This is a genomic window from Burkholderiales bacterium, from assembly GCA_035560005.1.
In the GTDB taxonomy this organism is placed as follows: domain Bacteria; phylum Pseudomonadota; class Gammaproteobacteria; order Burkholderiales; family Eutrophovitaceae; genus DASRFY01.
Genome location: DATMAN010000098.1, coordinates 1 through 44,581, shown reverse-complemented (window position 1 = coordinate 44,581; position 44,581 = coordinate 1). Strand labels below are relative to the sequence as shown.

48 protein-coding genes and 1 tRNA gene are annotated in these 44,581 nt (G+C 65.0%); 24 read left to right on the top strand and 25 right to left on the bottom strand.

The features are described from left to right. Positions 1-25: 25 nt before the first annotated feature. A complete protein-coding gene (locus VNM24_15810) occupies positions 26-400 on the bottom strand; it encodes a heavy metal-responsive transcriptional regulator (GenBank protein HWQ40048.1) in 375 nt (124 codons plus the stop codon). Positions 401-982: 582 nt separating this feature from the next. Between VNM24_15810 and VNM24_15805 the strand changes: the two genes are divergently transcribed. From VNM24_15805 to VNM24_15785, 5 genes are all read left to right on the top strand, one after another. After that, positions 983-1,168, top strand: a complete 186-nt coding sequence (locus VNM24_15805) for a hypothetical protein (protein ID HWQ40047.1) — start codon at positions 983-985, stop codon at positions 1,166-1,168. A gap of 220 nt (positions 1,169-1,388) precedes the next feature. Then, entirely contained in the window at positions 1,389-1,751 is a 363-nt protein-coding gene (locus VNM24_15800) for a hypothetical protein (protein ID HWQ40046.1), read from the top strand. Positions 1,752-1,823: 72 nt separating this feature from the next. Next, complete coding sequence (locus VNM24_15795; protein ID HWQ40045.1) at positions 1,824-3,083, top strand: TolC family protein; 1,260 nt, start codon at positions 1,824-1,826, stop codon at positions 3,081-3,083. Beyond that, entirely contained in the window at positions 3,080-4,600 is a 1,521-nt protein-coding gene (locus VNM24_15790; protein HWQ40044.1) for an efflux RND transporter periplasmic adaptor subunit, read from the top strand. Before VNM24_15795 ends, VNM24_15790 begins: the two co-directional genes overlap by 4 nt. A 222-nt stretch (positions 4,601-4,822) precedes the next feature. Beyond that, positions 4,823-8,032, top strand: coding sequence for an efflux RND transporter permease subunit (locus VNM24_15785; GenBank protein ID HWQ40043.1), 3,210 nt, complete (start codon positions 4,823-4,825; stop codon positions 8,030-8,032). A gap of 67 nt (positions 8,033-8,099) precedes the next feature. On the opposite strand, the gene VNM24_15780 is transcribed toward VNM24_15785, so the two are convergent. After that, a complete protein-coding gene (locus tag VNM24_15780; GenBank protein HWQ40042.1) occupies positions 8,100-9,578 on the bottom strand; it encodes a heavy metal sensor histidine kinase in 1,479 nt (492 codons plus the stop codon). Then, entirely contained in the window at positions 9,571-10,251 is a 681-nt protein-coding gene (locus tag VNM24_15775; protein HWQ40041.1) for a heavy metal response regulator transcription factor, read from the bottom strand. The genes VNM24_15780 and VNM24_15775 overlap by 8 nt, the downstream gene beginning before the upstream one ends. A 463-nt stretch (positions 10,252-10,714) precedes the next feature. On the opposite strand from VNM24_15775, the gene VNM24_15770 reads away from it, so the two are divergent. Together VNM24_15770 and VNM24_15765 are read left to right on the top strand one after the other, a co-directional pair. Then, positions 10,715-11,929, top strand: coding sequence for a porin (locus tag VNM24_15770; protein HWQ40040.1), 1,215 nt, complete (start codon positions 10,715-10,717; stop codon positions 11,927-11,929). A 74-nt stretch (positions 11,930-12,003) separates the two neighbouring features. Next, positions 12,004-13,539 carry a sigma-54 dependent transcriptional regulator gene (locus VNM24_15765; GenBank protein ID HWQ40039.1) on the top strand — a complete coding sequence of 512 codons (1,536 nt, stop codon included), beginning with the start codon at positions 12,004-12,006 and terminating at the stop codon, positions 13,537-13,539. 91 nt (positions 13,540-13,630) lie between these two features. Here the strand turns inward: VNM24_15765 and ppx are convergent, their stop codons facing one another. The 3 genes from ppx to rpiA form a co-directional block, all read right to left on the bottom strand. Continuing rightward, a complete protein-coding gene (gene ppx / locus VNM24_15760) occupies positions 13,631-15,178 on the bottom strand; it encodes an exopolyphosphatase (GenBank protein HWQ40038.1) in 1,548 nt (515 codons plus the stop codon). Positions 15,179-15,239: 61 nt separating this feature from the next. Continuing rightward, positions 15,240-15,944, bottom strand: a complete 705-nt coding sequence (phoU, locus tag VNM24_15755) for a phosphate signaling complex protein PhoU (GenBank protein HWQ40037.1) — start codon at positions 15,942-15,944, stop codon at positions 15,240-15,242. Positions 15,945-16,002: 58 nt separating this feature from the next. Next, on the bottom strand, positions 16,003-16,683 hold the full coding sequence (gene rpiA / locus VNM24_15750; GenBank protein HWQ40036.1) for a ribose-5-phosphate isomerase RpiA: 681 nt from the start codon (positions 16,681-16,683) through the stop codon (positions 16,003-16,005). 73 nt (positions 16,684-16,756) lie between these two features. On the opposite strand from rpiA, the gene ilvA reads away from it, so the two are divergent. The 5 genes from ilvA (at position 16,757) to VNM24_15725 (ending at position 22,829) form a co-directional block, all read left to right on the top strand. Then, entirely contained in the window at positions 16,757-18,268 is a 1,512-nt protein-coding gene (gene ilvA / locus VNM24_15745) for a threonine ammonia-lyase, biosynthetic (protein HWQ40035.1), read from the top strand. 76 nt (positions 18,269-18,344) lie between these two features. Beyond that, positions 18,345-20,252: a transglycosylase SLT domain-containing protein gene (locus VNM24_15740; GenBank protein HWQ40034.1), complete on the top strand. Its 1,908-nt coding sequence runs from the start codon at positions 18,345-18,347 to the stop codon at positions 20,250-20,252. A 149-nt stretch (positions 20,253-20,401) separates the two neighbouring features. Further along, positions 20,402-21,370, top strand: coding sequence for a complex I NDUFA9 subunit family protein (locus tag VNM24_15735; GenBank protein HWQ40033.1), 969 nt, complete (start codon positions 20,402-20,404; stop codon positions 21,368-21,370). Further along, on the top strand, positions 21,367-21,600 hold the full coding sequence (locus VNM24_15730) for a hypothetical protein (protein HWQ40032.1): 234 nt from the start codon (positions 21,367-21,369) through the stop codon (positions 21,598-21,600). Before VNM24_15735 ends, VNM24_15730 begins: the two co-directional genes overlap by 4 nt. Continuing rightward, positions 21,597-22,829: a multifunctional CCA addition/repair protein gene (locus VNM24_15725; protein ID HWQ40031.1), complete on the top strand. Its 1,233-nt coding sequence runs from the start codon at positions 21,597-21,599 to the stop codon at positions 22,827-22,829. The genes VNM24_15730 and VNM24_15725 overlap by 4 nt, the downstream gene beginning before the upstream one ends. Positions 22,830-22,887: 58 nt before the next feature. On the opposite strand, the gene VNM24_15720 is transcribed toward VNM24_15725, so the two are convergent. After that, positions 22,888-23,085: a DUF2905 domain-containing protein gene (locus VNM24_15720; protein ID HWQ40030.1), complete on the bottom strand. Its 198-nt coding sequence runs from the start codon at positions 23,083-23,085 to the stop codon at positions 22,888-22,890. A 94-nt stretch (positions 23,086-23,179) separates the two neighbouring features. Here VNM24_15720 and VNM24_15715 point away from each other — a divergent pair, with 94 nt between their 5' ends. Both VNM24_15715 and VNM24_15710 read left to right on the top strand, forming a co-directional pair. Next, positions 23,180-23,803, top strand: coding sequence for a glutathione S-transferase N-terminal domain-containing protein (locus tag VNM24_15715; GenBank protein HWQ40029.1), 624 nt, complete (start codon positions 23,180-23,182; stop codon positions 23,801-23,803). A 16-nt stretch (positions 23,804-23,819) separates the two neighbouring features. After that, on the top strand, positions 23,820-25,109 hold the full coding sequence (locus VNM24_15710) for a serine/threonine-protein kinase (protein ID HWQ40028.1): 1,290 nt from the start codon (positions 23,820-23,822) through the stop codon (positions 25,107-25,109). Between the two features lie 40 nt (positions 25,110-25,149). Here VNM24_15710 and VNM24_15705 read toward each other — a convergent pair whose 3' ends face one another. After that, positions 25,150-26,133, bottom strand: coding sequence for a zinc-dependent alcohol dehydrogenase family protein (locus VNM24_15705; protein ID HWQ40027.1), 984 nt, complete (start codon positions 26,131-26,133; stop codon positions 25,150-25,152). 163 nt (positions 26,134-26,296) lie between these two features. On the opposite strand from VNM24_15705, the gene VNM24_15700 reads away from it, so the two are divergent. From VNM24_15700 to VNM24_15690, 3 genes are read left to right on the top strand one after another with little or no spacing between them, the layout of a single operon-like run. Then, positions 26,297-26,509, top strand: coding sequence for a hypothetical protein (locus tag VNM24_15700; GenBank protein ID HWQ40026.1), 213 nt, complete (start codon positions 26,297-26,299; stop codon positions 26,507-26,509). Then, positions 26,494-27,063, top strand: a complete 570-nt coding sequence (locus VNM24_15695) for a TMEM165/GDT1 family protein (GenBank protein HWQ40025.1) — start codon at positions 26,494-26,496, stop codon at positions 27,061-27,063. The genes VNM24_15700 and VNM24_15695 overlap by 16 nt, the downstream gene beginning before the upstream one ends. Next, on the top strand, positions 27,056-27,250 hold the full coding sequence (locus VNM24_15690; protein ID HWQ40024.1) for a cysteine-rich CWC family protein: 195 nt from the start codon (positions 27,056-27,058) through the stop codon (positions 27,248-27,250). Before VNM24_15695 ends, VNM24_15690 begins: the two co-directional genes overlap by 8 nt. On the opposite strand, the gene VNM24_15685 is transcribed toward VNM24_15690, so the two are convergent. The 11 genes from VNM24_15685 to petA form a co-directional block, all read right to left on the bottom strand. After that, positions 27,243-27,671 (bottom strand): universal stress protein, encoded by a 429-nt coding sequence (locus tag VNM24_15685; protein HWQ40023.1) that lies wholly within the window; start codon positions 27,669-27,671, stop codon positions 27,243-27,245. The genes VNM24_15690 and VNM24_15685 overlap by 8 nt on opposite strands. Before the next feature lies 1 nt (position 27,672). Next, on the bottom strand, positions 27,673-28,422 hold the full coding sequence (locus tag VNM24_15680; GenBank protein ID HWQ40022.1) for a TerC family protein: 750 nt from the start codon (positions 28,420-28,422) through the stop codon (positions 27,673-27,675). Between the two features lie 30 nt (positions 28,423-28,452). Continuing rightward, positions 28,453-29,337: a succinate--CoA ligase subunit alpha gene (sucD, locus tag VNM24_15675; protein HWQ40021.1), complete on the bottom strand. Its 885-nt coding sequence runs from the start codon at positions 29,335-29,337 to the stop codon at positions 28,453-28,455. Beyond that, a complete protein-coding gene (sucC, locus tag VNM24_15670) occupies positions 29,337-30,506 on the bottom strand; it encodes an ADP-forming succinate--CoA ligase subunit beta (GenBank protein ID HWQ40020.1) in 1,170 nt (389 codons plus the stop codon). The genes sucD and sucC overlap by 1 nt, the downstream gene beginning before the upstream one ends. Before the next feature lie 23 nt (positions 30,507-30,529). Continuing rightward, on the bottom strand, positions 30,530-30,877 hold the full coding sequence (locus tag VNM24_15665) for a hypothetical protein (protein ID HWQ40019.1): 348 nt from the start codon (positions 30,875-30,877) through the stop codon (positions 30,530-30,532). 53 nt (positions 30,878-30,930) lie between these two features. Further along, positions 30,931-31,006, bottom strand: a tRNA-Thr gene (locus VNM24_15660). A gap of 42 nt (positions 31,007-31,048) precedes the next feature. Then, a complete protein-coding gene (locus tag VNM24_15655; protein HWQ40018.1) occupies positions 31,049-31,468 on the bottom strand; it encodes a ClpXP protease specificity-enhancing factor in 420 nt (139 codons plus the stop codon). Continuing rightward, positions 31,465-32,064, bottom strand: a complete 600-nt coding sequence (locus VNM24_15650) for a glutathione S-transferase N-terminal domain-containing protein (protein HWQ40017.1) — start codon at positions 32,062-32,064, stop codon at positions 31,465-31,467. Before VNM24_15650 ends, VNM24_15655 begins: the two co-directional genes overlap by 4 nt. 14 nt (positions 32,065-32,078) lie before the next feature. Continuing rightward, a complete protein-coding gene (locus tag VNM24_15645; protein ID HWQ40016.1) occupies positions 32,079-32,807 on the bottom strand; it encodes a cytochrome c1 in 729 nt (242 codons plus the stop codon). Next, positions 32,801-34,069, bottom strand: coding sequence for a cytochrome bc complex cytochrome b subunit (locus VNM24_15640; GenBank protein ID HWQ40015.1), 1,269 nt, complete (start codon positions 34,067-34,069; stop codon positions 32,801-32,803). The genes VNM24_15645 and VNM24_15640 overlap by 7 nt, the downstream gene beginning before the upstream one ends. A 4-nt stretch (positions 34,070-34,073) precedes the next feature. Beyond that, the gene (gene petA / locus VNM24_15635) at positions 34,074-34,664 is read right to left on the bottom strand and encodes a ubiquinol-cytochrome c reductase iron-sulfur subunit (GenBank protein HWQ40014.1); all 591 of its coding nucleotides are present in this window, start codon (positions 34,662-34,664) and stop codon (positions 34,074-34,076) included. A gap of 233 nt (positions 34,665-34,897) precedes the next feature. On the opposite strand from petA, the gene VNM24_15630 reads away from it, so the two are divergent. Beyond that, positions 34,898-35,680 (top strand): YdcF family protein, encoded by a 783-nt coding sequence (locus VNM24_15630; GenBank protein HWQ40013.1) that lies wholly within the window; start codon positions 34,898-34,900, stop codon positions 35,678-35,680. Further along, positions 35,677-36,093 (top strand): OsmC family protein, encoded by a 417-nt coding sequence (locus VNM24_15625; protein ID HWQ40012.1) that lies wholly within the window; start codon positions 35,677-35,679, stop codon positions 36,091-36,093. The genes VNM24_15630 and VNM24_15625 overlap by 4 nt, the downstream gene beginning before the upstream one ends. Positions 36,094-36,105: 12 nt before the next feature. Here VNM24_15625 and coq7 read toward each other — a convergent pair whose 3' ends face one another. The 5 genes from coq7 to VNM24_15600 all read right to left on the bottom strand — a co-directional run bounded on the left by coq7 (position 36,106) and on the right by VNM24_15600 (position 40,205). Next, a complete protein-coding gene (gene coq7 / locus VNM24_15620) occupies positions 36,106-36,744 on the bottom strand; it encodes a 2-polyprenyl-3-methyl-6-methoxy-1,4-benzoquinone monooxygenase (protein ID HWQ40011.1) in 639 nt (212 codons plus the stop codon). Positions 36,745-36,747: 3 nt separating this feature from the next. Next, entirely contained in the window at positions 36,748-36,990 is a 243-nt protein-coding gene (locus VNM24_15615) for a sulfurtransferase TusA family protein (protein ID HWQ40010.1), read from the bottom strand. Between the two features lie 14 nt (positions 36,991-37,004). Then, positions 37,005-37,367, bottom strand: a complete 363-nt coding sequence (locus VNM24_15610; GenBank protein ID HWQ40009.1) for a rhodanese-like domain-containing protein — start codon at positions 37,365-37,367, stop codon at positions 37,005-37,007. Between the two features lie 12 nt (positions 37,368-37,379). Continuing rightward, a complete protein-coding gene (locus VNM24_15605; GenBank protein ID HWQ40008.1) occupies positions 37,380-38,675 on the bottom strand; it encodes a serine/threonine-protein kinase in 1,296 nt (431 codons plus the stop codon). A 102-nt stretch (positions 38,676-38,777) separates the two neighbouring features. Then, the gene (locus VNM24_15600) at positions 38,778-40,205 is read right to left on the bottom strand and encodes a M48 family metalloprotease (protein HWQ40007.1); all 1,428 of its coding nucleotides are present in this window, start codon (positions 40,203-40,205) and stop codon (positions 38,778-38,780) included. Positions 40,206-40,275: 70 nt separating this feature from the next. Here VNM24_15600 and moaC point away from each other — a divergent pair, with 70 nt between their 5' ends. The 5 genes from moaC to soxA are packed head-to-tail and all read left to right on the top strand — an operon-like array spanning position 40,276 to position 42,806. Then, positions 40,276-40,764, top strand: coding sequence for a cyclic pyranopterin monophosphate synthase MoaC (moaC, locus tag VNM24_15595; protein ID HWQ40006.1), 489 nt, complete (start codon positions 40,276-40,278; stop codon positions 40,762-40,764). A gap of 35 nt (positions 40,765-40,799) precedes the next feature. After that, on the top strand, positions 40,800-41,174 hold the full coding sequence (soxX, locus tag VNM24_15590) for a sulfur oxidation c-type cytochrome SoxX (protein ID HWQ40005.1): 375 nt from the start codon (positions 40,800-40,802) through the stop codon (positions 41,172-41,174). Continuing rightward, positions 41,171-41,638 (top strand): thiosulfate oxidation carrier protein SoxY, encoded by a 468-nt coding sequence (gene soxY / locus VNM24_15585; GenBank protein ID HWQ40004.1) that lies wholly within the window; start codon positions 41,171-41,173, stop codon positions 41,636-41,638. The genes soxX and soxY overlap by 4 nt, the downstream gene beginning before the upstream one ends. A 17-nt stretch (positions 41,639-41,655) precedes the next feature. Further along, on the top strand, positions 41,656-41,970 hold the full coding sequence (gene soxZ, locus VNM24_15580; protein ID HWQ40003.1) for a thiosulfate oxidation carrier complex protein SoxZ: 315 nt from the start codon (positions 41,656-41,658) through the stop codon (positions 41,968-41,970). Positions 41,971-41,975: 5 nt separating this feature from the next. Next, positions 41,976-42,806, top strand: a complete 831-nt coding sequence (gene soxA / locus VNM24_15575; protein ID HWQ40002.1) for a sulfur oxidation c-type cytochrome SoxA — start codon at positions 41,976-41,978, stop codon at positions 42,804-42,806. Between the two features lie 51 nt (positions 42,807-42,857). On the opposite strand, the gene VNM24_15570 is transcribed toward soxA, so the two are convergent. Further along, complete coding sequence (locus VNM24_15570; protein HWQ40001.1) at positions 42,858-44,339, bottom strand: O-antigen ligase family protein; 1,482 nt, start codon at positions 44,337-44,339, stop codon at positions 42,858-42,860. Positions 44,340-44,581 lie beyond the last annotated feature (242 nt).

Genomic DNA, 44,581 nt, shown 5'->3' with positions numbered 1-44,581 from the left:
CACCGATGCGCATGGCACCTCGAAGTCAATGGACGCCGTTCTGGCGCAACGCGTCCAGGATCATGCAGTGCCTCACGGGGCCCTTGCCCGGACACGACTCGGAAAGGACCAGGAGCGCCTTCTTGATCTTTTCCAGCTCCCCGAGCTTGCGCTCGATCGCTTCGAGTTTTTGCAGTGCCCGCGCCCTCACATCGGCGCAGCTCGTTTCCGGCGATGTTTCCAGCGCGAGCAGTTCCTTGACTCTCTTCAACGAGAAGACCAGCCCCTTCGCCTGCCGGATGAATGCAAGACGACGCATGGCTTCGGTTCCATACACACGATAACCGCTTTCCGTTCTCGGCGGAGGCTCGATGAGTCCCTGGCGCTCGTAAAAGCGGATGGTGTCGATGCGGATTCCCATCGCGCGCGACGGTTCCAATGGTTCGATTTCGCATAACGGGCAAGCACCAATGTCGCTCCGCGGCCGATATGACCGCTGGGGAGACCAGATTATTGCGTCCGGGCAAGCGCAGACAACAGGCTTGACTCTGGTCTCAGGTCAAGAGTTTAGACTTCCTTTCGGCGGGAGAAATCCGACAGGGCGAGCAACCCATAGCAACGATCGACCAGCAGGCCAGACGTCGTCTTCTGGCTTGGCACGGCGGTCTGGAGTATCGGTTTCTTCGCCGCCTGCCTGCTACTGCCGATTCGGATCTGGCTTGACGCGTAGACAGCCCGAGACAGGCGGCAATGCGAAGCATCGGTCAGTCGGTTCTGATACTTCTTGCAGCCTCGAGCTGCTTGCCGCCGCCTGGCCCAGCACACACGGAGCGATACGGCCCTGTGTTCGGGCTGGCTCAGTGGTCGCGGGATCAGCCGGGAAACGCTCGAAGCCGCGAGGATGGTGCGTGCGGCCGGCGCAACCATCGATGTCAGCGGCCATGGCGTTGGTCGCGAGATCGTCCAGTGACCGTTCCTCGATTCAACGTCTTGGAGTTTCCAAATGAAGAGAACCCTTCCGATGATTGTCGGAGCACTTTCAGCGCTGATCTCAGCGACCGTACCGGCCGGTCGAACCGGTGATCAGCTTCTCCTGCAGGAGCGAGAGAACAAGCGGGTTGCCGAAGAAAGCCGCGAGATGCGCGAGATGATGGCCAAATGCGCTGCAATGACCCGGAAGTCGAACTAGCCGGGTAGCCGGCCATCTCTATTCGGGGCGCCGGCGTCGGCGCCCCGTTTTGCGACCCGCCGGCGCGTCCACCAGGCCTCTGAGAGAGTAGTTGACCCAGGTCAAGGCGCTTCGGCGAGGTTGGCTGCATGCTCACGCGGTCAGATCTGTAACGGGATGGAAATTGCTTTGTAATGAACGCTATACTGTGCGGCGTGGATCGTAGATCACCAGTCCTCGAATGGCTCTGAGGCGACATCGGCGGATCACCGGGCTGCTGCTTCTGGGCGCACTATTGTTCGCACAGGCGGCGCAAGCGCTGGAAGCGTGTCTCCAGGCGCCAGTGGCGGCCGCGAAGGTTGTCGCAGCCGAGTCGATGGAGGACTGCCATGGCATGAGCAGCAAAGCCGGCTGTCTGGCGCAACTGACAGCACCCGACCGGAGCAGCGCTCACGCCGCGGTGAGCGTGTTCGAATCACTCGCCGCTACCGCGCCCAAGATCCGGGATGCGAAGCCGCGGGTGCTGGCGACCCTTCACTGCGAAAGCGTGACTCCGGCAGCCGAACCTCCGCCCATCATCCGCTTCTGTAGTTTCCTTTTATAGCCTCCGGCCGTTGGCCGCTTTGCCGTCTGTATCGCGGGCGGCGATCCGCAGTTCTTTTCTTTGGAGGCTTCTATGTCCGATTATCCGTTCCGGCGCGCTGCGCGCGCGCTTCTGACTGCTTCCGCGTTGCTCACCGTGCATGCGCAGGCGCTCACGCTGGAAGAGGCGCAGCAGCTCGCCGAGACCGCCCAGCCGCTGCTCGAAAGCAAGCGCGCCGCGATCGACGCCGCGCGCGAAGCATCGGTCGCCGCTCGCCAGTTGCCCGATCCGCAACTCAGGCTCGGCGTCCTCAACCTGCCGGTCGAGGGGCCGGACGCCTACACCCTGGGACAGGATTTCATGACCATGCGCATGGTCGGCGTGATGCAGGAATTCCCGCGCCGCGCCAAGCGCGAGCTGCGCGGGGAGATGCTCGACCTCGAAGCCCGGCGCGCTGCGCAGGAGCTGGCTTTCTCACGGCTGCAGGTGCGGCGCGACGCGGCGCTGGCATGGCTCGACGCCTGGAGCGCGACGCGGGCGCTCGCGCTGGTCCAGGCGCAGCAGACGGAGGCCGCGGCCCAGGTCGACACCCTGCTGATCGCGCTGCGCAACAACCGCGCTTCGGCGGCCGACGTATCGGCGGCGAGAGTCGAGCTGGAGCTGCTCAAGGACAAGGAGCGCATGCTGCGCGGGGAGGAGCGTGCAGCGCGGGCCATGCTGTCGCGCTGGATCGGCGCCCGTGCCGAGGAAGCCCTGCCCGAGGAACTGCCGGAGTTGCCGATGCCGCCTTCGGCCGACGTGCTTGTGACACATCTCGAAACCCATCCGCATCTGGCCGCCTTCGACATGCAGGCCAGGATCGCCGCCGCGGATGCGCAACTTGCGAATCTGTCCAGGCGGCCGGACTGGAACATCGAAGTGTCCTACGCCAGGCGCGGGTCGGCGTTCTCCGACATGGTGTCGCTGCAGGTCGGGATCGACCTGCCGATCTTGCAGAGCAAGCGGCAGAACCGAAGCATCGCCGCCAAGTTCGCACAGGCGCAGTCGGCTCGCGACATGCGGGAGGACAACCTGCGGGAGATGCGCGCCGATGCACTGCGCCTGCACGCCGCCTGGGAAGTGGCCGTCCAGCGCACCGAAAGCTATCGCGCCCGCATCCTGCCGGAGGCGCGGCGCCGGCTGGACGGCGCGCTCGCCGCGTATCGGGGCGGCAAAGGGAGCTTGTTCGAAGTGCTCGCCGCGCGCCGGATGCTGCTCGATCTCGAACTGGAGCACGTGATGCGCCGGGCCGAAAGCGCCAGGGCGGCCATCGCGCTGGCCTATCTGACCCATGCGAGCGGAGGCCAACGATGAACGCGCGCTCGATCCTGATGGCGGCTGCCATCCTCGTCGCGCTGGGTGCGGCCGCCTACGGCGGCTTCTGGTACGCGAGCCGTCAGGAAATGGCGGCCTCAGCCGCTTCGTCCTCGGCCACTCACAGCCCGAATCCGGGCGGCTCGGAAGAACAGGGGGGCCGCAAGATCCTGTACTGGCACGATCCCATGTTCCCCCAGCACAAGTTCGACAAGCCGGGCAAGTCGCCTTTCATGGACATGGACCTGGTTCCCGTCTATGCCGACGAGGAACAGGGAAGCGCGGTGCGCATCCATCCGGCGCTGACACAAAGCCTGGGCATGCGCACGGCCGAGGCCAGGATGGGCGAGTTCCAGCGCAGGGTGGAAACGGTGGGCGCCGTGCAAGCCGACGAACGGCGCATCACCGTGGTGCAGAGCCGGGCGGCCGGCTGGCTCGAGAGACTGCACGTGCGCGCGGTCAACGATCCAGTGCGACGCGGTGCGCCGATCGCGGAGGTCTACGCTCCGGAGCTGCTCGCCGCGCAGGAGGAATATCTGCTGCTGCTCTCGGGCACGGGCGGCAGCGAGCTGGCCGCGGCGGCGCGCGAGCGCCTTTCGCTGCTGGGCCTTACCGAGGCGCAGATCCAGGCGCTGGAGAAGCTGCGCGAACCGGCACGGCGCGTGGTGCTCCATGCGCCGTCCTCCGGAATCGTGACCGAGCTGGGCGCGCGCGAAGGTGCGGCCGTGTCACCGGGCATGCCGGTGGCGAGCATCGTGGACCTGTCGCGCGTGTGGATCGTCGCCCAGGTTCCGGAGATGCAGCTTTCCTGGATCTCCGCGGGTCAGCCCGTCGAAGCCACGCTCGCTGCCATGCCGGGCGAGCGCTATCAGGGCCGGGTGGAGTACATCTACCCCGATGTGGATCCCGCCACGCGCACGGTGAAAGTGCGCTTCTCGGTGCAGAACAAGGCGCTCAAGCTCAGGCCGGGCATGGTGGCCAACGTCACCGTGCTGAGCGGGCCCAAGCGCGACGTCCTGCTCGTTCCGGCCGAAGCGGTGATCCGGACCGGCGCGCGCACCGTGGTCATCGTGCAGGAAGCCGAAGGACGCTTCCGCGCGCAGGAGGTCGCTGTCGGCCTGGACTCCGGGGACGAGACCGAGATCCTCGCGGGTCTGAAGCCCGGAGAAAACGTCGTGGTCTCCGGCCAATTCCTGATCGACTCCGAAGCGAGCCTGAAAGGCGCCATCGCGCGGCTCGAAGCAGCAGCCACCGAGCCTCTGAAGAGGATGCCGGCCGCCGCTGGCCATGTGGCGCAAGGCACCGTGGAGAGCCTGGACGCCGCGGCGGGCAAGGTGGTGATCTCCCATGGACCGGTGGTCACGCTCGACTGGCCGCCGATGACCATGGGCTTCGCGGTGAAGGACAAGGCGCTGCTCGAGCGGCTCGCACCGGGCCAGCAGATCGAGTTCCGTTTTTCCGAGGGCAAGAGCGGCTACGTGATCGACGAGATCAAGCCGGTCGAAACAAGGAGGTAAGACGCAGCCACGGAAGGCGAAAACCGGAAAGCGAAACACGAAGTCACGAAGAAAGAATTCAGTGTGGCGTCATCGAGCGGAACGCCCGATCTGGAGCTTACGCGGAGAGCAACAGGCGAACCGGAAATGCGACGGGACAAAACGGTTTCCTGGAAGTCTTCGTGTCTCTTCGTGCCTTCGCGGCTTCGTGGTTCGCTCTTTCAGTACAAGAGGTAGATAGACATGATCGCGAAACTGATCCGCTGGTCGATCGAGAACCGCTTCCTGGTGCTGATGACGACCCTGCTGCTCGCCGCGTGGGGCATCTACTCGGTGGCGCGCACGCCGCTGGACGCCCTGCCCGATCTGTCCGACGTGCAGGTCATCATCAAGACCACCTGGCCGGGACAGTCGCCGCGCGTGGTCGAGGATCAGGTCACCTATCCGCTCACCACCACGATGATGTCGGTGCCGGGCGCGAAGGTGGTGCGCGGCTATTCGTTCTTCGGCGACTCCTATGTGTACGTGCTGTTCGAGGACGGCACCGATCTGTACTGGGCGCGCTCGCGCGTGCTCGAGTACCTGAACCAGGTGCAGGGCCGGCTGCCGGCGAACGCCCGGACCGCGCTCGGGCCGGACGCCACCGGTGTGGGCTGGATCTACGAGTACGCGCTGGTGGATCGCAGCGGCCGACACGATCTGGCGCAGCTGCGCGCGCTGCAGGACTGGTTCCTCAAGTACGAGCTCAAGAGCGTCGCCAACGTGGCCGAGGTCGCCACCATCGGCGGCATGGTCAAGCAGTACCAGGTGGTGCTCGATCCCGAGCGGCTGCGCGCCTACGGCATCCCGCACGAGCGCGTGATCCGGACGATCCGCGACGCCAACAGCGAGACCGGCGGCTCGGTGGTCGAGCTGGCGGAGGCCGAATACATGGTGCGGGCGAGCGGGTATCTGAAGTCGCTGGAGGACTTCCGCATGATCCCGCTCGGGGCGGACCGAAACGCCACGCCGATCCTGCTGCGCGATGTCGCGCACGTGCAGCTCGGCCCGGAGATCCGGCGCGGGATCGCGGAACTGGACGGCGAAGGCGAAGTCGTGGGCGGCGTGATCGTCATGCGCTACGGCAAGAACGCCCTGGAGACGATCGCCGCGGTCAAGGCCAAGCTCGAAAGCCTGAAGCCGGGGCTGCCGGCCGGCGTGCAGATCGTGGAAACCTACGATCGCTCGGCGCTGATCGACCGGGCGGTGCAGACGCTGACCCATCGCCTCATCGAGGAATTCATCGTCGTAGCGCTGGTCTGCGTGGCGTTCCTTTGGCACCTGCGCTCCTCGCTGGTGGCGATCGTCACCCTGCCGCTCGGGGTACTGGTGGCTTTCATCGTGATGCGCTACCAGGGCATCAACGCCAACATCATGTCGCTGGGCGGCATCGCCATCGCCATCGGCGCCATGGTGGACGCTGCGGTGGTGATGATCGAGAACGCGCACAAGAAGCTGGAAACCTGGCGCCACGCCGCGCCGCGCGAAGGGCAGCCCACACTCCTGCGCCGCGAGCCTTCGGCGCGGGAGCGCTTCGAGCTGATCGCGCAGGCGGCGGCCGAAGTCGGTCCGGCGCTGTTCTTCAGCCTGCTGATCATCACGCTGTCCTTCGTCCCGATCTTCGCCCTGGAGGCCCAGGAGGGACGGCTGTTCTCTCCGCTCGCCTTCACCAAGACCTACGCCATGGCGGCCGCCGCGGGATTGTCGGTCACGCTGGTGCCGGTGCTGATGGTCTATTTCATTCGCGGGCGCATCGCCGACGAGCGCAGCAATCCACTCAATCGACTGCTGATCGCGCTCTACCGGCCGGCGATACGCGGGGTCCTGCGCTTTCCCCGGCTCACCCTGCTGGTCGCGGTCGTCGCCGTGATTGCTACCGTCTATCCGGTACGCCAGTTGGGCAGCGAATTCATGCCGCCACTGGACGAAGGCGACATGCTCTACATGCCGAGCGCGCTGCCGGGACTGTCCGCCGGCAAGGCCGCACAGCTTCTCCAGCAGACCGACCGCATCATCCGCCAGTTTCCCGAGGTGCATCGCGTGTTCGGCAAGATCGGCCGCGCTGAAACGGCGACCGATCCCGCGCCGCTGGAAATGGTGGAAACCACCATCCAGTTCAAGCCGCCCGAGCAATGGCGGCCCGGGATCACACGCGAGCGGCTGACTGAAGAGATGGATCGCGCGCTGAAGATCCCGGGACTGGCCAACATCTGGGTGCCGCCGATCCGCAACCGCATCGACATGCTCGCCACCGGAATCAAGAGCCCGGTGGGAATCAAGGTGGCCGGCAGCGACGTGCGCACGATCGAAGAGGTGGCGAAGCACATCGAGCAGGTGGTACGCGAAGTCCCGGGCGCGACCTCGGTGCTCGCCGAGCGCCTGTCCGGCGGCCGCTACATCGACGTTCACATCGATCGCCTGCAGGCGGCCCGCTACGGACTGAACGTCGCCGACGTGCAGTCGCTGGTCTCGCGTGCCATCGGCGGGGAGAACATCGGGGAGACGGTCGAAGGCCTGCAGCGCTTTCCGATCAACGTGCGCTACCCGCGCGAGCTGCGCGACAGCCCGGAGAAGCTCGCTCGGCTGCCCATCGTCACCGAGTCCGGCGCCACCATCCCGCTCGCCGCGGTGGCCCGCATCGAGGTCAGCGACGGCCCGCCCATGCTGAGGAGCGAGAATGCGCGGCTGTCGGGCTGGGTCTACGTCGACATCCGCGGGCGCGATCTGGGTTCCTTCGTGGCGGACGCAAAGCGTGCAGTCGCCGGCAAAGTCAGGCTGCCACCCGGCTACTCCATTTCCTGGTCCGGCCAGTTCGAGTATCTGGAGCGCGCGGCCAAACGCATGCGGGTGGTCGTGCCCTTTACCCTGGCGATCATCTTCGTGCTGCTGTTCATGACGTTTCGCAACTTCGCCGAGCCGCTGCTCATCATGGCGACTCTGCCGTTCGCTTTGGTGGGCGGGGTGTGGTTGCTCTTCCTGCTCGGACACGAAGTCTCGGTGGCGAGCGCTGTCGGCTTCATCGCGCTCGCCGGCGTGGCGGCGGAATTCGGCGTGGTGATGCTGCTCTACCTGGACAACGCGGTCGCCGAGCGAAGGCGCGCAGGGCGTTTCGCGAACCTCGCCGACCTGCGCGACGCCATCATGGAAGGCGCCGTGCTCAGAGTCCGTCCCAAGGCGATGACCGTCGCGGTCATCGTGGCCGGCCTGCTCCCGATCATGATCGGCACCGGCACCGGTTCCGAGCTCATGCAGCGCATTGCGGCGCCGATGGTCGGCGGCATGATCACTGCGCCGCTGCTGTCCATGGTGGTCCTGCCTGCGGCCTATTACCTGATCCATCGCCGCCAGTTCAAGGCGGGTGCCGCCGGCAGCGAGCCGCTCGAGCGCCAGCCTGTGATTGCGGTTGCGCGCTGACCACGAGGCTCAAGGACTGTGACAGCCCCGGGACGGATTCCCCGCCTGGGCCGGCGTGGACCTAGCCTCAAGTGGGCGAAGGTCCCAACCACCCGCGCCGGCCCAGGGAGATGGCGCCGGCATCATCGGCTGCTGGACGCACATCGCCCGGAAAGAAGAGGGTGAATACAGTAGGGCCCTCGGGTGCGCTGCGCACGCTGGCCGAACCGCCGTGCAGCCGTACAATCGTTCGCACGATCGCCAAACCCAACCCGAAGCCTTGTGCGGGCTTTCTGCCGTCCTGAATCCGGAAGAAACGATCGAAGATCCGGGGCAACGCGTCGGCGGGAATTCCGGCTCCGGGATTGGAAATTTCGATGATGCTGCTCGAATCGGGACCCATGCCAAGGGACACATCGATGGTCTCGCCTTTCGGCGTGTGCGTAATGGCGTTGTCCATCAAATTCGACAGTGCCCGCCGCAGCAACTCTTGGTCGGCCCAAATTGACGTGCTTCCAGTGATGCGCAGTTGCACACCATGATCGGTCAGGAGTTCGGTATATTCCTCGACGACACGCGCGACTTCCTGTCTTCCGTCGAGCAACTCGCGACGCAAAGCGATCTGCGCGCTGTCGGCTCGCGCAAGAAAGAGCATGGCGTCAACCATTCTGGTCACGCGCTGACATTCCTCTATCGCGGATTGGAGTGCCGCCCGATACTCAGGGGCGCTTCTCGCGCGGCGCAAGGCCACTTGAGCTTCCCCCATCAGATTGCTGATCGGGGTGCGCAGTTCGTGCGCGACATCGGAGGAGAACTGGGACAACCGCCGGAAGGATTCTTCCAGGCGCTCCAGCGTTTCGTTGAAGGCTTCGGACAGTATCCTCAGTTCCCGTGGTACGCTGCCCACAGGCAGCCTCGCATTGAGCCGATTGGAGGAAATTTCTCTCGCCCGACGCGCCATAACTCTGATGGGCGACAGTGCCTGCTGGACCAGCGGCAGACCTACGAAACCGGCGACTACGATTGCAACGACAGCCGCGGTCACTAGCCTAGATCGATAACGGCTGACGAAGTTTTCGCGGTCGGTAACGTCCAGCGCGACGACGACGGCAACGGAAGTGCGTGCGCCGTCACCCAAGGTCCCGGAAGCGATCAACGCGCGCCATACCCTCCCCTGATACGCGAAGGTACCGAGCGATTCCCCCGCGCTTCCCTGCGAGCGCGCTTGTTGGAGAATGCTTTCGGCAAGCGATCGGGCCTCGTAGGACGATTCGACCATGCGCCCCCAAGAATCTCTAAGCACGAATTCCAGGCGCGGGTGCGGAGCCCGTGCATCCAGCAAACGCCGCGAGTCGACACGCAAGGCTTGGAATGAGTTCTGCTCCGCCAGAACCTGCTGTACAAAGGACAAGTGCGCCGAGAGCTCTCGCATGTCCTCTCTCCTGAATTCTTCTTGAAAGGCATAGTCCAGGTACAAGCATATCCCGACGTGCGCTGCCACCAGCACCCCGACGAATCCGAGGGTCAGCCTCAGTGTCAGTGAGACTGGGGTCCCGGTGCTAGCCATCTCTTTCCTTGTCCTCCAGAACGTAGCCCATCCCGCGCACGGTGTGGATGAGCTTGCATTCGTAGGGATCATCGACTTTGGCACGCAACCGCCGCATGGCGACATCGACCACGTTGGTATCGCTCTGAAAATTGATGTCCCAGACCTGGGACGCTATATAGGCCCGGGACAGGACCTGGCCACGGTGCCGCATCAAGAGCTCAAGTAGAGCGAACTCCTGCTTGGTCAGTTCTACGCGGTCTCGACCCCTGCGCACGTGCCGCCGGCGCAGATCGAGTTCCAAGTCGTGCACCTTCAGCACATCCGGCTCAAGCCTGGTGCTCCGGCGCATCAAGGCGCGCACTCTCGCGACCAGTTCGGCAAACGAGAATGGCTTGACCAAGTAGTCATCAGCGCCATGTTCGAGGCCACGCACCCTATCAGCGACTTCGTCCAGCGCAGTGAGAATCAGCACAGGCGTCTGCTTCTGCCGTCGCATTGCCTCGAGAACCTCCCAACCGCTGACACCCGGCAGTCTGATGTCCAGGATCACGAGATCGTAGTCACCCGTTGTCGCGAGGTGCAGGCCGTCGACGCCAGTTGACGCAGTATCCACTACGAACCCTTCCTCGGTAAGGCCCTTGCGCAGGTAATCGCAGGCCTTGATTTCGTCTTCCACTACCAGCAAGCGCATCGCAGTCACTCACGATCCAACGGCGATTTTCGCGCAAATGGCCGTGAGGAACATTACAAAACTGTAATCGTCCCGTCAGACGAATGTTCGGTCACGGAAACTACGATGCGCCTACTTGTCGCAAGAGCGCAACAGCACGTTGCGTTCTCGCCCAGCAGCAACAAACAAGGACGAGCCAGATGCCCATTTCGATTGGACGTCTTCCGTCTCTCCGCGACGAGCGGGGAGTGTCGTCTGAGCCCGTGACGTCCTTCCCTTCGCGAATCTCATCCAGAGATTTCGCACGGCAGGCGATAGCTCGTCACGTGGCCATTAACACAAGGAAGGCGCGCAGAACCCACATCAAGACAGTGTGGGCGTTGGACTGTCGGATGCGGGCTCCACGCTTGCGCTCCCCCCTCGTGGAACCGGAAGGGATAGGGCCCGACCGGCCTGATTAACCGCACTTCAAGGAGGTAGTGTCATGAAGAAGAGAACTGCTACAAGGAGAGGACTCGTTACTTTGGCGGTTGCTGGCGCCTTCATCGCACCGGCGGCAATGGCTGAGGTGACCCTCAGCGGTGCGATCAACATCGGCTTGCAGTTCGGAAAGTCGGACACCGATACCGCCGGTAACCCGGGGCTGACCACCCAGCAACTGCACCCCAGCTATTCGAACATCAACATCTCGTCCAGCGACGAAATCGGCAACGGCAACAGGGTCATTTTCAACTACCAGATGGATATTTCGGGTACTTCCAGCGCCAATCCGACAAATGCGGGCGGTGCAATCGGAAACCGAAACAGCTATCTGGGCATCGCCGGAAACTGGGGTGCTGTCAAGGTGGGCACCAACGAAAACGTGTACGAGCGCTGGCAGTACACCAGTGACCCCCTCGACGGCGCCGTGGGCCCTGGCGGCAACCTCAATATCCTTTCCACGCCGGGTGCAATGACCGTGTTTGAAGTCGGCCAGGGAGGCTGCGTCAGCCTGACGGGCGTCGGCGGTGTGCAAGCCGCCGGTTCAGGTTGCGTCGGCTTCTATCGGCGTGCCGAACAGCAGATCTGGTATGAGAGCCCCAATTGGAACGGCTTCTCGTTCGAGGTTGACTACACGTTGAGCGCCTTCAAGAGCACGGCAGGAACCGACCCGCAGATCATCTCCGTTGGCGGCAAGTACGCGCCGGATGGGATGCCTTTCTATGTCGATGCCGCATACGAAAGACATGAGGACATGTTCGGCTTTAACAAGATCGCCGGCGTTGCCGGGGGTACGAGTTCCACGGATGACGCCGTGCAGGTCGGCGGAGGTTACACCTTCGGGCCCGCAACACTTCACGTCCGCTTCGAGTCTCTTAGCTACGAAACCGACTCCGTGGGCACTTGGGAGCGCGATGCATGGTGGTTAGCGGTGAAGTGGAATGTTCCGACCGGCTATGTCGGCGCGGAACTCGGCCTCGCCGATGAAGCGGACTGTTCCGGGACCGGTGTTGTTTGTACCGACACGGGAGCGACGATGTTGGGCGTTGGCTACTTCCACAACCTCTCGAAGCAATCGCAGCTCCAGTTCATCTACGGCCGTACCGACAACGACGACAACGCCACGTACGCGCAGATCGGTGCGGCGGGCGGAGTCGGGCTGGCCGGACCCGGCCGTACTCACCAAGTATTCGACATCCGGATCAAACATGTGTTTTGAGTCGACTTAGCAGGTTCGCGCATCGACGGGCGCCTTCGCGTGCCCGTCGAAACGATTCATTACGGCCATCTGACATGAGATCCCACCGCATTGTTATCGTTGACGACGAACCGGACATTCGCAGTGTCCTGCGTGACATCCTTTGCGCGGAAGGCTACGAGGTCGATCTCGCCGCTGACGCGGCACAGGCGCGGGTCTCGGTGGGACGGGCTAATCCCGACCTGATACTGCTGGACATATGGATGCCCGGAACCGATGGCATCGCGTTACTGCGCGAGTGGATGAGCGGGCCCTCCAAGGTCGAATGTCCAATCGTGATCGTGTCCGGTCACGGAAACATTGCGACTGCGGTGGAGGCCACCCGTCTTGGGGCTTTCGATTTCCTGGAGAAGCCTCCGTCGCTCTCGCAGCTACTCCAGACCGTGAAGCGAGCATTGGACCGTGGTCACAGAAGGCAACACCCTGCGCACGTACCGTTGCTTCCGCCCATTGCGGTCGTGGGCCGCAGCCGCGTAGTGCAGAAAGTGCGAGAAGAGGCGGAGAGAATCGCAGCGCACGACGTGCCGGTTCTGTTGTTGGGCGAAAGGGGTACCGGGCGCGCGGCTTGTGCCCAGTACATTCATTCTCTCAGTTCGCGCAGCGCTCGAGCTTTCGTCTCGGTCGCTGCGGGGAGTCTGGCCGACGACGCAGCCACAGCGCTGCACGGAGCGGGCGCTGCATGTGCACCAGGAAAGTACCAGGAGGCCGAGGGCGGCACGTTGTTTATCAACGGGCTGGAGGATCTGATTCCAACAGCCCAGCGAGTGCTGTTGGCCGACATCAAGAACGGCCGGTACTCGAGTGCAGACGATACCGGATCGCGACCGTTGAACGTTCGATTCCTGAGTTCGGCGGAACCCGGGTTCGAGGTCCGGGGCGAACCCCCGTTCCGCGCGGACCTGCTGTGGCACCTGAACGTGGTGACGTTACGTGTTCCGTCGTTGCGGGAATACGCGGAGGATGTACCGGACCTGCTTTGCTACTACGTCGATCGTCTGGCGGACGAAGCCGGACTGCCATTCAGGCGCTTTAGCATCGCTGCGCAGAACCGCCTGCGCCATTACAGTTGGCCAGGAAACCTTCAGGAACTGCAGAACCTGGTTCAACGGTTGCTGATCCTGAACAACCGTGAAGAGATCGACGTCGAAGAGATTGACCGCGAACTATCGCAACCCACGCCGCTGCCCGAACCGCCACTGAAGCAGAACTTGCTTTCGTTGCCGCTGCGGGAAGCTCGCGAACAGTTCGAGCGTGCGTTTCTGCAACAACAGTTGTTGCTCTGCAACGGCAAGGTCGAGCAGTTCGCCCGCAGCATCGGAATGGACACTACGCGTGCCTATTGCAAGATTCGGTCGCTCGGTTTGTCCCTGCCGTTGCGCGAAGCACGCCAACGGTTCGAGCGTGCATACCTTCGGCAGCAATTGCTCCTTTGCGAAGGAAGAATCGAGCAGCTCGCCAAACGTGTGGGCATGGAGAGAACCCACCTCTATCGTAAGCTCCACTCGCTTGGAGTCGATTTCCGGCGGACCACACGCCAGCCAAGGACAGAGGGCACTTCGGTGGTGCGTTAGTGCCTATCCTCCAGTACCACTCGCCTTAGCGGGGTCTAAGCCGCATCAGCCTGCAGCGCCGCCGCCGCACGTCCTATTTGGACCGGCCGGTTCAGTCGCCAGCCGCTTCGGCGCAGGACTCCAATACGGCGAGTTGCGGCACGGAGAGCTCGATGTCGAGCCGGCTCCAGTTGCGGATTTCGTCGCGCAGCTCGGCGGCGGTCAGCGGATTGGCCGCGAGCCAGCGCGAATCGACCTCGAGGGTGAAGGTGGATTTGCGGCGGGAAGCCTGGATCGCCGGGAGGCGGATCTCGCTACGGCTGCGATGAAACAGCGCCGCGAGGCGCAGCGCGATCAGCATCGACCAGTCCGGCTCGGCCGCAACGAGGCCGCGCAGCTTGTCGAGCGACCCGCGGTGCGCCAGCACCAGCAAGGAGAGGTGCTGCTGTTCCATCCTGGAAAAGCCCGGCATGTCGGCGTTGGCCAGAATGTAGGCCGAGTGCTTGTGGTAGCCGCTGTGCGCGACCGTGAGCCCGATTTCGTGCAAGCGCGCCGCCCATGACAACAGCTGCATCGCGTACCGGCGCTCTTCTTTCGACCCGCCGCCGAGCTGTTCGAACAGCCCGAGCGCCAGGCGTTCCACGCGGTGGGCATGGGCAACATCCACGTGATAGCGCTGCATGAACTGGCGCACCGTCCGTTCGCGCATATCCTTGTCGTGCGCGCGGCCGATCATGTCCCACAGGATGCCCTGGCGCATCGCGCCGTTCGCAGTGCGCATGCACTCCACGCCCAGCTCGGAGAAGATCGCGGACATGATCGCGAAGCCGCCAGGCAACACGGGCACGCGGTCCTCGCGCAGTCCCGGCAAGTCGAGCTGCGCGAGGTCGCCGGCCTTGATCAGTGCCGCGCGCAGCCGCTCCAGGCCCTCGCGGGTGATACCGCCTTCGCTCCACCCGGCCGCTTCAAGAATGTCGGCCAGCGCGCGTGCCGTACCCGAGGAGCCGAAAGCCTCGTTCCAGTGGCGCACGGAGAATTCCTTGCGGATGGTCTCCAGCTCGATGCGCGCGGCGAGCTCCGCCTGCTTCACGTTGGACCTGGACAGGCGGCCCTCCGGGAAAAAACGCAGGCTCCAGCTCACGCAGCCCATGTAGAGGCTCTCCAGCCGGTGCGGCTGGAGCCCGGCGCCGATGATGAATTCGGTGGAACCGCCGCCGATGTCGACCACCAGGCGCTTGTCCTGACTGACCGGCAGACTGTGCGCGACTCCGAGATAGATGAGGCGCGCTTCCTCGCGCCCGGCCACCACCTCGATGGGGAAGCCCAGGGCGGCCTCGAAGCGCGGCAGCACGTCCTTCGCGTTCTTCGCCGCCCGCAAGGTGTTGGTGGCCACCGCCCGCACCGCGGTGGGCGGGAAGCCCCGCAGGCGCTCGGCGAAACGCTTCAGGCACTCGATGGCTCGCCCCTGCGCGGCTTCGTCCAGCCGCCGGTCCGCGGTGAGCCCGGCGGCGAGCCGCACCGGTTCGCGCAACGAGTCGAGCGGATAGATCTGCCGGTCCACCACGCGCCCGACCTGGAGCCGGAAGGAATTCGATCCCAGATCGACCGCGGCGATGGTGGTTTGCGGCCGAGGCTCGGGCTGCGGTTTGGCTGCCAGCATGCGCGAATGTTACCGCCTCCCGCTGACGCCCGGAAAGTTCGCCCGGCAGAGTCTTGCGGCGCTACCCCATGACCTCGCGCTCGATCTCCTCGAGCGTGACGTGGCGCACGTCCTTGCCCTTCACCATGTAGATCACGTATTCGGAGATGTTCTTGGCGTGATCGCCGATGCGCTCAATCGCCTTGGCGATGAACAGGATCTCGATCGACATGGAGATGGTGCGCGGGTCTTCCATCATGAAGGTGATGAGCTGGCGCAGGATCCCCCGAAACTCGTCGTCGACGTGGCGGTCCTGACGCACCACGTCGGCCGAGGCGGCGAGATCGAGCCGGGCAAACGCGTCGAGTGACTTGCGCAGCATGCCGAGCGCGATCGTGGACATGCGCCGGATCTCGGCCATGCGCGGCTGCTGCAGCCGGTCCGAGGAGTAGATCAGCTTGGCCATGCGCGCGATCTTGGCCGCCTCGTCACCGACGCGCTCCAGGTCGGTGATGGTCTTCACGACCGTCATCAGCATGCGCAGGTCGCTCGCCGCCGGCTGGCGCCGGGCGATGATGGTGCTCACGTCTTCATCGATGCCCACTTCCAGCGCGTTCACCGCATGGTCGTTCTTCTCGACCGTCTCGCACATCTGCAGGTCACCGGCCATGAGCGCGTCGAGCGCGAGCTTGATCTGCTCTTCGACAAGACCGCCCATCTGCAGAACCCGCGCACGCACCGCCTCGAGTTCGGCATCGAATTGCTTGGAGGTATGTTCACTGGTCAATGGCATTTGCGGATCCTCCTCGAATCCATGAGCGGCTCGACAGTCTGATCGCGGGACGTTACAGCACCGTGTCAGTGCTGCGCCGCTCGAGCTTCGCCACCCCGCGCGGCCCGCCCAGCAGCACCATGTCCGCGCCGCGGCGGGCAAAAATTCCGTTCGTCACCACGCCCACAATCTGGTTGATCGCGCTCTCCATCGCCACCGGGTCGTGGATGGCGAGCCCGTAAACGTCCAGTATGACGTTGCCGTTGTCGGTGGTGAAGCCCTCGCGCAGGCTGGGGCGACCACCGAGTTTGGCGAGCTCGCGGGCCACGTAGGCGCGCGCCATCGGGATCACTTCCACCGGCAGGGGAAAGGTCCCCAGAAATTCGACCAGCTTGGACTCGTCGGCAATGCAGACGAACTTCGCGGCCACCGCGGCGACGATCTTCTCGCGCGTGAGCGCGCCGCCGCCGCCCTTGATCAGGTGCAGGCCGCGCGTCACTTCGTCGGCACCGTCGATATAGACCGGCAGCTCGGAGAGCACGTTCAGATCGTACAGCCGGATGCCGGCCGCCCGGAGCCGCGCGGCCGACGCTTCGGAGCTTGCCACCGCGCCCGCGATGCGTCCTTTGATTCGGGCAAGCTCGTCGATGAAATAGTTCGCGGTCGATCCGGTTCCCACGCCGATGATCGCGTCCTCGGGCACTTCGGCGATGGCGGCGCGCGCCGCCGCCATTTTCTGCTCTTCCCTGTTCATCGCGCTTCCTGCGGATTGCCGCTAGGATAGCGGCAAGCCCTGCGCAGTACCAGTTCTGGCTCGCGAGTTCCCGATGAAAGACGACTACCTGGAGCGTATCCTGCGTGCGCGCGTCTACGACGTGGCGATCGAGTCGCCGCTCGAGCCCGCGCCGGCGCTCTGCGCGCGGCTGGGCAATCGGCTTCTGCTCAAGCGCGAGGACTTGCAGCCGGTCTTCTCCTTCAAGCTGCGCGGGGCGTACAACAAGATGGTCCGCCTGACTGCCGCGCAGCTCCGACGGGGCGTGATCGCCGCCTCGGCCGGAAACCACGCCCAGGGCGTGGCGCTGGCCGCGCAGCGCCTGCGCTGCCGCGCGACCATCGTCATGCCCGTGACCACGCCGCACATCAAGGTCGCGGCGGTGGCGGCGCGCGGGGCGCGGGTGGTGCTTTTCGGCGATTCCTACGACGAGGCCTGCCGCCAGGCGCTGGCTCTCGCGCGGCGCGAGAGGCTGGCTTTCATCCACCCCTACGACGATCCCGAGGTGATCGCCGGCCAAGGCACCATCGGCATGGAGATCCTGCGCCAGCACAGCGGACCGATTCACGCCATCTTTCTGGCTGTGGGCGGCGGCGGGCTGATCGCAGGGGTGGCGGCGTACGTCAAGCGGCTGCGCCCCGAGACACGCATCATCGGCGTGGAGCCGGTCGACGCCGACGCAATGGCCCGTTCGCTCGCGAGAGGGCGGCGCGTCAGCCTGCCGCAGGTCGGCCTGTTCGCCGATGGTGTCGCGGTCAAGCAGGTGGGACGCGAGACCTTCCGGCTCGCGCGCCGCTACGTGGACCGCATGATCCTGGTGGACAACGACGCGATCTGCGCCGCGATCAAGGACGTATTCGAGGACACCCGGTCGATTCTGGAGCCGGCTGGAGCGCTCGCGATCGCCGGGGCCAAGGCCTATGTGGAGTCAACGGGGCTGCGCGGCGCCACCCTGGTTGCCGTGGCCTGCGGTGCCAACATGAACTTCGAACGCCTGCGCTTCGTGGCCGAGCGCGCGGAACTGGGCGAGGCCCGCGAGGCGATTCTCGCCGTGACGATTCCCGAGCGCCCCGGCAGCTTCAGGCGTTTCTGCTCCCTGCTCGGTCCACGCAACATCACCGAGTTCAACTATCGCTATGCCGACCCCTCGCAAGCCCATGTCTTCGTGGGGGTGCAGGTGCACGACCGCCGGGAGACGCAGGCGCTCGTCCGCCGTCTGCGCGCCCATGGCCTGGCCGCGCAAGACATGTCGGACAACGAGATGGCCAAACTGCACGTGCGCCACCTGGTCGGCGGGCGCGCACCGCAAGCGCAAGACGAGCGTCTCCTGCGCTTCGAGTTTCCCGAGCGCCCGGGGGCGCTCATGAAGTTCCTGGACAGCATGTCCCATGACTGGAACATCAGCCTGTTCCACTACCGCAACCACGGCGCCGATTACGGACGCGTTCTGGTCGCAATCCAGGTGCCCGCGCGCGACCAGCCCGCTTTCCGGCGGTTTCTGTCGAAACTTGGCTACGCCTATGTCGACGAGAGCGCCAACCCGGCCTACCGGCTGTTTTTGGCGTGATTTGTGCTGGGTTCTGGTCCGAGGCAACTCTATAATCCCGCCCCGGTCCATCAAAGCGGTACAGGGAAATCTGCAAGTGAGGAAGTTTCTCGCCTGCGTGGGCGTTCTTGTTGCGGTCGGCGCGAATGCGGCTGACCAGGAGAAGAATTTTCTCGAAGCCCGCGACGCTTTCCAGCGCGGCGATGCGGCAAGACTGGATCGGCTCGCGCCCGCGCTCGAGGGCCACGTGCTGCAGCCGTACGTGCGCTACTGGCAACTGCGCATGCGGCTCGACGTGGTGCCGGCCGAATCGGTCCGGGACTTCCTGGCCGAGCAGGACGGCATGCTGATCGGGGATCGGCTGCGCGCCGACTGGCTGCGGCTGCTGGCACGACGCCAGGCGTGGCAGGCCTACCTGGACGAGCATCGCCGGCTGGAAGTCGATGAACCCGAACTGACTTGTTACGCCATCCAGGCGCGCATCGCGCTGGGGGAACCCGAAGCGCTCTCCTCTGCTCGTGCCCAGTGGGTAAGCGCGGACGTGCAGCCGGGAAGCTGCGAGACATTGTTCCGCGCGCTGTTCGATCGCGATCTGATGGACGCCGAGGACGTCTGGGTGAGGGTCCGGCTGGCGCTGGAAGCAGGCAACCGGACGGCGGCCAAGGCGGCGATCGCGTACCTGCCGGCCGCGCAGCGTCCCGATCCGCAGCTGTTCGATTCGATCGCGCGCAGGCCACAGCGGTATCTGGAGCGGCTGTCCCTGCCGCTGAACAACCGCGCACAGCAGGAACTCGCCATCTACGCGCTCTACAAGGCGGCGGAAAACTGGCCGCAGCTCGCCGCGCGGCGCCTGCAGGCACTGGAGAGCTCGCTGCCCGAAGAGCTGCGCGACTACGCCTGGGGGCAGGTGGCGATGGCGGCGGCCTGGACGCATCACCCCGAAGCACTGGCCTGGTTCAAGCGCGCCCGCGACGCGCAACTGAACGATACACAGCTCGCGTGGAAAGCGCGCGCCGCGCTGCGCGCCGCGGACTGGCTCGCAGTGATCGATGCGGTCGACGCGATGACTCCGCGGGAGCGCATGGCGCCGGGGTGGCGTTACTGGAAGGCGAGGGCGCTGTCGATGCTTGGTCAGCAACGAGAGGCCAACGCCTTGCTCGCGCGGCTGTCGAACGAATTCAACTTCTACGGTCAGCTCGCGGCCGAGGATCTGGGCACCGCGATCAGCGTCGCGCCCGAGACCTACCGGCCGGAAGAAGCAGAGGTCGAGGCGATCGCCCGCAATCCTGGCCTGCAGCGCGCGCTCGCGCTCTATCGCGCGGGGCTGCGTTACGAAGGCGCGCTGGAGTGGCAGTGGACCATCCGTGTTTTCGGCGACAAGGAACTGCTGGCGGCGGCCGAACTGGCGCAGCGCAACGAATGGTATGAACGCGCCATCCATACGGCGGAGCGCACCGAGATGCTGCACAACTTCGGCTTGCGCTTCCCGGCCCCCTACCGCGACATCATGCACGAATACACCGCGCCGCTCGACCTCGACGAAGCCTGGGTCTACGGCCTGATCCGGCAGGAAAGCCGTTTCGTCACCACCGCCCGCTCCACGGCCGGCGCCGGCGGGTTGATGCAGATCATGCCTTCCACCGCCCGCTGGGTGGCGAAGCGGCTGGGGCTGAAGGGCCATCACTCCGTGCTGGTCGACGGGGTCGACACCAACCTGACGCTGGGCACCTACTATCTTCGCCAGATGCTCGATGCGCTGGACAACCAGCCGGTGCTTGCCTCCGCGGCATACAACGCGGGTTTGCGCCGCGCGGTGCAATGGCGCGCGCCGCAGCCGCTGGAAGGCGCGGTCTACGCCGAGACGATCCCGTTCCCGGAAACGCGCAACTACGTCAAGAACGTGATGAGCAACACCGCTTACTATGCGCGGTTGTTCCGCCACACGATGTTGAGCCTGCGCGAGCGCCTGGGTGTGGTGCCACCCCGCCCGACCCAGAACAACTGACCCTATAATTCCCCGCGTGCGATCCACGCACGCCGCATCGGCGTGGCGCGAGGCGTGCGCGCCCGCTGCCGCCACCTCGAAGCTCGAAGCGCACAGGACATGAACCCGCAGACGTTGCGTCTCATCGTCGATCCGTGGGGGCGATCCCCGTGAACCTGCAAACGGTCTGCGTGATCGGGGGCTCGGGCTTTGTCGGGCGCCATATCGCCCACCTGCTCACGCGACGCGCAATCCGGACTCGCGTGCCGACGCGTCGTCTGGAACGCGTCAAGCAGGAGCTGATCATCCTGCCCACTGTCGACGTGATCGAGGCCAGCGTGCACGAACCGCAGACGCTGGCGCGGCTGGTGGCGGGCTGCGATGCCGTGATCAACCTCGTCGGCATCCTGCACGAGGAGCGTCCGGGCGATTTCACTCGCGTGCATACCGAATTGCCACGTCGCATCGTCGATGCCTGCCGTGCGCAGGGCGTGAAAAGGCTGATCCACATGTCTGCGCTCAAGGCGGCTCACAACGCGCCGAGCGAATATTTGCGCAGCAAGGCGGGCGGCGAACAGCAGGTGCGCGTTGCCGAAGCCAGCGGCATCCGCACCACGATCTTCCGGCCGTCGGTCATCTTCGGCCGGGGAGACAGCTTCCTCACTCTGTTCGCGCAACTCGCCCGCTGGGCGCCGGTGCTCCCGCTCGCCTGCCCGAACGCGCGTTTCCAGCCGGTGTGGGTGGAAGACGTCGCCGCCGCCATCGTCGGGGCCATCACCGACAGCGAAACCTTCGGCCAGGCCTATGACCTGTGCGGCCCCAAGGTCTACACGCTGCGCCAACTGGTGGAGTACGTGCTGCAGGTGACGCGACGGCGACGCTGGGTGATCGGTCTGAACGAAACCCTCTCCTACCTGCAGGCATGGGGCATGGAGTGGATGCCAGTCAAGCTGATGACGCGCGACAACCTCGCCTCGATGAAGGTTGACAACGTCTGTGACTGCGCTTTCCCGGCGGCATTCGGCCTGGAGCCGACTCCGCTCGAAGCGGTCGCGCCCACCTATCTGGCCCAGCATGGACCCAAGGCGCGGCTGAATCAGCTTCGGCTGCGCGCCCGCCGCCAGAAAGAAATCCGGTGACCCGACCCACGTGCGTCATCGGCAAGAAGGCGTACACGCCATGGTCGCTGCGCCCCCGGTTGTTGATGCGCCGTGCCGGCATCGACTTCGAGGAAGCGCGGCTGCCGCTCTACGCCGAACGGTCGAACGGGCACATTGCCGCTTGCTCGCCCTGCGGCGAGGTGCAAGCGCTCATCGACCGCGAGGTCCGCGTGCAGGACGCGCTGGCGACCGCCGAGTACGCGCCATGAAGATCTACGCGGTCGGCGGGGCGGTGCGCGACCGGCTGCTCGGCCTGCCGGTAAAGGATCAGGACTACGTCGTGGTCGGTGCAACGCCCGAGCAGATGGAGCAACTGGGCTATCGGCCGGTCGGCAAGGACTTTCCGGTGTTCCTGCATCCAGTGACGCACGAGGAATACGCGCTGGCGCGCACCGAGCGCAAGAAGGGACGCGGTTACAAGGGTTTCGAGGTCTACGCAGCGCCGGAAGTCACCCTCGAGCAGGACCTGGCTCGGCGCGACCTTACGATCAACGCGATCGCTCTCGGCGAAGACGGCGAAATCGTCGATCCCTTCGGCGGCGTACGCGACCTGCGCGCCGGAATTCTGCGTCATGTGAGCCCCGCTTTCGTCGAGGACCCGGTGCGCGTCCTCAGGGTGGCGCGCTTCGCTGCACGGTTCGGCTTCGCCATCGCGCCTGAAACCGCTGTGCTGATGCGCGAGATGGTGGCCAACGGTGAAATCGATCACCTGGTACCGGAGCGCGTGTGGCAGGAACTTTCGCGGGGCCTGATGGAGAACACTCCATCGCGCATGTTCGAGGTGCTGCGCGGCTGCGGCGCCCTGGCGAGGATCCTGCCGGAGTTGGACCGGCTGTTCGGCGTACCGCAGCGCGCCGACTATCACCCCGAGATCGACAGCGGGATTCACGTCATGATGGCGGTGGATTGCGCCGCGCGCCACAGGGCCTCTTTACCGGTTCGCTTTGCGGTACTCGTGCATGACCTGGGCAAGGGCGTGACTGCGCCGGAGCAACTGCCCGGACACCGTGACCACGAGGTGCGCGGCGTCGAACTCGTGATGCAGGTCTGCGAACGCCTGCGCGTGCCCGGCGAGTGCCGCGAGCTTGCCGTGCTGGCCGCCCGCCATCACGGCGACATTCACCGCGCTCAGGAACTGCGTCCGGCAACCGTGCTGCGGCTGCTGTGCACGGTGGACGCACTGCGCCGGCCGCAGCGCTTCGAGGAACTGCTGGCCGCGTGCGAGTACGACTGGCGGGGACGGGCCGGGTTCGAGTCGCAGCCCTATCCGCAGGCCGAGGTACTGCGCGCGGCCGCTGCGGCCGCGCGCGCAGTGGACGCCGGCGCGCTTGCCAACGCTGCTGTCGAGCGCCAGGACCTGCCGCGACGCATCGAGGCGGCCCGCCTCGCTGCCGTAACCCAGGCGCTGGCTGGCAAGCGCAAGGCGCCCCCGCGCTGAGGCGCGGGAATCACGCGGCAGCCCGTCGGATCCGCATAGCGTCCGCGCCGCGTTTCTTCTAGCGCAGCGTCCAGTAGATCAGGATCGCGACGAGCGAGAACAACAGCGTGGATCCGAACGGGAAGAAGTAGCGGCGTCCGGCGCGCTCGATTTCGACATCACCCGGCATACGCCTGACGCCCAGCCGCCTCAGCCAGGGTGTAAACGCGCCCAACACCAGCACCGCGAGCAGTATCGTCAACAACCATTTGAGCAATGTCTTCTCCCCGGTCAGTCCGCGCGGATTATAGCCGGGGGCCGCGGGTGTTTCCTTTAGAATGCCGCGCAGTGCAATCGCCTCGGAGCAGGGTTTGATCGATCTGTACACCTGGAGCACGCCCAACGGGCGCAAGGTGTCCATCATGCTCGAGGAGCTGGGGCTTGCCTACACGGTGCATCCGGTCGACATCGGCAAAGGCGAACAGTTCAGGCCCGAGTTCGTCGCCATCAGCCCCAACAGCAAGATCCCGGCGATCGTCGACAGCGAAGGACCGGAGGGCAGACCGTTCTCGTTGTTCGAGTCGGGTGCGATCCTGATCTACCTCGCCGAGAAAGCCGGCCGGCTGCTGCCCGCCTCCGCCACGGGGCGCTACCAGGCGTTGCAGTGGTTGATGTTTCAGATGGGCGGGATCGGCCCGATGTTCGGCCAGGTGCATCATTTCCTGCGCGCGGCGCCCGCGCCCGTGCCTTATGCCATCGAACGCTACATCAAGGAGACGCGGCGGCTCTATGGCGTGCTCAACCGGCATCTGGCCAGCAGCGAATTCCTGGCACCGGAATACTCGATCGCCGACATCGCGACCTTCCCCTGGGTGGCGCGCCACGAGTGGCACAAGGTCGATCTCGGCGATTTTCCCCACGTAAAGCGCTGGTTCGAAGCGATCGGCGCCCGCACTGCGGTCCAGCGCGGGATGAAGATCCCTTCCCTGAAGTAGCTCCGCGCAGGGCAAGATGAGCGAGGCCCTTCCCGCCCGCATCGGCAAGTATCCCGTCGTCAGGGAACTCGCCCGGGGAGCTACCTCGCGCGTGTACCTCGGACGCGATCCCTTCGCCAACCGCGACGTGGCGATCAAGGTCGTCCGCGCGGAACCGGAAGCCGACACCGATACGCGCCGGCGCTTCGACCGGGCGTTCCTCAACGAGGCGGCCTTGGTGGGCAGGCTGATGCATCCGCACATCATGCAGATCTACGACGCGGATGCCACCGACGAGTACAGCTACATCGTCATGGAGTACGTCGAGGGCCCCACGCTCGAACACTACTGCGACATCTCGCGCCTGATGCCGATCGAGCGCGTCGTCGAAATCGCCTTCAAATGCAGCCTGGCGCTGGATTTCGCGCAACGCCACGGAGTGATTCATCGGGACATCAAGCCGGCCAACATCCTGCTCGGGCCGGGCAACGAGATCAAGATCAGCGATTTCGGCGCGGCCAAGCTCGACTCGGCCGAGCACACCCTGCTGCAGGGAATCGGGTCGCCGGCCTACATGTCGCCCGAGCAGGTGCTGGAAAGAGAGCTGACACCGCAGACCGACATCTACTCGCTGGGCGTGGTGATGTACCAGCTGCTCACCGGCAGGCTGCCGTTCGTGGCCTCGAACAAGGCCAGCCTTCTGTACCAGATCGTGCACATCGACGCGGCGCCCCCTTCGCTGCACCGGGCGGATCTTCCCCCCGCACTGGATGACATGGTGAGGAAGGCGATGGCTAAGGACCTGAAGCAGCGCTTCCAGTCCTGGGCCGAATTCTCCCGTGCGCTGACCCGGACCTACCGTCATCTCGAGCTGCCGGCCGATGCGATCGGCGAGACCGAGAAGTTCAACACAATCAGGTCGCTCGCTTTCTTCCGCGACCTGCGCGACATCGAGATCTGGGAGATCCTTCGCCTCGGCGCATGGCGGCGGCATCCACCGGAGAAGACGGTCATCACCGAAGGCGATGTCGGCGAGAGTTTCTACGTGATCGTCGAAGGCGAATGCCGGGTCACCAAGGCCGGCAAGCTGCTCGACACGCTGCGCAGCGGAGATTGTTTCGGGGAGCTGCTCTACTTCGAGGAGACGCGGGCGCGCCGGGTGACCACCATCACCGCCTCCAGCGGCCTCACCGTCATCGAGATCAAGGCGCAGGCGGTGCGGCAGGCTTCCGATGGACTGCAGAAGCAGATCAACAAGGCTTTCCTGCGCATCCTGATCGACCGGCTGACCTGGGCCAACAGCCGGTTGTCCGCCAGGAACGACTGACGCCTGCGCGGCGCTTCGATGCAAGCGCACCGGCGCTCCCCTACGGAATCAGGACGAAAGCGCCGCGGACCTCGCCGCGCCGCAGCCTGCTCAATGCTTCGTTGGCCTGTACAAGCGGCAGAGGCTCGATTTCCGTGTGCACGCCTGCGCGCGGTGCAATGCGCAGAAACGCCTCGCCGTCCGCGCGTGTGAGATTCGCCACCGAAGCCAGATCCCGTTCACCCCACAGGATATCGTAGGGAAACGCGGGGATCTCGCTCATGTGGATGCCGGCACAGATCACTCGACCCCCTTTCGCCGTAGCACGCAGCGCCGCCGGCACCAGCGCTCCGACAGGAGCGAAAATGATTGCGGCATCGAGCGGTTCCGGGGGGTGCTGCGCCGAATCGCCCGCCCATGCCGCGCCCAGCTCGCGGGCGAATTGCTGAGCAGCGCGGTCGCCGGGACGGGTGAACGCGTACACCTCCCTGCCCTCGTGGCGGGCCAGTTGCGCCACGATGTGCGCCGCCGCACCGAACCCGTAGATCCCGAGGCGCCGGGCGTCGCCCGCCTTGGCGAGCGCTCGGTACCCGATCAGTCCGGCACACAGCAGTGGTGCGGCATGCAGATCGTCGAACTGCGCTGGTAGGGGGAAACAGTAACGGGCATCCGCAAGCGCATACTCGGCGTAGCCGCCTTCGATGTGAAATCCGGTGAACCGTGCATGGTCGCACAGGTTTTCCTGCCCGCGCCTGCAGTAGCGGCAACTCCCGCAGCTCCAGCCCAGCCACGGCACGCCAACGCGATCGCCCTCGCGGAAGCGCTCCACGCCCGCGCCCACGGCCGCCACCGTCCCGACGATTTCGTGACCCGGGATCATGGGCAGCGTGCCCCCGGTCAGCTCGCCGTCGACCAGGTGCAGGTCGGTGCGGCATACGCCACAGGCGCGCACCCTGACCAGGACCTGACCAACGCCCGGCTCCGGAACGGCACGTTCCAGCCGCTCGAGCGGCTGTCCCGGGCATCTCAGCTGCATACCGTACATCATCTCTCGAACTCCAAATGGTACTCGTGTCTCCCCGCCGGCAAGACAAGGCTACAATGCACGCCCTTGGCCGCTGCGGGCCGAAGCGTTTCTTGCCACCTCCGTACAGGCATCATTGTCAGGCGCGTTGCCCCGCCTCCACCCGCGCTCGCCATCTCAGCCGATGTTTGTCCTGAGCGACCACGTGAAAGCCTTCCTGACCTCGACCGTGCTGGTCGGCGTGGCCGAGATCGGCGAAAACACGCCGCGCAGCCGCATCGCGCGCGAGCGGCTTGTTTGGGCGCAGGCTAACGCTTGCGCAGCCAGCGTTACGCCGAAGCCACAAGACCCCGGTCTTGGCGCCGCCCAGGGATCGACCACATGGAAGCCTTCCTGACCTCGACCGTGCTGGTCGGCGTGGCCGAGATCGGCGACAAGACCCAGCTCCTCTCCTTTGTCCTCTCCGCGCGGCTGCGCCGTCCCTGGCCGATCCTGAGCGGCATCCTGTGCGCGACGCTGCTCAATCACGCGCTTGCCGCCTGGGCCGGGGCACTGATCGCCCAGTGGCTGCCGCCGTTCGCGCTCGCCTGGCTCGTGGGGCTGTCGTTCATCGCCTTCGGTCTCTGGGCCCTGCGCCCGGATACGCAAAGCGATGCACCGACGCTGCAGGGTGCAGGCGCTTTCTCGACCGCCTTCGTGGCCTTCTTCCTCGTCGAGATGGGCGACAAGACCCAGCTCGCCACCGTTGCACTTGCCGCACGCTTCGACGCGTTGATGGCGGTGGTGGTCGGCACCACCCTGGGCATGATCATCGCCAACGCACCCGCGGTGTGGCTCGGCGAGCACCTGGCGCACAAGATCCCGATGCGCTCGGTGCGAATCCTCGCCTCGATCCTGTTTGTCGCGCTCGGCTCGCTCACCCTTCTGAGCGGCGCCCTCTCGCATGGCTGAAACCAGCGAACAGGACCGGTGCGCGCAGTGCGGCCGCGAATTCCGTTGCGGGATGCACGGCTTGCACCCCTGCTGGTGCGCCACGGGCTTTGCGCCCCTCGCGCAAGCAGACCCGAATCTCCCCGGGTGTCTCTGCCCCGAGTGTCTGGCACGCAGGCTCGCCGCGGCGCGCGGCGCGATTACTTGACGAGCAAGACCGGAACCGGGGAAAGATGGATGACCTTGGCTGCCACCGAGCCGAGCAGCGCACCGGTGAAAGCGCCTCGACCATGGGTTCCCATGACGACGAGATCGCAACCCAAGCGCTTCGCGAACTCGGCGATCGTGGCACCGAGCTCTCCCACGCCAATGTGGTGCCGATAGGCAAGACCGGCCTGATCCAGCTCGTCGCGGGCCTGCTTCAGCACCGCCAAGGCTTCGTCGCGATAGTAGTCGTTGAGCTGACTCTGCGAAATGAACATCTTCACGGCGCCAGAAGCGACCGGAAGCTGAACGTTGAGCACATGGATTTCGGGAGCGTCCCGGTACCAGTCCCTGTGTGCAATCACATGGCGCACGGCGCGCAGCGAGTTCTCCGAGCCGTCCACCGGCAACAGGATCTTGAGCATGCTACCCCTCCGTGTTCTGCGACTCGCTTTCCGCGAGATCAACGATCTTCTTCTCGGGGACGGGCCGGCGCGCGGCGATCCCCTTGGCGACCACGACGACGAGCAGCGCACCGGCCGCCGGCGCCGCCCACGACAGCCAGGCTTTGTACGGCTCCAACGGACTCTTCACCAGGGGATCACTGATGGCCATGGAAGCAGCGATCCAGCCGAGCAATGCGCCACCCAGCAGGATGATTGCCGGGTAGCGATCCATCAGCCGAAGGATCAACTGGCTGGCCCAGACCATGAGCGGGATGGAAAGGGCCAGACCGAAGATGAGCAGAAACAGGCTGCCTCGCGCGGCCGCAGCCACCGCCAGCACATTGTCCAGACTCATGACGAAATCGGCGACGATGATGGTGCGGATCGCCCCCAGCAGGTTTGACGCGGGCGCGATTTCGTGCCCGTTGTCCTCGTCGTCCGGCAGCAGGAGCTTGACGCCGATCCAGAACAGCAGCGCGGCGCCGACCAGCTTGACATAGGGCAGCGCAAGCAAGCTCACCGCGAAGAAGGTCAGCGTCACCCGCAACGCGATCGCCCCGCCCACGCCCCAGAATACGCCGAGCCTGCGCTGCCTCTCGGGCAGGTTGCGGCAGGCCAGCGCGATGACCACCGCGTTGTCGCCCGACAGTACGATGTCGACGAGGATGATCTGGGCCACGGCGATCCAGAACTGCGGATTGCCCGGGTCGAACGTCAAGGGTTCGTGCATGGCAGGAGTCAGGCGCGCACCACGGTTGGCTCAGCGCAGCACGGATTTCAGCACTTTTCCCATCTCCGCCGGATTGCGCGTGACCTTGATGCCGCATTCCTCCATGACGGCGAGCTTCTCCGCGGCAGTGCCCTTGCCACCGGAGATAATGGCTCCGGCGTGGCCCATACGCTTGCCGGGAGGCGCCGTGACGCCCGCGATGAACCCCACGATCGGCTTGCGCATGTGGTCCTTGGCCCAGCGCGCGGCGGTCTCTTCGTCCGAGCCGCCGATCTCGCCGATCATGATGACCGCTTCGGTGGCCGGATCCTCGTTGAAGAGCTTGAGCACATCGAGGTGCTTCAAGCCATTCACCGGGTCTCCGCCGATACCGACCGCGGTGGACTGACCGAGACCGACCTCGGTGATCTGCGCCACCGCCTCATAGGTGAGCGTGCCCGAGCGCGACACCACGCCGATCGAGCCCCGGCGGTGAATGTGACCGGGCATGATGCCGATCTTGATCTCCTCGGGCGTGATGAGGCCCGGGCAATTCGGGCCGACCAGCAGCGTCTTGCGATCCTGCTTTCTCATGCGGTCGCGCACCTCGATCATGTCGCGCACCGGGATGCCCTCGGTGATGCACACAACGAGGTCCAGATCGGCTTCGACCGCCTCCCAGATCGCTCCCGCAGCGGCCGCCGGTGGAACATAGATCACCGACGCCGTCGCCCCGGTGGCGGCTCTTGCCTCCCGCACCGTGGCAAAGATCGGAATGCCCTCGAAGCTCTGTCCCGCCTTGCCGGGATTGACGCCGGCGACGAAGCAGCGCTTTCCGTTGGCGTACTCCCGACAGGCGCGCGTGTGGAACTGCCCGGTCTTACCGGTGATGCCCTGGGTGATGACCCGCGTGTCCTTGCCGACCAGGATCGCCATCAACGCGCGCCTCCGGCCGCGGCCACCACCTTGCGGGCCGCTTCAGCCATGTTGTCGGCGGAGATGATCGGCAGCCCGGACCGCGCCAGGATCGCCCTGCCCAGATCTTCGTTCGTGCCTTTCATGCGCACGACCAGCGGAACGGAAAGCTTGACCTGGTGCGCCGCTTCGACGATGCCGGCGGCGATCACGTCGCATTTCATGATGCCTCCGAAGATGTTGACCAGAATCGCGCGCAGTCGCGCGTTGCGCAGCATGATCTTGAACGCTTCGGTCACCTTCTCGGTGGTCGCGCCGCCCCCTACGTCCAGAAAGTTGGCAGGCTCGCCGCCGAAGAGTTTGATCGCGTCCATGGTCGCCATGGCCAGTCCCGCGCCGTTGACCAGGCAGCCAATATCGCCGTCGAGCGAGACATACGACAAGCCGTGCCGCGAGGCCTCGACCTCCAGCGGGTCTTCTTCGTCGAAATCGCGCAAAGCCTCGATCTCCGGATGGCGAAAGAGCGCGTTGTCGTCGAAGTTCATCTTCGCGTCTAGCGCGACCAGCGCCCCCGATGCGGTGAGGACCAACGGGTTGATTTCGGCGAGCGATGCATCGGTATCCCAGAACGCCCGATAAAGCGCCTTGAAGATGGCGCGGGCCGAGGCGAGCGAGGCGGTCGGCACGCCGATCTTCAATGCCAGGCCCTCGGCTTCCGCATCCGTCAGTCCGCTCTGCGGGTCACAGCAGACCTTGTGGATCTTGTCCGGCGCCTGGGCGGCCACCTGCTCGATGTCCACGCCGCCTTCGGAGGAGGCCATCACGCAAACGCGCTGCGACACGCGATCGACCACGATCCCGAGGTAGAACTCCTTTCGGATGTCGGCACCTTCTTCCACGAGCAGCCTGCGCACCGTTTGCCCATCGGGCCCGGTCTGGTGCGTCACGAGCCGCATTCCGAGCAGGGCCGAAGCGTGGGACCGGACTTCTTCGACCGACCGGGCGATCCTCACTCCCCCGCCCTTGCCGCGGCCGCCGGCATGGATCTGCGCCTTGACGACCCAGATCGCCCCGCCAAGCCGTGCGGCTGCGCTGACCGCTTCCTCGACAGAGAAACAGGGAAACCCGCGAGGTGTGGCCACGCCGAAACCGCGCAAGACTTCCTTGGCCTGATATTCGTGAATCTTCATGTTCCGGGCGAGCTCGGTCCGTTTCAGTTCCTGCGCGGCCTGCGCCTCGCCTCGCTCTCCTGGTAGATCCTGCGCAGGTGCTGCGCTTCCTGCTCATAGCGGCGCCGGGCTTCTTCCAGTTCGGCCTGGGCCGCCAGCAGGTCTTCGGTCGCGCTGTCGGCCGCGATCTTGCTTTCCTCGTAGCGTCGCTGCGCTTCGGTGAGCTGCCGGTAGGCCGTCTTTTCCCTGCGTTCCAGCTCCTGCACTTTGCGTTGCGCCGCTTCCATGCGGCCGCGCGCGTACTGCGTGCGTGCCTGAGCCTGCTCCAACGTCACGGGAGGCTCGCTGTTCTGCGCCACGGCCCCGGCCGTCCAGCCGAGGCAGACGACCATCAGCACGAACGCGGTGAGGGCGCGAAGGGACTTCGCGGCCGCAAGCGGCGGGATGGTGCCGGCAGCAGGAATCGAACCCGCGACCTGATGATTACAAATCAACTGCTCTACCAACTGAGCTATGCCGGCTCGCACTGGATTATAGGCGCGCACCGATCCGGGACAAGGCCGCTACTTGATGATCTGGAGCTTGGGCCGGCCGCCGGCAGGCGGTGTCCGATCGCCTCCGGATACATCCGGGCGCAGCGGTGGCTTGCCCGTCCCTGCGCTCTGAGTCGCCGGGACCGGCTGGAAGGCCAGTCCCTGCCCCGTCTCCTTGGCGAAGATTCCGCTCACTGCGGACACGGGGATCGACAGCTCGCGCGAGACGCCCGCGAAGCGCGCCGAGAACTGGATCAGGTCGTTGCCGATCTTGAGATTGCGCGTGGCGTCCGGACCGATGTTGAGTACGATTTCGCCGTTGCGCACGTACTCCTTGGGCACGCGCGTGTGCTCATCGACCCGCACCGCGATGTAGGGCGTGTAACCGTTGTCGCAGCACCATTCGTGGATCGCGCGGATCAGATAGGGGGTGGTCGACGTGGCCTTCACTTGCGCATCACCTTTTCCGACGGTGTCAGGGCTTCGATGAAAGCCGGACGGGAGAACAGACGCTCGGCGTATTTCATGAGCGGCGCGGCCTGCTTGGGCAGCTGGATGCCGTAGAAGTCCAGGCGCCAGAGCAGCGGCGCGATCGCCACGTCGAGCATCGAGTACTCCTCGCCCAGCATGTACTTCTGCTTGGTGAAGACCGGCGCGATCTGCGTCAGGTTGTCGCGGATGATCTGGCGCGCCTTGTCCGCCTGCTTCTGGGTGCCGCTTTCGATGGCATCCACGTGGGAGAACAGCTCGTTTTCGAACCGGAACAGAAACAGCCGCGCCCGCGCGCGCATCACCGGATCAGCCGGCATGAGCTGCGGGTGGGGAAAGCGATCGTCGATGTACTCGTTGATGATGTTCGATTCGTAGAGAATCAGATCGCGCTCCACCAGCACCGGGGTGCGGTTGTAGGGGTTCATGACCGCCAGATCTTCCGGCTTGTTGTGGAGGTCGATGTCGATGATCTGGAAATCCATGCCCTTCTCGTAGAGCACGATGCGGCAGCGCTGGCTGAACGGGCAGGTGGTGCCGGAATACAGGGTCATCATGGCAGTCGTCTCGTCTAGTACACGTCTTTCCAGTATTCGCGCTTGAGCAGCCAGGTCAGCACGAACAGGCCGGCCAGGAAGAACAGCACGACGATGCCAGCCTGAACCCGCGTGGCGCGCGCCGGTTCGCCCATGTACACCAGGTAGTTCACGAGGTCGCGCACCAGCGCATCGTACTGGGCCGCACCGAGCGTGCCGGGCGTCTCCATCACCAGGCGTACCTCCTCGACCCTGCGGCCTTGGTGCGCGGTAGTGCTCGCTTCGCGGCGCTGGGTGCCCTGCAGCTCCCAAAGGACATGCGGCATCCCGACGTTCGGAAAGACGAGATTGTTCCAGCCGGTCGGCCGCGACTCGTCACGGTAGAAGGTGCGCAGATACGTATAGAGCCAGTCGGCCCCTCGAGCGCGGGCGATCACCGAGAGATCCGGCGGTTCCACCCCGAACCAGGCCTTCGCATCGGCCCTGCGCATCGCCACGGTCATCGTATCGCCGACCTTCTCCGACGCGAACAGCAGGTTGTCCCTGATCTGCTGTTCGCTCAGTCCCAGGTCGGTCAACCGGTTGTAGCGCATGTACGCCGCGGAATGGCAGTTGAGGCAATAGTTCACGAAGACGCGCGCTCCGCGCTGGATCGATATCGCGTCGGTCGGATCGATGTTGGCCGACTGCAGCTTCACGTCGCCTTCGGCGGCCAGGACCGCGGCTGGAAGCAGTAGAACCAGGAGAACGGACAGTCTCACCATCTCACCCTCTGCGGTTCCGGCTTGGTGGGGTCGATCTTGGTGTACCAGGGCATCAACACGAAGAACAGGAAATAGACCACGGTGAAGATGCGAGCCACCACCGTGGCGCGTTCGGCACCTCCCAGCCAGGAGCCGAACTGGCCCCATACGTTGGTCGGCACCGTGCCGAGGTAGCCCAGCACCACGAACGCGACGATAAACAGCGCCAGCGCGGTCTTGTAGATCGGGCCGCGGTAGCGGATTGATTTCACCGGGCTGCGGTCGAGCCACGGCAGCAGGAACAGGATCAGCACCGACAGGCCCATCGCCAGCACGCCGGGGAACTGCGATCCAAACATCGGCGGCACGGCGCGCAGGATCGAGTAGAAGGGCGTGAAGTACCACACCGGCGCGATATGCGGCGGCGTCTTAAGCGGGTCCGCGGGAATGAAGTTGTTGTGCTCGAGGAAGTAGCCGCCCATCTCGGGCGCGAAGAACATGACGAGCGAGAACACGATGAGAAAGGCCACGACCCCCATGATGTCCTTCACCGTGTAGTAAGGATGGAACGGGATCCCGTCCAGCGGCCGGCCGGAAGCGTCCGTGTGCTTCTTGATCTCGATGCCGTCCGGATTGTTCGATCCGACTTCATGCAGGGCGATGATGTGCGCGAAGACCAGCGCAAGAAGCACCAGGGGAATCGCGATCACGTGAAAGGCGAAGAAGCGGTTCAGCGTGGCGTCCGACACGACGTAGTCGCCCCTGATCCACACGGCGAGATCGGGCCCGATCCACGGGATCGCGGCGAACAGGTTCACGATCACCTGCGCGCCCCAGTAGGACATCTGACCCCATGGCAGCAGGTAACCGAAGAACGCTTCGGCCATGAGCGTGAGATAGATCAGCATGCCGATGATCCACAGGAGCTCGCGCGGCTTGCGATACGAGCCGTACAACAGCCCGCGCAGCATGTGCAGGTAGACCACGACAAAGAACATGGAGGCACCGGTCGAGTGCATGTAGCGGATCAGCCACCCCCAGGGCACGTCGCGCATGATGTACTCGACCGAACCGAAGGCTTGGTTCGCGTCCGGCTTGTAGTGCATCGTGAGAAAAATGCCGGTCAGGATCTGCAGCACCAGCACGACCAGCGCGAGCGAGCCGAAGAAGTACCAGAAATTGAAGTTCTTCGGCGCGTAGTACTCGGACAGATGCTGTTTCCAGGTCGAAGTGAGCGGGAAGCGCTCGTCCACCCAGCCGATGAAGCTCTGCAGCCGGTTCATTCGTTCATGCTCCACTGGCTTCCGCGCCGATCAGCAGGCGCGTGTCGGAGAGGTAGGTATGCGGCGGGACCCTCAGGTTGGTGGGCGCCGGCACGCCCTTGTAGACGCGACCGGCGAGGTCGAACTTGGAGCCGTGGCAGGGACAGAAGAATCCGCCGGGCCAGTCGACCCCGAGCCCGCTGGCTTCCCCCGGTTGCAGCTTCTGCGACGGCGAGCAGCCGAGGTGGGTGCAGATTCCCACGAGCACCAAATACTCCGGCTTGATCGAGCGGAACGCGTTCTTCGCGTAGTCGGGCTGCATGGGCATCCTGGATCGGGGATCCGCCAGTTCAGCGTCAACCTGCGGGAGGACCTCGAGCATTTGCGGTGTGCGGTGCAGAATCCAGACTGGCTGGCCCCGCCACTCCACGGTCACCATCATTCCGGGCTCGATTTTGGAGAGGTCGACCTCGACCGGCGCGCCGGCAGCGCGTGCCCGCGCACTGGGCGCCATGCTGAGGGCGAAAGGCGCCGCCGCGCCTACGCCGGCCACTGTGCCGGCCACGGTGGTCGCGATGAGCAGCGTGCGCCGCTTGCGCAGTTGGATTTCCGACATTTCCTCGACTTCCCGGGTGGCAAAAGTCGGCAATTTTACATGAGGCGCTTGGGGCCTTTACAGGCACTGCGAACTAAGCAATTGATCGGACAATCAAAAATGCTTGAAGTCAGTTGTCACTCCGCTTTCCGGGCGATGATCCGTCAAGCCCCGCCTGATGCCGCCGGAAAATCCGGAAGGAAAGCTTGCCGTAACCTTCGTTCGAGCCCTTCGCAAGCGAACCCCTGAGCCCGATGGACCCGATTCTGGTAAGGACGCTTTCAACTTGCCTGCTGCCGCCGTTGAACTTCCTTCTGCTCGCTGCCGCAGGCGTGGTCCTGTCCTTCAGGCATCGCAGGCTGGGCCTGCTCCTGCTGTTCGTCGGCCTTGGCAGCCTCTATGCCTGCTCCGCCTTCGGCATCGCGGGGGCGTTGCTGGGGCGTTTTGAGCGCGTGTTCGCTCCCCCGCCATTGGCGGAGTTGCGCCGCGGCGAGGTCATCGTAGTGCTCGGGGCCGGAACTTACTTCGCGGCGCCCGAATACGGCGAGGATACGGTGAGCCGTTTCACCCTGGAGCGACTGCGCTGGGCGGCACGCCTGCATCGCGTCACGGGCCTCCCGGTACTGGCCTCGGGCGGGCGGGCGTTCGATACGGCGACGCCCGAAGCACAGCAGATGGCCAAGGCGCTGCGGGAGGACTTTCAGGTGCGTGTGCGCTGGCTCGAAGAACGGTCGCGAAACACCCTGGAGTCGGCCCGCAACACCGGCAAGCTGCTCGCGCCGCTGCGGGTGCGTCGCGTGCTGCTCGTCACACACGCGGCGCACATGCGCCGGGCGCGCCTGGCTTTCGAAAGGGCCGGGTTGGAGGTGATTGCGGCGCCCACCGGCTTTACCAGACCCGGACCGGCGGGCTTGCTGAACTACCTGCCGAGCACCGAAGGGATGCTTGCGGCGAGAGTGCTGTTTCATGAAGTGATCGGGCTCGGCTGGTACCATCTGCGGCTGGCAGCCGGCGCCCCGGACGAGGATCAGCGGTGAAGGTCAGAGTGAAATGGATCGAAAACGTCGCTTTCATGGGCGAGACCGAGAGCGGGCATGCGTTCGTGATGGACGGCTCCGCCGAGGGAGGCGGTCGGAACCTGGGGCCGCGGCCGATGGAGGTCGTTTTGACCGGCACCGGCGGCTGCACGGCCTACGACGTGGTCACCATCCTCAGAAAAGCCCGGCAGGATGTGCGCGACTGCCACGTCGAGCTCGATGCCGAGCGCGCACCGACCGACCCGAAGGTTTTCACCAGAATACACATGCACTTCGTGGTGAAGGGGCGTAACGTCAGCCCGCAGCACGTAGAGCGGGCCATCCGGCTCTCCGCGGAGAAGTACTGCTCGGCCTCGATCATGCTGGGAAAGACGGCCCGGATCACGCACGACTTCGAGATCGTCGAGGCGTAGTATCGTAACGCGCTAGATCCAGTACGTCGTTCCGGTCATCAGACGCGAGGCCAGGCGCATGGCCAGCCGCACGGGCGCGGGCAGCTCCGCCCCGCCGTAGGCCAGGGCAGTCGCGGCGTGTCTGGCTTCGTCCACCTTCATCTGTTCCAGGATCGCCCGGCTTTTCCGGTCGGCCTCCGGAAAGGAGGAAAGATGACCTTGCAGGTGCCCCTCGACCTGGCGTTCGGTTTCCCGCAAAAAGCCGAGGTTCCAGCGATCGCCCAGGAAACCAGCAGCCGCGCCCAAGGCGAACGCCCCGCCGTAAAACAGCGGATTGAGCAGGCTCAGTCGCCCGCCGAGTTCGGAAACGCGGGCTGCCGTCCAGGCCAGATGATCCGCCTCCTCGCGGGCCGCCTGGTTCATGACCTCCCGCACCGCCTCGCTGCGCGCTGTGAGCGCCTGACCCTCGTAGAGGGCCTGGGCGCAGACTTCCCCCGTGTGATTGACACGCATCAGCGCCGCGGCTCGGCGCCGCTCGGCTTGCGCCAGCGGCGCCTCCGGCAGTTCGCTGCCAGGGGCCGGACGGGCGGAGACCGCCGGGGCACACAGCGTTCGCAGCATTCTGTCGAAGCGCATGATGATCCGGTCCGCATCCAGAGACAGCAGTGCCATGCGCTACTTCTTTCTGAGCAGGAACAGGAATTCGCCGTTGTTCTCGCTGGACTCCAGCAGGGCGTGACCGGTCTGCTTGCAGAACGCCTGGAAATCACGCACCGAACCGGGATCCGTGGCAAGGACCTTGAGGATTTGCCCGGCAGCCATGTCGTTGAGCGCCTTCTTGGTGCGCAGGATCGGCAGCGGGCAGTTCAAGCCCCGGGTGTCCAGTTCCCGGTCGGCGACGACTTGATCGCTGTGCATGGCGCGGGAGAACGTCAGGATTGCTCCGGCTGAGTGACCGGCAGTCCGCTGCGCAGCCAGGCCAGGAGCCCGCCCGAAAGGTTATAGACACGGCGCCACCCCTTGGCGGCCAGAAAGGACCCGGCCTGCAGCGACCGGGCGCCGGACTGGCAGTAGAAGACCACCGGGCGATCGCGGGGGATTTCCTCATAGCGCGCCGGCAGCACGTGCAACGGGATGTGACGCGCGCCAGCGATGATTCCCCGCGAGACCTCCTGGTCGGTGCGCACGTCCACCAGTTCGATCTGCCCTTCACGCCGGAGCGCGTCAAGAGCACTGATGTCGATGTTTTCCACTGCGCTCATGGTTCCAGAGGCCGCCACGCTGCGGCGGATCATATACCAGACCGCTCAGAAGATACTGATCCTCCTGTCGAGGAGAAGTTGCGACAGCCGGGTATTGGCTGCTTCGAGGCGCGAAACCAGCAGATCCAGAAAAGCCGCGTTGAAGGCGTGCCGGCAGCTTTCGGTCGCCTGGGCCAGTGCCTCGGCGCGAATCTCGATCGCCGTGACGTCCTGCACTGCGATCACGCTGGCCGTGCGGTGCTGCTCGCGTCGGCCGAGATAGGCCATTTCGCCGAAGCACTCGCCCGCCTTCAGGATGTTGAGCAGCTTGCCCTGTTTGGTTACGCGCACTTCGCCGGCCGCGAGCACGAAGAACGAAGAGCCCGCATCGCCTTCCCTGATGACAAGGCTGCCGTTCGCAAAGCGCACCCAGTCGGCGATGCGCAGTACCTGCCACAGGTCCACGTCCGAGAACGCCTGAAAAAAAGACAGGCGGCGCAGCACGCTGAACTTCTCCGCCTCCGGGATCGGATCTTCCGGTCGCTGCAGATCCTCGAACACGCCGGCCAGCGCCTGAGCGAAATCGTCCCATGTGGCGTAGCGCCGTGCGCGATCCTTCTGCAGCGCACGCCGAACGATGGCATCGACCGCCGCCGGCAGGCCGGCGCGGTGTGTGCTGGGCGGCGGTGGATCGACGTTGATGATCTGGTTGACGATGCTGTACCCGGTGCTGCCCTTGAAAGGCAGATGCCCGGTCAACAGCTGATACATCACCACACCGAGCGAAAACATGTCGGAACGATGATCGAGCGGCTCTTCCTTCAACTGTTCGGGAGACATGTAGGCGGGCGAGCCGATGCCCGAAATCTGCGTGGTGTCGGCGGTGATCGTGAGGGCCGCGCCGAAGTCGGTGATCTTGATGTCGGAATCGCCGGTGAGCAGGATGTTCGCCGGCTTGATGTCCCGATGGATGATGCCGTGCTGGTGGGCATAGTCCAGGGCCTTGCAGCACTTGAAGGCGATCTCGATGACCCGCTTGATCTCGAGCAACGATTCCGGCTTGATGCAGGGCTCGAGGGTTCCTCCAGCGACATATTCCATCACCAGATAGCTGCCTTCCTCGTCGGCGACCGCGTCGTAGATCGCGGCGATGTGGGGATGGGACAGCTTCCCGGCCAGGGAGGCTTCGGTCAGAAACAGCTTCTGGTATTTGCGGCCCTGTTGCTGGTCGCGCAGGATTTCCGGGCGCACGAGCTTGATCGCCACCTCGCGGTTGGCAAACGGATCCCTGGCCAGATAGACCGCGCTGGTCGCGCCCTTGCCGAGTTCGCGAACGATGTCGTATTTGCCGATCTTGGTCATGGGCACGGCATGGGCCCTGGTACCTGGGGGATCTCGGCCTATGATAGGAAAAACAATGCACTGAAGCGAGGTTTTTCAGTGAATTGAGAACTAGAGGGGCGGCTAGTCGCGACGCCGAGCTTCGGCGTCCAGCTCCTTGAGTTCCTTGAGGCGCGCTTCGACGCTCGACTGCTGATAGAAATCTCCATCGCCGGCCGAGCGCGCGATATGCAACTGTTCGATCGCGGCGGCCAGGTTGCCGCGCAAGGCATAGGCTTCGGCCTGTGCGCGATGGCGCAGGAGCTTCTTCCCGAGTTGCGCATAGGCACGCGCCTGCAGTTCGTAGAGCTGCGGGTCGGCCGGATTTTTCTCGACCTGCCGCGCCAGGAAATCCACGGCCTGCTGCGCTCTGCCCAGCTCGATCAGCGCCGCCCCGTATCCGTACGCCAGCGCGCGCCGCGCGGGACCCGCCACCAGCGCTCGACGGTAGGTCTCCAGCCCCTGGTCCGCAGCGCCGCGCTTGATGTGCGCCTGGGCGATGAGTCCCATGATCAGGGCATCGGTCCCCGCCAGTGCTTCGAGGCGCTGCAGCTCGGCCGTGGCTGTTGCACCGTTGCCCGCTTGCAGCAGGGCAAAGACCAGACCGTAGCGAGCGGCGGCTTCGTTGGCGAACTTGCGCTCGCGCAACTGTGCACGGAAGCTCTCGGCCGCTTCACGCGGGTTGGACTGCAGCACCGTCAGTCTGGCGCGGATCAGATGAAACTCGAGGCCGTCCGGCACCTGCCGGAAAGGAATCGCCTGCGTGCGATTCTGCACGTCGGCGATGCGCTCGAAAGTGAGCGGGTGCGTGCGCAGATAGGAGGGCGCGCCGCCTTCGTACAGGCGCGACGAACGCTGCAGGCGCTCGAGAAACCGCGGCATCGCATGGGCGTCGAAGCCCGAGGCCTGCACGATCTGCAGTCCGATGCGATCGGCCTCGCGCTCGTGGTCGCGGCTGTAGTTGAGCTGCGTCTGAATGGCGGCCGCCTGCGCGGTGGCAATGGCCGCTTGCGACAACTGGGCATTGGAACGGGCGGCCAGAATGGCCACGGCGAGCGCCGCCATGGAGGCCAGACCGCTGCGCTGTTGCGCCGCCAGCATGCGCGCGATGTGCTTCTGTGTCACGTGCGCGATTTCGTGGCCGAGCACCGAGGCCAGCTCGGATTCGCTCTGGGCGCCTAGTACCAGCCCGGTGTGAACCCCGATGAACCCGCCCGGCAAGGCGAAGGCGTTGATGCTGCCGTCCGCGACGGCGAAGAACTCGAAGTGCCCGCCGGGGTCCGGGCTGTTGGCGACCAGCGACTGGCCGATACCGTTCAGATAATCTGCCACCTCCGCGTCATCCAGATAAGCCGGGCTGGACCGGATCTGGCGCATGATGCTCTCGCCGAGCGCACGCTCCTGGGCCGCCGAGAGCGTGCTTTGCGAAGCATCGCCCAGATCGGGCAGCTCGTTCGCCGCAGCCGCTCCCGCCGAGAATGCGGCGCAAACGAGAAAGTGACGAAAGTTCATGGTGCTATGATAGCGACCCGCAGCGCCTGGTTCCTCTGCGCCGCAACGCCGACTGGGAAGGATTGCAGGTGTGTCAAAGCTGACTCATTTCGATACGGAAGGTCGAGCTCACATGGTCGACGTGGGTGCAAAGCCGCAGACGCACCGCGTCGCGATCGCTTCGGGGCGTATCGTCATGCTGCCCGCCACGCTCGACCAGATCGCGCAAGGCACCGCGGCCAAGGGCGACGTGCTCGGAGTCGCACGGGTGGCGGCCATCCAGGCATCGAAGCGCGCCTGGGAACTCATTCCGCTGTGTCATCCGGTCTCGCTCACCCACATCGCAGTGGAGTTCGAGATCGATCGAGCGGCGAACGCGGTGCGTTGCACTGCCACAGCCGAAACGATGGGGAGAACCGGCGTCGAAATGGAAGCGCTCACCGCGGTGAGCGCAGGCCTGTTGACGATCTACGACATGTGCAAAGCCGTGGACCGTGGAATGCGCATCGAAGGAATTCGTCTGCTGGAAAAGCGCGGGGGCAAGTCCGGGCTTTGGCAAGCCGCGGATCGGGGTGCCTGACGAAACCAGGGCCGTACCGGGATTGTCTGACCGGCGTGAACGGCTTTCGTAGATCACTGCGGGGTGTTCTTATCGCGTGTCTGCTCTCGGGAACGGCCGCACCCACGTACGCAGGCGCCTCGCTCCAGGAACGCATCGAGCAGGGGCGCCAGCTCGCGCACGACTTCAACAAAGGCAACTGTCTCGCCTGCCATATGGCACCCCGGGACAAGAGCGCGGTAACTCTGGCCAATATCGCCCCGCCCCTCGTCATGATGCGAGAGCGTTTTCCGGACCGTGAGGCGCTGCGCCGCCAGATCTGGGATCCGATGGAACGCAATCCGAATACCGTAATGCCTCCGTTCGGCAAGCACCGCATCCTGACCGAAGAGGAGATCGAGCTGGTGATCGACTACCTGTACACGCTATGAGCGTTGTCCCGTTGTCCGTTTCCCGCCGCGTTGCCTTGCGCACCTTGTTGCTGCTCTCGACGGTTGTGGCCGCTCCATGGCGGGTACTGGCAGCTCAGTGGAACAAAGCCGCGTTCGAAGCCAGAGTGCTTGCGGACGCGCTCGAGCGGCTGGGCGCCACAACGGCACCAGAATCCGATCAGATCGATTTCAAGGCGCCCGAAATCGCCGAGAACGGGGCGATCGTTCCGATCGAAGTCAGAAGTCGAGTTCCCGGCACGCGGTCGATTCACGTGCTGGTCGAGAAGAATCAGTTCCCGCTCGCAGCGAGCTTCGAGTTCCTGGAGGGCGCCGAGCCTTTCATCGCAACCCGGATCAAGATGAGCGAGTCGGCCAGGGTGACGGTGCTGGTAAATGCCGATGGAAAGTATTTCAGCGCCGCGCGAGACGTCAAGGTGACCATCGGCGGCTGCGGCGTGTCCTGAGATCGCGGGAGAGCGACATGGCCGAACCGATGCGCATCCGGGTAACCCTGCAGGGCGAAATCGCCGACGTGAAGGTGCTCATCTTCCACCCGATGGAGACCGGACTGCGCAAGGATCCCGTGACCGGGCAGACCGTGCCGGCGCACTTCATCAAGACCATCGTCGCCACCCACAACGGCAAGCCCGTGTTGCAGGCGCAATGGAGCCAGGCCGTGTCGCGCAATCCCTTTCTGAATTTCAGGGTGCGCGGAGCCAAGGCCGGCGACCGGATCGCACTTTCCTGGGAAGACGACCGGGGGGAAACGGCAACGATCGAGACCGAAGTCCGTTAACCCCGATGCGGCACGTCCTGGCAGCGCTTGCGTTCCTCGTGTCCTTGCTGGCAGCCGGCGGCGCCTGCGCTTCGGCAGAGTCAGACCGTCAGGCGCTGCTCGCCTACTTCAGAGAACGCTTCCCGGACATCCCGCTGGAACAGTACGTCCATGGCGCGTTGATGCTGAGCGCGGACGCCAAGGCGCAGTACGACAGCATCATGGAGTTTCCTCCGTTTCAACCCGACATCGACCGCGGCCGCAGGATCTGGGAGGCGCGGTTCAAGAACGGGAAGAGTTTCGCGGATTGCTTCCCGAACGGCGGCCGCGCCGTCGCCGGCAAGTATCCCTACTTCGACCCGCGCCTCGGCAAGGTCGTGACCTTCGAAATGGCGCTCAATTTCTGCCTGCGAGACAACGGTGAGTCGCAGTTCGACTACGGCGACCGCAACACGATGGGGGTGCTCACCGCCTACGCACGCACCTTGTCCGACGGAATGCCCATGGACATTCGGGTCGAGGGGAAGGCAGCGAGAGAAAAATACGAGGCCGGGAAGGCTCTCTACTACCGCAGGATCGGTCAGATGAACGTGGCCTGCGCGTCCTGCCACGTAACCCACGCCGGCCGCTATTTCCGCGACGAGCTGATCTCCCCGGTGATCGGCCAGGCCGTGCATTTCCCGGTGTTTCGCGGCGGCGAGCATCTGTTCACGCTGCACATGCGGTATCAGCGCTGCATGGAGGCCGTGCGCGCCGTCCCCTTCCCCGCCGGCAGCGAGGAGCTGAACAATCTCGAATACTTCCATTCGTACTTGAGCAACGGACTGCCGCTCAAGGCCTCCGTGTACCGCAAGTAGCGTCGGTCGACCACACGGAACACGCCTTCCGCGCCACGGGTGTGCGCAGCGCTACCAGGCATCGAACCGGCCGTATTGCCAGAAGTTCGGTGCCCGCAACTGCGGGGGATAGGGCATGTCGCGTATGACGTGCAGATACTCCAAGGCAAGGATGGCGGTAACGGCTGCACAGAGCAACGCCACTCCCGCGAGGGTTGTCGTAAGCGCCCGGCTCGGCACCGCAGGTTCCACCGAGCGCATTCGCTGCGATCGCCCGACGAGCCAGCCGGCCAGCACGACCAGAAGAACCTGGCTGTGCGGCATTGTCAGATTTCCGCTGAAAAGCGAGTCGGTGAGTCCCATGACCAATGCGGCACTCAGCGTTGCGGTCGTGGTATCGAGCTTGTGCGCCGAGCCTTGCCTGACGCGGCGCAGGGCGAAGACGACCAGTGCCACGCCCAGGCCGAGTCCAGCGCCGCCGGCGACGAGCCCGTACTCCGCGAGCAACTGCAGCGGGGTGTTATGAGGGTGCGCTGCGGGGGTGTCGGAATAGTGGAAGCCGAATTGTCCCGGGCCAACGCCCATCACCGGGTGATCCCCGATCAACTGGATCGCACGGCGGGCGAGCAGCTTCCTTTCTTCGCTGCTTTCCCCGCTGCGCTCCAGCAGGGAATTCTTCGCCGGAATGGGCGTCGCACTGGGCTGGGAGAGAACCAGCGTCGCGAAAAGCGCGTAGATCAGTCCACCGCTCAGCACCGGCAGCAGATTGGCGCGCAGCCATGGCAGACGACCCTGGCGCAGCAACAGCGGAACCACACACGTTGCGGCGCCGAAGCCGACCCAGACCGCGCGCGTGCCCACCATGAACTGCAGGCTCCAGAAGCCGGCAGCAATCAGGTAGACGGCCAGCCGCGCGCCGCGGCGCAAAGGCAGCACGGTCGCGGCGAGCGGAATGATCAGGAGCGCATAGGCCTGGTACTGGCTGAAGAAGCGGACGTTCGCAAAGTCGAGGAACGGGCTCACCCAGGAAAATGCCCGTCCCTCGAAAGCATGCAGGGCGAAGGTTGTCCAGAATTCGAGGAGCACGAGCGCCGCGCCCGCCAAGAGCGAGGTGCACAGCAGGGCTTCGATGGCCGGGAAGGCGCGCACCGCCATGCAGACCAGGAAGAACGACGCCAGCAACAGTCCGGTCAACGCGACGTGCAGCGCTCCGAGCTGGGACACGGGGGACAGCACCGCGCTCAGGGCAGCTCCGCCAAGGAACACGGCGATCAGAGTCTGAACGGGTCTGGCGAGTGCAATCCAGGACGAAGCGATCGCTGAACGAGCCGCGGCCAGGATCAGGGCAGCCGATGCACCGACGAGCACGAAGAGCTGCAGCAGGCGTGCGTTGTCATACATCCGAGGCGCCATTGCCGGGGCCCAGGCAGGTGAGACGAACAGATACAAGCCGAGCAGCAGCCCGATGTACAAGCAGGGAATCACCAAGGCGGCACCCTCAGCGCCCCATTTGAGCACGGGAGGAAGGTCGAGTGACCGGCCGAGTATGTCCATGTGCTGGGTATCCACCAAAAAAAGGAGGGTGCCATCGGGCACCCTCCTGCTGACCGACCGGAGCCGAACGCTGCTCCGATCCCGTTGTCCTTATGCGCCCATCAGCTCGGGCTTTCGGCGAACGTACCGGTCGCTGTAAGTCCGCCTTGCCGGCAAGAACCAGGCAGGTACTTGGAGATGTCCGGGGTCTGGCCGGCTTGCGGGCCGCAGTCCCAGCGGGCGATCGCATCACCGGCCTCCGG

Coding starts and splice junctions, on each gene's coding strand:
- VNM24_15810 (HWQ40048.1), bottom strand. CDS start 400: ATGGGAATCCGCATCGACACCATCCGCTTTTACGAGCGCCAGGGACTC.
- VNM24_15805 (HWQ40047.1), top strand. CDS start 983: ATGAAGAGAACCCTTCCGATGATTGTCGGAGCACTTTCAGCGCTGATC.
- VNM24_15800 (HWQ40046.1), top strand. CDS start 1,389: ATGGCTCTGAGGCGACATCGGCGGATCACCGGGCTGCTGCTTCTGGGC.
- VNM24_15795 (HWQ40045.1), top strand. CDS start 1,824: ATGTCCGATTATCCGTTCCGGCGCGCTGCGCGCGCGCTTCTGACTGCT.
- VNM24_15790 (HWQ40044.1), top strand. CDS start 3,080: ATGAACGCGCGCTCGATCCTGATGGCGGCTGCCATCCTCGTCGCGCTG.
- VNM24_15785 (HWQ40043.1), top strand. CDS start 4,823: ATGATCGCGAAACTGATCCGCTGGTCGATCGAGAACCGCTTCCTGGTG.
- VNM24_15780 (HWQ40042.1), bottom strand. CDS start 9,578: ATGGCTAGCACCGGGACCCCAGTCTCACTGACACTGAGGCTGACCCTC.
- VNM24_15775 (HWQ40041.1), bottom strand. CDS start 10,251: ATGCGCTTGCTGGTAGTGGAAGACGAAATCAAGGCCTGCGATTACCTG.
- VNM24_15770 (HWQ40040.1), top strand. CDS start 10,715: ATGAAGAAGAGAACTGCTACAAGGAGAGGACTCGTTACTTTGGCGGTT.
- VNM24_15765 (HWQ40039.1), top strand. CDS start 12,004: ATGAGATCCCACCGCATTGTTATCGTTGACGACGAACCGGACATTCGC.
- ppx (HWQ40038.1), bottom strand. CDS start 15,178: ATGCTGGCAGCCAAACCGCAGCCCGAGCCTCGGCCGCAAACCACCATC.
- rpiA (HWQ40036.1), bottom strand. CDS start 16,683: ATGAACAGGGAAGAGCAGAAAATGGCGGCGGCGCGCGCCGCCATCGCC.
- ilvA (HWQ40035.1), top strand. CDS start 16,757: ATGAAAGACGACTACCTGGAGCGTATCCTGCGTGCGCGCGTCTACGAC.
- VNM24_15725 (HWQ40031.1), top strand. CDS start 21,597: ATGAAGATCTACGCGGTCGGCGGGGCGGTGCGCGACCGGCTGCTCGGC.
- VNM24_15710 (HWQ40028.1), top strand. CDS start 23,820: ATGAGCGAGGCCCTTCCCGCCCGCATCGGCAAGTATCCCGTCGTCAGG.
- VNM24_15705 (HWQ40027.1), bottom strand. CDS start 26,133: ATGTACGGTATGCAGCTGAGATGCCCGGGACAGCCGCTCGAGCGGCTG.
- VNM24_15700 (HWQ40026.1), top strand. CDS start 26,297: ATGTTTGTCCTGAGCGACCACGTGAAAGCCTTCCTGACCTCGACCGTG.
- VNM24_15695 (HWQ40025.1), top strand. CDS start 26,494: ATGGAAGCCTTCCTGACCTCGACCGTGCTGGTCGGCGTGGCCGAGATC.
- VNM24_15690 (HWQ40024.1), top strand. CDS start 27,056: ATGGCTGAAACCAGCGAACAGGACCGGTGCGCGCAGTGCGGCCGCGAA.
- VNM24_15685 (HWQ40023.1), bottom strand. CDS start 27,671: ATGCTCAAGATCCTGTTGCCGGTGGACGGCTCGGAGAACTCGCTGCGC.
- VNM24_15680 (HWQ40022.1), bottom strand. CDS start 28,422: ATGCACGAACCCTTGACGTTCGACCCGGGCAATCCGCAGTTCTGGATC.
- sucD (HWQ40021.1), bottom strand. CDS start 29,337: ATGGCGATCCTGGTCGGCAAGGACACGCGGGTCATCACCCAGGGCATC.
- sucC (HWQ40020.1), bottom strand. CDS start 30,506: ATGAAGATTCACGAATATCAGGCCAAGGAAGTCTTGCGCGGTTTCGGC.
- VNM24_15665 (HWQ40019.1), bottom strand. CDS start 30,877: ATGGTCGTCTGCCTCGGCTGGACGGCCGGGGCCGTGGCGCAGAACAGC.
- VNM24_15650 (HWQ40017.1), bottom strand. CDS start 32,064: ATGATGACCCTGTATTCCGGCACCACCTGCCCGTTCAGCCAGCGCTGC.
- VNM24_15645 (HWQ40016.1), bottom strand. CDS start 32,807: ATGGTGAGACTGTCCGTTCTCCTGGTTCTACTGCTTCCAGCCGCGGTC.
- VNM24_15640 (HWQ40015.1), bottom strand. CDS start 34,069: ATGAACCGGCTGCAGAGCTTCATCGGCTGGGTGGACGAGCGCTTCCCG.
- petA (HWQ40014.1), bottom strand. CDS start 34,664: ATGTCGGAAATCCAACTGCGCAAGCGGCGCACGCTGCTCATCGCGACC.
- VNM24_15630 (HWQ40013.1), top strand. CDS start 34,898: ATGGACCCGATTCTGGTAAGGACGCTTTCAACTTGCCTGCTGCCGCCG.
- coq7 (HWQ40011.1), bottom strand. CDS start 36,744: ATGGCACTGCTGTCTCTGGATGCGGACCGGATCATCATGCGCTTCGAC.
- VNM24_15615 (HWQ40010.1), bottom strand. CDS start 36,990: ATGCACAGCGATCAAGTCGTCGCCGACCGGGAACTGGACACCCGGGGC.
- VNM24_15610 (HWQ40009.1), bottom strand. CDS start 37,367: ATGATCCGCCGCAGCGTGGCGGCCTCTGGAACCATGAGCGCAGTGGAA.
- VNM24_15605 (HWQ40008.1), bottom strand. CDS start 38,675: ATGACCAAGATCGGCAAATACGACATCGTTCGCGAACTCGGCAAGGGC.
- VNM24_15600 (HWQ40007.1), bottom strand. CDS start 40,205: ATGAACTTTCGTCACTTTCTCGTTTGCGCCGCATTCTCGGCGGGAGCG.
- soxY (HWQ40004.1), top strand. CDS start 41,171: ATGAGCGTTGTCCCGTTGTCCGTTTCCCGCCGCGTTGCCTTGCGCACC.
- soxZ (HWQ40003.1), top strand. CDS start 41,656: ATGGCCGAACCGATGCGCATCCGGGTAACCCTGCAGGGCGAAATCGCC.
- soxA (HWQ40002.1), top strand. CDS start 41,976: ATGCGGCACGTCCTGGCAGCGCTTGCGTTCCTCGTGTCCTTGCTGGCA.
- VNM24_15570 (HWQ40001.1), bottom strand. CDS start 44,339: ATGGACATACTCGGCCGGTCACTCGACCTTCCTCCCGTGCTCAAATGG.